At 55.0% G+C, this 57,671-nt stretch carries 41 protein-coding genes and 1 tRNA gene (2 of these 42 only partly in view); 23 read left to right on the forward strand and 19 right to left on the reverse strand.

Annotated features, from left to right (window positions below; translation table 11 throughout):
* From dapA to ABD890_RS01245, 3 genes are all read left to right on the forward strand, one after another.
* Window positions 1-237 carry the final stretch of a 4-hydroxy-tetrahydrodipicolinate synthase gene (gene dapA / locus ABD890_RS01235; protein ID WP_345084769.1) on the forward strand. The gene continues 651 nt to the left of window position 1, outside the view, so 237 of the gene's 888 nt are visible here — the last part of the coding sequence; the start codon falls outside the window, past its left edge; it ends in the stop codon at window positions 235-237.
* A 31-nt stretch (window positions 238-268) separates the two neighbouring features.
* Entirely contained in the window at window positions 269-1,369 is a 1,101-nt protein-coding gene (locus ABD890_RS01240) for a glycosyltransferase family 4 protein (protein WP_345084772.1), read from the forward strand.
* Window positions 1,370-1,509: 140 nt separating this feature from the next.
* Window positions 1,510-1,851 (forward strand): hypothetical protein, encoded by a 342-nt coding sequence (locus ABD890_RS01245; protein ID WP_345084775.1) that lies wholly within the window; start codon window positions 1,510-1,512, stop codon window positions 1,849-1,851.
* 8 nt (window positions 1,852-1,859) lie between these two features.
* Here the strand turns inward: ABD890_RS01245 and mgtE are convergent, their stop codons facing one another.
* Window positions 1,860-3,209 carry a magnesium transporter gene (gene mgtE, locus ABD890_RS01250; RefSeq protein WP_345084777.1) on the reverse strand — a complete coding sequence of 450 codons (1,350 nt, stop codon included), beginning with the start codon at window positions 3,207-3,209 and terminating at the stop codon, window positions 1,860-1,862.
* A 314-nt stretch (window positions 3,210-3,523) separates the two neighbouring features.
* Here mgtE and rnc point away from each other — a divergent pair, with 314 nt between their 5' ends.
* The gene (gene rnc, locus ABD890_RS01255; RefSeq protein ID WP_345084780.1) at window positions 3,524-4,267 is read left to right on the forward strand and encodes a ribonuclease III; all 744 of its coding nucleotides are present in this window, start codon (window positions 3,524-3,526) and stop codon (window positions 4,265-4,267) included.
* A gap of 152 nt (window positions 4,268-4,419) precedes the next feature.
* Here rnc and ABD890_RS01260 read toward each other — a convergent pair whose 3' ends face one another.
* The gene (locus ABD890_RS01260) at window positions 4,420-5,163 is read right to left on the reverse strand and encodes a hypothetical protein (protein WP_345084783.1); all 744 of its coding nucleotides are present in this window, start codon (window positions 5,161-5,163) and stop codon (window positions 4,420-4,422) included.
* 154 nt (window positions 5,164-5,317) lie between these two features.
* Between ABD890_RS01260 and ABD890_RS01265 the strand changes: the two genes are divergently transcribed.
* The 3 genes from ABD890_RS01265 (at window position 5,318) to ABD890_RS01275 (ending at window position 7,774) form a co-directional block, all read left to right on the forward strand.
* Window positions 5,318-5,884, forward strand: a complete 567-nt coding sequence (locus ABD890_RS01265; protein WP_345084786.1) for a methylated-DNA--[protein]-cysteine S-methyltransferase — start codon at window positions 5,318-5,320, stop codon at window positions 5,882-5,884.
* A gap of 179 nt (window positions 5,885-6,063) precedes the next feature.
* A tRNA-Arg gene (locus ABD890_RS01270) sits at window positions 6,064-6,137 on the forward strand.
* Between the two features lie 176 nt (window positions 6,138-6,313).
* Window positions 6,314-7,774: a high affinity choline transporter 1 gene (locus tag ABD890_RS01275; RefSeq protein ID WP_345084789.1), complete on the forward strand. Its 1,461-nt coding sequence runs from the start codon at window positions 6,314-6,316 to the stop codon at window positions 7,772-7,774.
* Here the strand turns inward: ABD890_RS01275 and ABD890_RS01280 are convergent.
* Together ABD890_RS01280 and ABD890_RS01285 are read right to left on the reverse strand one after the other, a co-directional pair.
* Entirely contained in the window at window positions 7,771-9,669 is a 1,899-nt protein-coding gene (locus ABD890_RS01280; RefSeq protein ID WP_345084791.1) for a serine/threonine protein kinase, read from the reverse strand. The genes ABD890_RS01275 and ABD890_RS01280 overlap by 4 nt on opposite strands.
* 77 nt (window positions 9,670-9,746) lie before the next feature.
* The gene (locus ABD890_RS01285; RefSeq protein WP_345084794.1) at window positions 9,747-10,646 is read right to left on the reverse strand and encodes a sigma-70 family RNA polymerase sigma factor; all 900 of its coding nucleotides are present in this window, start codon (window positions 10,644-10,646) and stop codon (window positions 9,747-9,749) included.
* A gap of 319 nt (window positions 10,647-10,965) precedes the next feature.
* Between ABD890_RS01285 and ABD890_RS01290 the strand changes: the two genes are divergently transcribed.
* From ABD890_RS01290 to ABD890_RS01335, 10 genes are all read left to right on the forward strand, one after another.
* The gene (locus tag ABD890_RS01290; protein WP_345084797.1) at window positions 10,966-11,511 is read left to right on the forward strand and encodes a hypothetical protein; all 546 of its coding nucleotides are present in this window, start codon (window positions 10,966-10,968) and stop codon (window positions 11,509-11,511) included.
* An 882-nt stretch (window positions 11,512-12,393) separates the two neighbouring features.
* Window positions 12,394-13,428 (forward strand): hypothetical protein, encoded by a 1,035-nt coding sequence (locus ABD890_RS01295; RefSeq protein ID WP_345084800.1) that lies wholly within the window; start codon window positions 12,394-12,396, stop codon window positions 13,426-13,428.
* A 36-nt stretch (window positions 13,429-13,464) separates the two neighbouring features.
* Window positions 13,465-15,741, forward strand: coding sequence for a GAP1-N2 domain-containing protein (locus tag ABD890_RS01300; protein ID WP_345084803.1), 2,277 nt, complete (start codon window positions 13,465-13,467; stop codon window positions 15,739-15,741).
* 169 nt (window positions 15,742-15,910) lie between these two features.
* Complete coding sequence (locus ABD890_RS01305; RefSeq protein ID WP_345084806.1) at window positions 15,911-18,490, forward strand: hypothetical protein; 2,580 nt, start codon at window positions 15,911-15,913, stop codon at window positions 18,488-18,490.
* A 2-nt stretch (window positions 18,491-18,492) separates the two neighbouring features.
* A complete protein-coding gene (locus ABD890_RS01310; protein ID WP_345084809.1) occupies window positions 18,493-19,926 on the forward strand; it encodes a GYF domain-containing protein in 1,434 nt (477 codons plus the stop codon).
* A 140-nt stretch (window positions 19,927-20,066) separates the two neighbouring features.
* Entirely contained in the window at window positions 20,067-22,031 is a 1,965-nt protein-coding gene (locus ABD890_RS01315) for a hypothetical protein (RefSeq protein ID WP_345084812.1), read from the forward strand.
* Between the two features lie 119 nt (window positions 22,032-22,150).
* Entirely contained in the window at window positions 22,151-22,876 is a 726-nt protein-coding gene (locus ABD890_RS01320; RefSeq protein ID WP_345084815.1) for a MotA/TolQ/ExbB proton channel family protein, read from the forward strand.
* Window positions 22,877-22,878: 2 nt separating this feature from the next.
* Complete coding sequence (locus ABD890_RS01325) at window positions 22,879-23,937, forward strand: vWA domain-containing protein (RefSeq protein ID WP_345084818.1); 1,059 nt, start codon at window positions 22,879-22,881, stop codon at window positions 23,935-23,937.
* A 35-nt stretch (window positions 23,938-23,972) separates the two neighbouring features.
* On the forward strand, window positions 23,973-25,112 hold the full coding sequence (locus tag ABD890_RS01330; RefSeq protein WP_345084821.1) for a hypothetical protein: 1,140 nt from the start codon (window positions 23,973-23,975) through the stop codon (window positions 25,110-25,112).
* A 53-nt stretch (window positions 25,113-25,165) separates the two neighbouring features.
* Complete coding sequence (locus ABD890_RS01335) at window positions 25,166-28,987, forward strand: protein kinase domain-containing protein (RefSeq protein WP_345084824.1); 3,822 nt, start codon at window positions 25,166-25,168, stop codon at window positions 28,985-28,987.
* Window positions 28,988-28,994: 7 nt separating this feature from the next.
* Here the strand turns inward: ABD890_RS01335 and ABD890_RS01340 are convergent, their stop codons facing one another.
* The 8 genes from ABD890_RS01340 to ABD890_RS01375 all read right to left on the reverse strand — a co-directional run bounded on the left by ABD890_RS01340 (window position 28,995) and on the right by ABD890_RS01375 (window position 38,815).
* Window positions 28,995-29,588 (reverse strand): RNA polymerase sigma factor, encoded by a 594-nt coding sequence (locus ABD890_RS01340; RefSeq protein ID WP_345084827.1) that lies wholly within the window; start codon window positions 29,586-29,588, stop codon window positions 28,995-28,997.
* A gap of 142 nt (window positions 29,589-29,730) precedes the next feature.
* A complete protein-coding gene (locus ABD890_RS01345) occupies window positions 29,731-30,624 on the reverse strand; it encodes a capsular polysaccharide synthesis protein (RefSeq protein WP_345084830.1) in 894 nt (297 codons plus the stop codon).
* A 17-nt stretch (window positions 30,625-30,641) separates the two neighbouring features.
* Window positions 30,642-31,607 (reverse strand): polysaccharide deacetylase family protein, encoded by a 966-nt coding sequence (locus tag ABD890_RS01350; RefSeq protein ID WP_345084834.1) that lies wholly within the window; start codon window positions 31,605-31,607, stop codon window positions 30,642-30,644.
* Complete coding sequence (locus tag ABD890_RS01355; RefSeq protein ID WP_345084838.1) at window positions 31,604-32,428, reverse strand: hypothetical protein; 825 nt, start codon at window positions 32,426-32,428, stop codon at window positions 31,604-31,606. The genes ABD890_RS01350 and ABD890_RS01355 overlap by 4 nt, the downstream gene beginning before the upstream one ends.
* 58 nt (window positions 32,429-32,486) lie before the next feature.
* Window positions 32,487-33,287: a hypothetical protein gene (locus tag ABD890_RS01360; protein WP_345084841.1), complete on the reverse strand. Its 801-nt coding sequence runs from the start codon at window positions 33,285-33,287 to the stop codon at window positions 32,487-32,489.
* An 11-nt stretch (window positions 33,288-33,298) separates the two neighbouring features.
* The gene (locus tag ABD890_RS01365) at window positions 33,299-34,288 is read right to left on the reverse strand and encodes a glycosyltransferase (RefSeq protein WP_345084844.1); all 990 of its coding nucleotides are present in this window, start codon (window positions 34,286-34,288) and stop codon (window positions 33,299-33,301) included.
* A 418-nt stretch (window positions 34,289-34,706) separates the two neighbouring features.
* Entirely contained in the window at window positions 34,707-38,429 is a 3,723-nt protein-coding gene (locus tag ABD890_RS01370) for a carboxypeptidase regulatory-like domain-containing protein (protein WP_345084847.1), read from the reverse strand.
* On the reverse strand, window positions 38,426-38,815 hold the full coding sequence (locus tag ABD890_RS01375; protein WP_345084850.1) for a BlaI/MecI/CopY family transcriptional regulator: 390 nt from the start codon (window positions 38,813-38,815) through the stop codon (window positions 38,426-38,428). Before ABD890_RS01375 ends, ABD890_RS01370 begins: the two co-directional genes overlap by 4 nt.
* 302 nt (window positions 38,816-39,117) lie before the next feature.
* On the opposite strand from ABD890_RS01375, the gene ABD890_RS01380 reads away from it, so the two are divergent.
* Genes ABD890_RS01380 through ABD890_RS01395 form a run of 4 tightly spaced genes read left to right on the forward strand, consistent with a single transcriptional unit; the run spans window position 39,118 to window position 43,279 of the window.
* Window positions 39,118-39,666 (forward strand): RNA polymerase sigma factor, encoded by a 549-nt coding sequence (locus tag ABD890_RS01380; RefSeq protein WP_345084853.1) that lies wholly within the window; start codon window positions 39,118-39,120, stop codon window positions 39,664-39,666.
* Window positions 39,621-40,202: a hypothetical protein gene (locus tag ABD890_RS01385; protein WP_345084856.1), complete on the forward strand. Its 582-nt coding sequence runs from the start codon at window positions 39,621-39,623 to the stop codon at window positions 40,200-40,202. The genes ABD890_RS01380 and ABD890_RS01385 overlap by 46 nt, the downstream gene beginning before the upstream one ends.
* Window positions 40,199-41,695: a hypothetical protein gene (locus tag ABD890_RS01390; RefSeq protein WP_345084859.1), complete on the forward strand. Its 1,497-nt coding sequence runs from the start codon at window positions 40,199-40,201 to the stop codon at window positions 41,693-41,695. Before ABD890_RS01385 ends, ABD890_RS01390 begins: the two co-directional genes overlap by 4 nt.
* Before the next feature lie 3 nt (window positions 41,696-41,698).
* Window positions 41,699-43,279, forward strand: a complete 1,581-nt coding sequence (locus ABD890_RS01395) for a DUF1559 family PulG-like putative transporter (protein WP_345084862.1) — start codon at window positions 41,699-41,701, stop codon at window positions 43,277-43,279.
* A 69-nt stretch (window positions 43,280-43,348) separates the two neighbouring features.
* Here the strand turns inward: ABD890_RS01395 and ABD890_RS01400 are convergent, their stop codons facing one another.
* The 7 genes from ABD890_RS01400 to ABD890_RS01430 form a co-directional block, all read right to left on the reverse strand.
* The gene (locus ABD890_RS01400) at window positions 43,349-48,601 is read right to left on the reverse strand and encodes a serine/threonine-protein kinase (RefSeq protein WP_345084865.1); all 5,253 of its coding nucleotides are present in this window, start codon (window positions 48,599-48,601) and stop codon (window positions 43,349-43,351) included.
* A gap of 4 nt (window positions 48,602-48,605) precedes the next feature.
* Window positions 48,606-49,214 (reverse strand): RNA polymerase sigma factor, encoded by a 609-nt coding sequence (locus ABD890_RS01405; protein ID WP_345084868.1) that lies wholly within the window; start codon window positions 49,212-49,214, stop codon window positions 48,606-48,608.
* A gap of 156 nt (window positions 49,215-49,370) precedes the next feature.
* Window positions 49,371-51,323, reverse strand: a complete 1,953-nt coding sequence (locus tag ABD890_RS01410) for a carcinine hydrolase/isopenicillin-N N-acyltransferase family protein (RefSeq protein ID WP_345085294.1) — start codon at window positions 51,321-51,323, stop codon at window positions 49,371-49,373.
* Window positions 51,324-51,367: 44 nt separating this feature from the next.
* The gene (locus ABD890_RS01415) at window positions 51,368-52,396 is read right to left on the reverse strand and encodes a dipeptide epimerase (RefSeq protein ID WP_345084871.1); all 1,029 of its coding nucleotides are present in this window, start codon (window positions 52,394-52,396) and stop codon (window positions 51,368-51,370) included.
* Complete coding sequence (locus tag ABD890_RS01420; protein ID WP_345084874.1) at window positions 52,387-53,502, reverse strand: N-acetyltransferase DgcN family protein; 1,116 nt, start codon at window positions 53,500-53,502, stop codon at window positions 52,387-52,389. Before ABD890_RS01420 ends, ABD890_RS01415 begins: the two co-directional genes overlap by 10 nt.
* Before the next feature lie 66 nt (window positions 53,503-53,568).
* A complete protein-coding gene (locus ABD890_RS01425) occupies window positions 53,569-53,883 on the reverse strand; it encodes a hypothetical protein (protein ID WP_345084877.1) in 315 nt (104 codons plus the stop codon).
* 207 nt (window positions 53,884-54,090) lie between these two features.
* Window positions 54,091-54,573: a VOC family protein gene (locus ABD890_RS01430; RefSeq protein ID WP_345084880.1), complete on the reverse strand. Its 483-nt coding sequence runs from the start codon at window positions 54,571-54,573 to the stop codon at window positions 54,091-54,093.
* Window positions 54,574-54,688: 115 nt separating this feature from the next.
* Here ABD890_RS01430 and ABD890_RS01435 point away from each other — a divergent pair, with 115 nt between their 5' ends.
* Window positions 54,689-56,059: a sigma-54-dependent transcriptional regulator gene (locus ABD890_RS01435; protein WP_345084883.1), complete on the forward strand. Its 1,371-nt coding sequence runs from the start codon at window positions 54,689-54,691 to the stop codon at window positions 56,057-56,059.
* A gap of 369 nt (window positions 56,060-56,428) precedes the next feature.
* Window positions 56,429-57,671 carry the 5' portion of a Na+/H+ antiporter NhaC family protein gene (locus tag ABD890_RS01440; RefSeq protein WP_345084886.1) on the forward strand. It continues 545 nt past the right edge of the window, so only the first 1,243 of its 1,788 coding nucleotides appear in the window; its start codon is at window positions 56,429-56,431; its stop codon lies off the right edge, out of view.

Genomic DNA, 57,671 nt, shown 5'->3' on the forward strand with positions numbered 1-57,671 from the left:
CTCAGCCTGGTGCGTGCGGCTGCCGCTGGCGACTTCGCCGAAGCCCAGAAGATGCACTTCAAGCTCTTCACGCTCTGCCGCGAACTGCTCGGTCTGTCGACCAACCCGATTCCGATCAAGATCGCCATGAAGATGCTCGGTCGCGACTCGGGCGAACTGCGCTTGCCGATGACGCCACTGTGCGAGAACGGCGAGAAGCGTCTGCGTGAAGTCCTGACCGCTTACGGTCTTCTGTAAGAAACGTTCGCATCCAGTACCTTTCGTCGCCATGCCTTTGGTCGTCTATCTCTGCGAGTACGGAACGATCTATGGCGGCGAGAACTCGATGCTGGCTGGACTGGAAGAAATAAAACGCCGCGGCTTCGATGTTGCCGTGGCGTGCCCGGGCGAAAGTCTGCTGTCGCGGCAATTGGCCCGGCAACAGGTGCGGCACGTCCCTTTTACCTGGACCGATGCCGAAGGCAAACGTCTGCCGCTGGAAGTGCTGCGCGACCAACTGAACGCGACGATCCCAGCGTGGCAAGCCGATATCGTGCATGCCAACAGTCTTTCGGTCTCGCGCATTCTAGGGCCGTGCCAGCGACCTGATGGTTGCCACTTCGTCGGCCATCTGCGGGACATCATCAAGCTGAATCGCCGCGTCGTCAAAGATATCTCGGCGCTGGACGAGATCTACTGCGTGTCGACCGCGACCCGCGAGCATCACCTGCGACAAGGGCTTCGCGAAGAGAACTCGCGCGTACTGCACAATGGAATCGACCTCCAGCAATTCTCTCCTCCTGCGTCCCGTCCTGACCAGCGGCCACTGCAGTTGGTCTACATCGGGCAGTTGGTGATGCGGAAAGGGATCGACACGCTGCTGGAAAGCGTCCGGCTGGCGGTTGAAGCGGGTGCCGACGTCGCGCTCAATCTGTATGGCGAATGTCATTCCGAAAAGGACGAGGCGCTGCAGTACGTCGCTCAGCAGCGACGTTGGGTTGAAACGGTTGGGATGATTTCGCGGATTCGGTTTCGGGGACGAACGCATCATCCGATCCAGATCTTGCAAGAAGCGAACGTGCTGGTGCACGCGGCTCGACAAGAGCCTTGGGGCCGTGTCTTGATTGAAGGGGCGGCGTGTGGAGTCCCCATCGTAGCGACCGACGTCGGAGGGACCCGCGAGATGTTCCCCAGGGAGGAGGCCATTCTGGTGCCTCCCGACGATCCCCAGGCGATGGCCGAGGCGATCGTCAAGCTATATCACTCGGCGAAACTGCGCGATTTGGTCGGAGCGAAAGCAAGGCAACGGATCGAACAATTCGGCATTTCCGGTTATGCGGATAAACTCGCTGGCCGGTACGAAAAACTCGTACGGGGCCCCGTGAAATGACTCAAGTCTATGGTTGGCTTTTTATTTTGAGCTACGTTTGTGTGACTGGAAAAGATTGAAAAGGCGGGTCTTAGCCAGTCGCTAAAACCACTTTTCACCTTAGCCTTATCGAATCGCCGTTACTCCCATGTAGGTCTGCCATGAGCATGTCTTGCCAGGAACTCGCCGGTCGCATCGAACGCATGCAGCCAAACGCTGAACCTCGCGATGTGGCGCGGCTTTGTTTGTTGTTATCGAACTCGGTCACCGACTTAAAAGATTTGGAAGATGACAAGCTGTTGACTGCCGCCTGGCAGGAGATGGGCTTGCGTCTGCAAGCGGCTACCGATCAGCACGCAGCCATGACCGACGAGCTGGACGAGCTCGCGCATTCCGATCCGCGCAAGTTCTCGCCCGACCAGATCTGGGTGCTGATCCGCGCGATCAAAGTGCAAAGCCAGATTCTGCAGATGTATGTCGGCCACCCGCTGATTGACGTTTAACGTCGCTTCTATCCAACGAGCAGCAACGCGACCTTCAGGTAGATCACAATCCCTAGAAGGTCAATCAGCCCCGCGACAAACGGGTTGCTCATCAAGGCCGGGTCGAGGCCAATCTTCTTAAACATCAGCGGCAGCATCGAACCAATCAAGGTTCCCGCGATCACCACCAGCACCAATGTCGACGGTACGACCAGCGCTGCATATGCGGACGGTGATTTAAACAGGGCCAACACGAGGCCCAATCCTGCCATGATCAATCCCAGGATCAAGCCCATCGCCAGCTCGCGACGCATGATGATCCACCAGTCCCGGACACTGGCTTCTCCCTTGTTGAGCGCCGTAATCACGAGCGTGGCCGATTGATTGCCTGAGTTCCCTCCGGTCGAAATGACAAGCGGGATAAAGATCACCAGCCACGGAATCCGAGCCAAGTCCTCTTCGAATTGTTCCAGGGCAAACGTCGTCATGAACGCCCCCACGAACAGCACTGCCAGCCAGACACCCCGTTTGCGACTGAGGGTCAGCACCGACGTACGCAGATAGGTTTCTTCCAGAGGCTCGACCGCCGCCGCGCGGTACGCGTCTTCGGCCGCTTCTTCCACCACGACGTCGAGAATATCGTCGTGCGTAATAATCCCGACCAGTCGCAACTCTTCGTCGACCACCGGAATGGCCAGAAGGTCGTAGTCGGCCATCTTCCGCAAGACTTCTTCCTGGTCATCCATCACATTGGCGTGGATGACTTCGGTCTCCATGATCTCGCTCAGACGCTTCTGCTTCTTGCTAAGTGCCGAGACAATATCGCGAGTCGATACCACCCCGTGCAGACTGCCATGCTCGTCGACGACGTACAAGTAATAGATCGTCTCGAGGTTCTCGGCCTGATTGGTCAACTCTTGCAGGGCTTCGCGGGCGGTGAGGTTCTCGCTGAGTCGGGCCATTTCGGTGGTCATGATCGCACCGGCGGTTCCTTCGGCATAATTCGAGAGCCGCAGCACGTCGCGACGGTCGTCGACCGAGAAACAGGCCAAAATTTGCTCGGCTGTCTCTTCTTCGACTTCGCCCAGAAGGTCGACCTGGTCGTCGGCGGACATCGTGGCGACCACCGGAGCGACCGATTCGGGAGGCCGAGACTCGAGCATCTCGGCTTGCCGGTGGTAGTCAAAATAGGAAAGGATTTCCCCCTGCAAGTTCAGATCGGCATGATCCAGGACGCTCCACGCTTCTTCAGGCGTCAAGCCTTCCATAAACTCGGCGGTGCGAGCGGGATGGAGAGCGGTGCAAAACTCGCGGAGGCCAGCGGCATCGTTCTCGACCAGCATCTCGCGCAGTTCGGGCAGGTAGAGCGTGTTAATCATAGGTGTCCTTGGAACAATTGACCGAAAGTGCCACGCTTTCGTCGATATCAGGTACTATCTTACTGAACTGCCCATCGGATGGGAGGGATGCCAAGTGAGGCATCTGACAGAGGTTGCCCCGTTTTGGGGTGCCATTTCCTGCCTGGTAAGGACTATAGTGGAAAGGCGATTGACTTTCCCGCCCCCTGAAAGTAGTTTCTACATATCAATACTTACAAATAGTTGGGTATTTCCTTCGTTTTGCTGGACTCTTTTCATGCGATCCCAACGAAACGAAGAAAATATCGAACGCCAGAAAATGGATCCGTTCGATCATGCTACGAGGCCAAGACTCGCCGGCTACCGGTGAAGATCAGCTCTCCGAGTGCGAACTTAAACTCGGATACACCTTTCAAAATCGAGACCTTCTGCAGTCCGCGTTGACGCATGCTTCGGGTGCGAATCATCGCCTGGGAAGCAATGAACGGCTCGAATTCCTCGGCGATGCCATTCTCGGCAAGTTCGTCTGCGAAGCGCTCTTTCTGCGGTTTCCGAATTACCTGGAAGGCGATCTGACGCGAATTAAGTCGATTGTCGTCAGTCGCAGCACGTGTGCCCGGCTCAGCAAAGCGATGGGTCTCGAACCGTTTTTAATTCTGGGCAAAGGGATGGCCTCGACCCAGTCGGTCCCCAAGTCGCTGCTGGCGGACGTCTTCGAGGCGATTATCGCCGCGATTTACCTGGATGGTGGCGACGAAAAGGTCAACCAGTTTCTGGCGGTCGCCCTGGAAGAAGAAATCGAGCAGGCCTCGGCGGGCGAAGTGGGCAGCAACTACAAGTCGATGCTGCAGCAATACGCCCAGCGCGAATTCGGTACGACGCCCAACTATGAACTGGTCGCCGAAAAGGGACCAGACCATAGCAAGTTCTTCAATGTCGCTGTGATCTTGCAGGGAACCCGCTATGCTTCGGCATGGGGTGCCAACAAGAAGGAAGCGGAGCAGCGAGCTGCGAAGAACGCGCTCCACGAAATCCAAGGGGGTGAGCCTCCCTATCCAGAGCAGTCCGATCTGGAATAGGTTCAGGCAACTTTCTGCCAATCTTAACGTGCTGCACCCGCGCGAAACGTCCAGCAACATTCATCGACGGGACGTTGCCATAATCACCGATCGGCCTGGCCGAGAAGATTCGCGAGATCTGTCCTGTCGAACCCGGACATTGGCGGGCGACGTTACCGAATGGTAATCGCCTGCTTGAGCGGCTCTAAAATGTTGCCGATCACATGCTGTTCGAGCAATCCAACCGCTTGATCGTGCAAGCGCTGAAACGCCGTGACGTAGTTCTCCCCTTCATCGAGACTGCCAAAGCGACGTACCGTCAGGTAGACGCTCAACTGCTCTTCCGGAAACTCTCCGGTCCGCACATGGTAGGCCGAGGTACGCGTTTCGATGCTTAAGCGGAACTGCGTGCGACAGTCGTCGTCTAAGGTCGACTGGATGGCTGGCTCGAATCCGATAAGACGGTTCTCGTTCCCCTGCACCAGCCGTTCAAAAGCCGGCGGCAGGCCAAGGGCCTCGGCAACCAATTGGTTGTGGTTGCCGCTGTAGGTAAAATCGAAGCCATACATCGCATTGAGCGATTCGCAGTCGAGCGGACTGATCGACAGCGTGTAGGGAACCTGGTCGAGGACAAACGAGTGCTGCTCGACCGCTTCTTCAAACGACGCTGGATTGACTTGTCCCGATAAGATTCGTTTCGGTTCGACCGAAGTCCAACGGTAGCTTCCCCCATCCTTGTCTTCTTCCAGCACGAACTCGTTTTTATCGCGCGCGTAGAAGTTACGCATTTTAGGGTAGCGTTTGCGGACCTGCTCGAAGAAATGAAGAACTGTATCTCGCCCGCTCGGTAAATCCATCTCCGTGTTGAGATTCATGTTGATGTAAAAGTCGTCGGTCAACGAGCGGATATCAACCATTCAAAGCCTCCTTGTGCTTTTTTTGGCGTGGCAGTCCATCGGCCGGCAGGAGTGGCACGGACCATCTTCAAGTATAGAATGCCCGTCACAAAAGTGTCAAAGGTGCGGTGCAAGGTGAAGGACTACGCCCATGTCGGACGAATTCAGGGGCATAATGACAGAAGACAGCGAGCTGGTCATTTCGGTTCGGCTGCAAACAAGTTTAGGACCCGCTGAGATTCAGTGGCGTGACGATCTCGTGGTTCGCTTCCTCTGGCTCCCCAAACGTACCAAGGCGAAGCAACAAGGTGCCTCTAAACGCCCCTCAGTTAAATTGACATCTGCCCAGCAGGAATTGGCTCAGGACCTAATCGACTATGCGGTTGGAACGCAGATCGACTTCTCGCAGGTTCCGGTCGATTTAAGCGCCGGGACCGACTTTCAGCGGCGGATTTGGAAAGCTTGCCAGAAAATCCCTTACGGCGAGGTTGTCACGTATGGCGAACTTGCCCGGTTGGCGGGTCGGGCCGGAGCTGCCCGAGCGGTGGGAACCGCGATGTCGAAGAACCGCATTCCGCTGATTATCCCCTGCCATCGTGTGGTGGCGGCCTGCAATCAGATCGGCGGCTTCACCAGTGCTGAGGGGGTTTCGCAAAAGAAACGTCTGCTCGACTTAGAGGCGGGAGACCGCTGCAATCTGAAGGTCCCTTCCTCCGCGTATCGGCGAAAAATGCGGAAGTAATTTCTGAGACACATGTTACGAATCCCCTGGAAATAACAGTGCCAGGCTCAAAAATTTTGCAAACATGAACCCAGGATCGCCGGGGGCGTCTTTACGACAAGCGGAGGCCTCCCTATAATCTGGGATCTCAGTTGGGAACAAAGCCCTGTTAAGGGAAATCTCCCCGCGAGAAACACGCTGTGGGCGTAGCTCAATTGGATAGAGCATCGGTCTACGAAACCGAAGGTTGCAGGTTCGATCCCTGCCGCCCACACTGAATAAAAGGCCGCCAGTTCTAATGAACTGGCGGCTTTTTTTGTGCGCGATCACAACGTGACCTGGCCACTCTGCTATCGATGAAGCGGCGTGGCCTTCGCTAAAATCGTGCGTCGACTTCGATCCATCAGAAAGTCGGTTTTCGTTTGGCATGAGGCTGAGGGCTGTCCGTAAATGCAAATCGATCCGTCGCTGCAATGGCTGCTGGCCATCACATTGGTTGTTTACCTGGTGGCGATGTATGCGATCGGTTGGTATGCCCAACGTCAGGTGCACGACGCGGAAGACTTTTTGGTCGCCGGCCGTAAGTTGCCGCTCTCGTTGGCTTGGATGACTTTGCTGGCAACCTGGTTTGGCGCCGGGACCATGCTGACGGCTGCCGACGAAGTTAGAAGCGATGGCCTGAGTGCCGCGGCGCTCGATCCCTTTGGAGCCGGATTTTGTTTGCTGATCGCCGGGCTGTTTGTGGCTGGGCCGATGTGGCGGATGAAACTTCTCACCGTGCCAGACTTCTTTCGCCGCAAGTTCGGATCGAAGGCGGAATTGTTGTCGTCGTTGATTCTCGTGCCCAGCTACTTCGGCTGGATTGCCGCGCAGTTTACGGCCTTGGCGGAAGTGCTGAATCTGTTCTTTGGGATTCCCTTTGGCTGGGGCCTGGTGATCGTGGCGATCATCGGAACGGGCTACACGCTGATGGGCGGCATGTGGTCGGTGACGCTGACCGACGCTGTCCAAATCTCGCTCGTGCTGAGCGGACTGCTGGTTTTGGGAGTTGTCGTGCTATGGGAACTGGGCAATGGGAACGCATGGGCTGGCCTGACCCGGGTTCAACAAGAGTCGGACCCAGAGATGCTCACGATCATCCCGACCGAATCGTTTGCTACTTTGATCGGCTGGATCGGAGTGTTTGCGATTGGTGCGCTCGGCAATCTGCCGGGGCAAGACTTGATGCAGCGTGTGTTCGCCGCGAAATCGGAACGCACGGCGAAATGGGCCTGCCTGATCGCCGGCGTGATGTATCTTCTGTTCGGCGCGATTCCGCTGCTGCTGGCCCTGGCCGGAAATCTTCTGTTTCCTGAAGATATGAACACCAAGATTCTGCCGGCACTCGCACATGCCTTCTTGCATCCGGTGGTTGCCGTTATTTTTCTGTTGGCACTTCTTTCGGCGATTCTCTCGACAATCGACAGCGCGATCCTTTCGCCTGCAAGTGTGCTGGCTCAGAACGTCTTTCCGCGAATTGGCAAGATCGATACGCTGACCAGCAACCGTGTTGCCGTACTGTTGGTGGCGATCTGTAGCCTCGTGCTCGCCTTCTTTGGCGAGAGTGCCTACGCGCTGCTCGAAGAGGCTTACCTGCTGACAATGGTTGGGCTGTTTGTGCCGATGATGATCGGTCTTTATTCCAAACCGGCCAGCGGCCGCGCTGCGAATATCAGCATGCTGGTGGGGACTGGCATCTGGGCGATTCATTTTGTCATGAACTGGGAGACCTTCTTACCCACAGTTGGTTGGCTCGAGACGCTGCAGCTTCCGTTGTCGCTGATGGCGACCGCATGCGCGGCGCTGGCCTACTTTTGTTTGCAGTGGCCCTGGCGAATTGAATGGACTCGCGATAGTGAACCGGAAGCTTAACGCGATTCGTCACGGGGAATCATGCGGCCGGTAACGACATGCCACTCGCCTACCTTGCCAAATTCAGAGCGGAATTCGGTGCGGTCTTCATTCAACTCAAAGAGTACGGCAGTCTCAGGTTTATAGACAGGATCCCAGAACTGAACGTGGAATGAGCGATCGTCCAGAATCCAGTAGTTCCAATTCCAGCGATCGTGGAACTTGCCGTTGGGGCGGAAGCGGGCAATGTCGCCTGGCGGATACAAGCTATCCCGGTAACGCCAATCGTGAGCTACGAGGTGCTTACGAAGATTCTCTTTCTTTTCTTCAAGCGTCAATTCCTTCGGAGGTTCAGGCTCGGAAGGCATCTGCGGGGCTTCAACGACCGGCGGTGTGTCGTCCGTCGAAAGCTGTTCCGGGACTGGTTCTGGTTTTAAGCGGATCGTGAACTGTCGCTGATTGTCGGCGCCAATATCAACCTCCTGGCTCCAGACCGAAACGCCGTCTTTCTCGATCTTCAGCTGATGCTTGCCTCTTCTGGCAGTGATCTTTAATTTCTCCAGACCATCTTCGCTGACGCCAATCTTGGTCGCTTTGACTGGGCGATCATCGATGGTGATCTTCACGAACGGCGAGTCGGTTTGCAGGATCACTTCGCCCGCCTTGGTCTGAATACTGAGGATGGCTCCGCTGGCAACGAGTAGTGCCACAATTACCATCGCCAAGGCTACGAGGGTGGAAACACGATTCCGTGGTGGAATCTGCGGCCCGGCTTTCGGCGAGGGAACGGTATGCGGAGGAGTTGGAATTTCCCGCCAATTCTTGAGAGCCTTTTGCAACTCGACTGCTGAGGCGAAACGATCTGCCGGAGACTTGGCTAATAGCCTGGCAACTAAATCACTCAAGCGAACCGGAATCTCCGGGCAGACTTCATGCAGCGGTCGCGGGATCTCCGATTGATGCGCATCCAAGACAGCATCAAAGTTCGTATGTCCGGTTTCCGCTGCGAAGGGAGGATGACCGGCGAGCAGTCGATAGAAAGTACAACCGAGACTATAAAGGTCCGAGCGGGCATCGGCCGACTTCAAGCTGAGGGCTTGTTCCGGCGCCAGATATCCTGGTGTCCCACACTTTCCCACGAAGGTTACCGTGTTCTCTCCTAACTCGTCGAGCGGTGTGAGCTTCGCCATGCCGAAATCGAGGAGACGAACGACACCGTCGTAACCCAGCATCAAATTCGCCGGTTTGATGTCGCGATGCACGACCCCTTGCTGAGCGGCATAGATCAATGCTTCGACGCCCTGGTCGATCCAATGACAGGCCACCTCAACCGAAACCTTGCCTCCCAGGCGTCGGGTAATTTGTTCGAGGTTCTCGCCCAGAATCAATTGCATCGGTAGCAAGACAAAGCTTCCGACACGCACCGGAGATTGCATTCGCACAACGTTTGGGTGCGTGGGCAATTGGGTGAGGCGTGCCTCGCGACAGACCCGGTCGATCGTGCCGACAGCGACATCCGCTGGAGCCCGGACGACCTTCACCGCTTCCAACGAACGGCTCGAAACGTTTTGACAAAGATAGACCTCGCCACTTCCTCCCCGACCAAGCTGCCCGAGCCAGTTCCAGTTGCCACACTCCAGCACACTCAAAGGCAACTCTGAGACGTCGTTTGATTGGGTGACTTCGGTTGCATCGCAATTCGTCGAAGGAGTTGTATCCTTCAAGAATTGCTCGAGGAGTCCTACTTCAGGGAGTTGATCGAAGTGGTAGTTGCAAGATGCACATTGATTGAGGTGCCCTTCAATAATTTCCAGCGTTGCTACATCGCTGATGTCATCTTGCTTATAAGCACTTAATATCGCGCGTTGCAAACAAGGTGTGATCGGAGCACTGGGTATCGTTTCAGAAATATTCATACCCGAGAGAACGTTGCCGGAATATCGGCGTGACACAAATTGGGGCAGCGATTCATGAATTGGCGGAGGAAGCGAAGTTAGAGTTCGCCCCAGTCGCGAAGCAACTGTTTGATAACTGGAGAGATACGCTTTTTGATCTGCCGAATATTGGCGGCGTTGACTTGCAGCTCGGCTTCGATTTCGGCGGTCGATCTGCCGTCGATGAGGCGATCGTAAACCTCGCTATGTTTGGGATTAAAGCCATCCCGCAGCTTTCCCCATGCTATTTGCAACACCGACATTTGGTATTCGTGGTCCCATTGCTGACTTTGAGCACTTTCGTCAATCAGCAACTCCTGAACTTCTCGGTAGGCGGCTTCGTGTCGTTCGCGACGATGGGTCGAACGAAGTGTGTCGATGATTACCCCCGCCGCAATCAAACGCATGTAACGACGGAACGAACCAAACCGCTCGCGACGGAAGTCGCCGATCGCAAGGAACAACTTGATGTTCACCTGCTGGACGAGGTCCTCGACGCCAATATCCCCTGCCCTGCCCTCAGGAAAAAGCCGCGAGATCTGACGCGTAAGTAACGGCGTGAACAGGACCGAATACTTCTCCCAGGCCGAATTGTCCTGAGCTGCCATGCCTGAAAGCATCCGCAAATCGGTCCCTTCCATCAGCAGCGAATATTCCTGCCAGATCTCCCACCAGATGCTTCGCTCGGCATCGGGCAATGCGTCTAGCATATCGATCGTAACGTCCTTCAAGGCATCGAGATCCCGGAACTCTTCGTCACTCGTTGTCGACTGTTTCAAGCGATCTTTAACCGTTCGCCAAGCCTGGCCCTCTTTGGCCGGCAATGCGGCTAGTAGATCGACCGTGAGACACGAACAGCCTTGCCTCAACAGTTTCTGAAACGAATTCCCGGTGCCGGTCTCTTCACAAGCGGAAGCAATCGGCAAGGAATCGGACAAGAGGCCAGTTCGAACATTCATCAGACAGCCCTGTTCACGGTGACTCTGCGCTCAGGATCTCGATACGTAAGCTCTGGAAATGCGAGGCTTTCGAGAACTTCTGATTCAGGCAGGCAAGTTTTTTTGAGTGGGCTTTGTCACATCCGATAGGTGACCGGCGATCTGTAATGAAACAGGAACGCACGACGACTCACAAAAACCATAAGGAGCCCCATCGATCCCAGCCGGATCGCCCGGCTGGCGAGAAACGAGCAGTTCTCTAGCAAGATAGCCGCCTTCTACCGAGCTTTCAATCAAACGGCTGTCAAAAGTTTCCTACGAATTACCAAGAGGCCAACTTATGAAGATTCCTTACCAGAAGATTACTATGCCGCTGACCTTGATGGTCATTCTTAGCGCAGCATCGTTATGCGAGGCTCAAGATGTCTTGGCGGTCGGCAAGGCCCGTCAATTCCTCGACTCCACTTCGACCGCCAAGTATGTCATGGGGATCGTGCACATGGGGGCGGAACTTCGGCAGTACGAATGTGTCGGAAGTGTTGGTGTGGTCGACTCTTCCGGCGCTAAGATCCCTGGCGAATTCGCCCTGGTATATGACTACGTCTGGATGGCCAACGGCCGCGGCGACACCCGGCTTCTGTTCCTTTGCGACCGCAACGGCAATATCGAAGATGTGCAGGTCAGAAGCTCGACCGGTGTCTTGCAGGCACCTTACCTGGTATCCAACGGAACAATCCAGGTCGTCGGCCAGGTCTTGCTCGAGGCCTTCCGAAAAGAAATGTCGCCTCAAGAGCAACGGGAAGTGGAATCGTTGGTCCGCAACGCCGACTCGGAAGGCTTGCTTGAAATGGGCCTAGGTTTCCGCCAGGCCATGGGCATCCGGTAGCCAAACAACCATCGACCAGCACGAGGGCTCAGGCCGAAGAGCACTCACTGCCCCAACCCCACGGAAGCCAGCCAAGTAGGAACGGACGCCACCACCCAAGGAAGGATGACCAACCCTACTAGCCGTGCCTGAGAAGAGGAAGGCACGGCACGGCTAGAACATCGCTGATTCTCGATAGTCGTGATATACGCAGCCTAAAAACGTGGAGGCTAACGGACAGACAGTTATTAGACATGGTAATTACATGCGTACCAGTGCAAATTAAGGGCGGTGGTAACGATGATCGGAAGGACTCCTTCTCATGCAAGTTTGACTGGCGTCCATTCCCAACTTAGTCGTGCAGAGTGGACGGGGAAAAGAAATAGTAGAGCGACCAGGGAATACGCAAATCGTGTTACAGACAGTGGTTAGCAGAAATGTAAAGATGCGCAAACATGAAGAACAGAAGAATATTGCTTTAAGATTCGGATTTTTGTCAAGTCGGCGCAAGGGAATGGATAGCGGGGCAAAATTCGGCTTATACAATCCACCACATATTAGCCAAGGCGTATGTGACTTCCGCAGTACATAACCTGAAAAGTACATGAGGGTGTAAAAGGTATGGCAGGGCTGTTTCTATCAAATCATGTGCGTCTCGGGTCTCTCCGTCAGAAGGCAATATGTCCGAATTGCTGGCACGAATTCGCTCCGGAACGTGTTCATTTCGTAGCAACTGATCCACGTATTGAACCGGATCCGTTTCTTCCGGCCTACGCCTCCGGACGGCAAGAGGCGATGCGTTTCGTTCCCGAACGATTTAATTTCGGTGGAAATGCTATTGATCCCCATGGATCAACTTGCACGAAAGTCGCTTGTCCCCAATGTCGACTCACAATTCCGCAGATGTCTCTTGAGTTGCCGACGATGGTGCTGAGTGTACTCGGGGCCAAGTCGAGCGGTAAGTCCGTGTTCCTCGCTTCGATGGTTCATACTATGCGACAACGCGCTGGCGCGTTGGGGGTTGGGTTCTTCGACGCAGACTTGGCCTTGAATGAATCATTGTTGCTGGATGAGCAGAAGTTGTTCTCCGACATGGGTGCGGAAGAGTATCGACGATTCAGCTCGGTTGTGCAGCAAACGCAGGTCGAAGATGGCGAAACCTGGCGTCAAACCAAGGTCAACGGGACGCTCCGCAGATATCTGCCTCCCTACACATTTCGTCTCGCTCCGACCGATCTGCATGTACACAAGAATGAACGGAACATGGAGTTTTTGCTTTGCTTGTATGACAACGCTGGCGAGCATTTCGACTATCGAACAAGCCAGGAAAACAAGTACATGACTGGGCATCTGGCTCGCTCGAAAGGGATCATGTTCACGTTCGACCCTACCCAAGACAGGCGTTTTCGGCGTTTGATGAAGAACGCCCCGACGGCAGCCACGGCGAGTTCCCGACAAGATACTTTCCTGTCGGAAGCTGCGAGTCGTATTCGTGAGCATTCGTCTCGTCCACTCGGTGCTCGCGATCCGATTCCACAGACTTTGGTCGTCGTGCTAACAAAGTTCGATATGTGGATGGACACAATTAAAGATCGATTGCCCAAGTCACTGTTTCAGCAAGTGACCAATGCCGCGGCGAAAGTCGATTTCGAGTGTATTCTGCAGGAACACCTAGTCCAGGTATCTGATGTCTGCAAACAGCTTCTGCGGGATTGCAAATGCAACGAAATCGTCGATACCGCCGAGGCAATTAGTCGTGACGTCGTGTTTTGTCCAGTCGCTGCGGTGGGAACTGACGTCAAGCTAAATGAAGACGGAGTTCAGGAATTCCGCGTTGGAGATGGTACGCCGGTCTGGGCTGAGGTTCCGATGGTCGTTCTCTTGAATCAAGCGCATCCCAAACTATTTCCTACCTGTTCTCGGAAAAATTCAAAATAGCCCCACCCAGCGGAGTCGTTCCCTTTGATTCATGAAATGATCTATACATCTGCGCCAGAAACCTTTGAAGCCCCAGGGCTCGGTATCGTCGCGATGACACGTGAACTACCTAAGCCACTTACATTGGCAATGCGGAAGCTCAGTCGTTTTGACTTCTTCCGCGATACCCCCAGCGATTCCGCTTTCGCCGTCTGCTCGCATATCACCGAAGAGGCAGAAGGAACAAGGTGGCACGTTCTCACGCGAACCTGCAGCGCGGGACTCGATTACACGGCCCGAAACAACTTCGTTTCGCATCACATCGCAATTCCCGACGAGATGTTTGGGGGTGAAGTCACGGTTTTCGATATTCTAAATTCGCGTGCCCTTTTCGAGACAACCTGGTCTGGGGCTCCCCGGTTTCTGGAACAACGCAAGCTGAGTTTGATCAAACGGTGTCGCCCCTTCCCGTGGCAAAAGACAACTTCTGGCCAGGCTGGCCTGCAGGCGCTAATGACATGGACGCAGCAATCAGAACGCCCCGTGTTTGTCATGGGGAGTAATCCCGACATGGTCCTTGGAGCTTTTGCTGATGCAGCTTCTCGGCTTTCCAGGGAAAAGGCTAACAGTCTCACCTTCGTTTCACCTCTTGGGGCCGATCTTCGGGGTATCACCTTCGATTGGATCGGCTTGGTAGAAGGTGTTGGGATTGCACGACAGGCCACGAATGTGCCTACGCAGCGATTGCTTGACTTGAATCGTCCGGCGCCCGCTGTCGCAGAAATCGGGTTCGTGGTGAAGAAAAATCGGGCTCCGATCAGTTTTGAACCGCCATCCGATGCGAAGAAGGCAGCGCTGGCAGAGGACGACGAAGATGACTTCTTCAAGACATTCGCTAAGCCTGCGATCAATCGACAAAGGAGTCAAAGTCGAACGGCACCATCCAATGAAGCACCGATTCCGCCACCTCCGAAAACCCCAAGCCGATCAATGGCTGGCATCGTCACTTTTTTCTGCATCGGGGTTGGGCTTTTGTTAGGGGTGATCGGCACACTTGTATGGATGAGTGATCCGGTGGCTGACGCAGTAGCATTCGAAGAGAAGCCAGCGATGATCACGCTACCGAACTCGATCCCGGATAAGTCTGTGGAACCGGCGAGGCCATCCGTCAAAGAGCCAAGGAGTGAAAAGCACCAAGAAAGCAAATTATTGCCAAAGCTCGATATCCAGCCAGATGAAACGCCGCGCGATCCTATGCCGAAAGCGGAGCTCCCTGATCTGACTCCTAAAACGGCGGAAGTTCCGGTGTCTGATCAACTGATCTGCCTGGATGCAGGCCGGATGGAGCGTTGGGGAAAGACAGATCCTGAAATTGTTTACGAATGCGCTCTGTTGCCCGGTTCGACGAAGCGTCTCCGACAGCTAGGTGTCGACGGGCAGGTCCACGAGCGGAAGTTTAATGGGAAACGACCAACTTCACAGATCTATCTCGAAGACGTTCTCGTTGCCGAAGTAGCCTTGGAGGATGATCGCCGCGTCATCGTCAAACCTGAGCCTGGCCTTGGAGAACTGGCATTGCTTCGCCTGAGCTCCGTGGACATCGTCCTCACGTCGCTTGAAGGAGAAACGTCGCAGCATATTCGGATACTGTTCAATGACCCGTTTCCTGCGATCCGTAGCTACGACAACCCCGATTCCGAGTCCCTCGGACAACGATGGAGAAGTCCGATGGCTCGCGCGATGTTCGACGACGCATTTCCGGAGCCAGCAAAGGGAGAAGCAAAGCCTGTTCCATCGAAGAAAAACCCCGGCAAAAGTAGAAAGCAAGAATCTGACTCGGAACCGGAAAAACACAACGACGTAGGGGACGAAAGCGATCAGTCTCCCGCCGAGCAAAGTGAATCGACGGATCTGAAAAGAAAGCCCAAGGCAGCCTATTCGCTCAAGATTGAAAGCTACAAAATTCCGTTCGTCGCAGGGCAACCTTTTCATGGATCGGTGCCAGATGCAATCCCCTTGTTCGGTCGCGCCAGTGAAATTCCCTTCCGTTGGGAACCTCCGTTCCAAATTAACGCCGGTGTTGTTGTCCTCCATAACCAGTCAGGAGGTGATCAACCTATGGCTGTCGCCCTGCTAAGCCATGTTACCCAGAAGCCAACTGCAGAGCAGATGGCAATGGCAACTCTACTCCGCTATTGCACCCTAGAAGGCGAGTTCCGGCGCCATGCGTCAAACACAGTGGATGTTTTTCCAATTCTGATTTTTGGCGATTCGCCAGCAAGAATATTGCAACCCGTTCCTGCCAATCCGGAGTCGAATAATGCACCAGGCTGATCACTCCCATCCCACGCGATTCTTCGAGGACTACCGAGCTGCACGGACAAGACTACACCGTTGTGCCGAGCTTCGTAAGGCAGGCTATTATGAAAACGCGGTGGCACTAGCGATGCAGTTCCCAGAACTGCTACCAGAGTGTGCTCGCCTGGTCTCATTGGCACCTAGCATGCTCGAAAAATTGACGGAAGAGACTCGTCAGCAATTCCAAGCGGAGTTGATTGAAGATGCTTACGTGGAAGCATTGCAAGACGCATTCGATGTTGCTGGACGATTGACGCCACTCAACGATCAACTTCGGCGATTGGTACTGATCCGGGCCCTTGCTCCATCCAAGTTGCAAGTAATGCGTCGTATCCTGGCAATCGAGCCATCGCATCCATTCATGGAGGCAGACATCCGTGCAACTGAACAGGCCTGGTTTCGCGAGATTCCTGAATACGTCAGCCAGTTCTCCCGAGATCGTAATGAAGCCGCCATTCGCGAGCTTGCCGATGATCTGGTGAACAGCAACTACTTGGAACCGGTACTGCCATCACTGATCGCTCTGCTTCAGAAGGCAATCAGAAATCTGCTACACAAGCAACTCCCGGTGTTGGAAGCAAAAGTTCTTCACTGCATTGATGCAAAAGACTTCCCCGGAGTTGTCGCTGCCTTCGGCGAACTGGATCAACTGCTGTTTGAGATCAGTCATCCTTCCGAGGACGTAAGTCCGCGCGTCGCCGAGGCTCGGCGATGGATGAAAGAACGCCAACGAGAGATCGACTACGAACAAGAGAAGACTGAAAGCCGAGAAAGGCTTTCCCGGATGATTCAGGATCAGAAATGTCAGCAGGCCGATCTTGAGATCGCGCATGCGAAGGCGGCGGCGATGAGGATGGTGGACGAGCACCTGGAACAGCAGTACCGGGCACGACTCATGTCGTCGAGTCGTAGTCGACAGGGAAACTATTTTGCCATCGCCGTATCGGTGCTGCTGTTGATAACGATGGTCCCCACGGTCATCTACTTCCTGGGACAACATTGGGCCCATGAAGCAGCATTAGAAGGTGCGATCGCCAAAGTGAAGAGTGGTCCCTTGGCCGAGGAAGATTACGCCGAGGCTTTGGCGGAGATCGACTCGCTGCCTGAGGAATTGCGACACACGACCGAAATGGTCGCATTTCGGGAGTCGGTAATCCAGGACCGCAATCGCCATGAAGCCTTTCAGAAATTGCTTGCAGATATCGAAGCCGCAGACAAGGCGATCTTTGCGGAATCAGACATCGACCTCCTGATTGCGGCTGCCGAAGAGAAGCGACTAATCGCCGCCGAACACCGTGACCGGGTGGATGCCGCCAAGGTCGCAAGGCTCGACCGTAATCGGATGAGCATCGACCTTGAAAAGGCGAAGCTCATCGGTTGGTCTGAAGAATTGTCCGACCGCGTCGCTCAGGTCGCCACGCAACTGCACCCAGGTGAAGACCAAATGGTGATCGAGAAACAATTCGAGGCGCTGCGGCAAGATGCCAATGTCGTGCTGTCTAAATCAGAAGATCTGAAACGGATGCTCGGTACGGAAGCAGACGAGATTCTGGAACGGGCCGAAACCGAGATTGATTTGGTTTGGTCGAAGTTCGAGGCAATTGCCAGGTACTGGAAGTTTGTGGAGTCGCTAGATGCCAGCGTATCAAGTGATGAGTTGAATCGGCTTTTGGAAGAGTATCAGCATTTTCATCCCGAGATTCAGAATCTTGATGAAAATCTAAAGCAGGTCTATCTGAGTGTTGCCATCGTCACGAATGACCTGGCCGTCAACCGGGAACCCCCTGCCGAACACGCGCAGAACTTTCAGACAATTCCGCAGTTCAGAGATGGCTACCGCTTCTGTCGCGAAGAATTGCAACATGCGGCGGCACGAACGAACTTCACCAGGCTGTTAGGCCAGTGGCAAGCGAAAGGGCAGTACATTGTCGACGTATGGATGTATCGTGACCCGGAAGGTATCGAAAATCATCACTATTTTGATGATGAGCCAGCTCCTGGAAAGGTCGGGCCAGCCCCTCTGAATGGTGCGGACGTGCCGTCCTCTCGATTTGCGATACCAAAGGGCGTGCTGACATTTAAGGCACCTCAATCGCTGTTCGCAGACGAGGCCATTCCCAAGCTAGAAGCAGTTGAACCCGCAACTTGGCATCAAACCTATGGGGAAGTCTACGAACAGCTTCGTGCCGGTGAGAGGGAGAGTAAGATCGATCCGATTTGCCGTCTGTTGATGTTGCACCAGCTTATCCAAGCAGGACGATTTGGCAGTGGCTCTCTGAACGAATTCTTCGGCGCAAGCAAGGAGGTCCAGGCATGCGAGGCGAAGGTAAATGAATGGTACAAAACCAGTATCCCTCGATGGATTTTGAATGATAGCTGGAGTGGGAACGGTCAATTTAAACAGTTCCGAAAACAAGCAAGTGAAATTGTTGCGGCCCTCCCACCCATCAACTGGCAAACCCATCAGGCAGCCGATGAAGCTCGATTTCAAGAGGTAAGTCACGTCTTCCGTATCACAGAAATCTGTACGCAGTGCAAAGGGAAGTTTGCGCCCCTTCCCTTTGAACCGGTTCAAGAGGTCGAAGGTTCGAGGCATTTTGTATTGAATCCAACCGATCCCTCCCAAGCCATTGACCTGGCCGATTCGGGAAATGCGGCTCGACACGAATTGGAATACCTACCGGTGATTACCGTGCTGCCACACCTGTCGTTGAAGGGTAATTAACGATGTACTACATCAAATTAGGCGGCAAAATATCGGGCCCCTATTCGGATCAGCAGCTCTTAACGATGCTGCAGCGGAAGGAGTTCTCACGCCTGCATCTCGTCTCGTCAGACCGAAGGACGTGGGAGTCAGCCGGACACCTCGTTTCGTTGCTCGAGGCTCGTTATCAGTCCGTCGAAAATTGTTCGTCTCGGAGTGATTTGGTTCCGGCAGTCAACGAAAAGCCTGACTGGTACTATGCCTATGCAGGAGACAAACGCGGGCCCTTCACCAAACGCGAGATGATCCAGCTGGTAAGTCAGGGGACGGTAACGCGAGACACACCGGTATTCGCTTCGCACTTGAGGTCGTGGCAGGACGCGGAGCAATGTCCCGAATTCTCAGGGAACTTTCGTTCCAAGGTACCCTTTAAGCGAATGGCGATGATCGGTGCTGTATCGGTGGGGTGTTTGATTCTGGTGGTTGTGATCGTTGCCGGGGTGTCGTCTTCCGTGGGATCGAAAGAGGTCGTTGGTCAGCAGCCAGCAGTCGATGTGAAGCCAGCATTGGCCAAGGATGTCGAAGTTCTGAAAGCCGATCTAGACAAAGATCTTCCCCCATTACCACCGGCTGCAGACGATTCAGAGCTGGCGATTGATGACGCCAGCGACGAGGAGGCCTTCTACAACGCGGTTGGCCTGGTGGTTGTCGCCCTGACCGAAGTCAGCGCCGGTGGAGAAACGATCGATCTCTTTCCACTTTCGACCGGGTCGTGTTTCGCCGTAACTTCGGATGGATACTTGCTGACAAATCGACATGTCACCGACCACGAAGCGATGATGCGCGAGCTTGGTGCAGATACTGCAAAGTCGATCAACACGCTGCGGCAGAAGGTAAAGGCGAGAGGTTCCGAACTCAGGTTTTCGAAATATGTATTTTTTCGCGATCGGATGTACGACATGAAAGTGCTTTTCATGAGCAACCGGTTTGACCTGGCGATTGGGAAGATCGAACGCACCACGCCCTCTAGATACTTCCGTCTCTGCCGTGCTCCCGGGGTAAAGCGAAGCGATCATGTTCACTCCCTTGGGTTTCCAGGTCAGGCATCCAGGGCACATGACTCCGCTGAGGCAGCGTATAAGGCAGAGCTAATTCGCACAAAGCACTCTGTCGCCGAAATGCTTTTGCCTCGTGAAAAGGAATTCAGCTATTACAGTGGTCAAGTCAGTCGGATCTCAACTGACATACAGCAGCTTTCCAGTATCGAACACAGCGCTCGTATTTCACACGGAAACTCGGGCGGGCCGTTGATTCGAGACGATGGGGCAGTATGCGGAATCAACACGTTTATGGCAGTGGATGAGGTAACGCCTCCTGTGCTGTTTTCTCCTGAAATCTCGCAGATGCGTGGCGAGATTGAAGAACACATTCCTGGTGGAATCTTATGGTTTCCCTAATTTTGCAACGATGAGGTTTTGAGATGAATCTGTATGTACGTTGGGGCATGTTTTGCTGGGCGATGTTGTGGGCAAGTACCACAATTGCCGCGGAGCGTTTTGGTGGAATCGAAATTGGGGCAAAGGGGATCAAGACCACCGTGGTCGAGGTGAACGAAGATGGATCCCTTTCCATATTGCAGCTGAGTAAGGACATCACGAATACCTCGCTCAGTCGGCTGGATGGAGTCAACTTTAAAGAAGCCAAGATTCAGGATGTCGCTCACGTCGTGACTCAGTTTAAAGAGGCATTGATGAACGAGATGGAGGTGCCCGCGACCAACATCTCGTGCGTGGCGAGTTCTGGTGTTCCGACTTTTGCGAGTAACTACCAGGATCTGGCTCGCAGCATTCAGGAAACTGCAGGCCTCACATTAACCCGGATCGATGCTCGAGAAGAAGCTGCTCTGACAAACCTGGCCTTGATTCCGGCCGCACAACGAACGACTGCGATGGTCGTTGACGTTGGCTCTGGCAATACCAAAGGGGGCACGTTTGCCACCGGAACCGGAACAACGCAGGACTTTGTCGGGTTGGACGCGCCCTTTGGCACGGCGACGTTTGCCCAAGAAGTTGAAGGTGCCGTCAATCAGTCAGGGGGCGACGCGGTCTCAATCTCCAAGAGCCTGGCACAGGAAGTCGTCGGCGCTGCATTGCAAGCTCAGATAAAGGCCAAGCCGGTTCTCGGGGAGCGAAAGATCGTCTTATTCTCTGGAGGATCGGTTTGGGCCATGATGACCATGTTGAAACCAGAGACGGCACTCGATCCTTTTGCGGTCGTCACTAAAGAGGACATCGACAACTACCGGCAACTGATGGAGTCGAGCTATCCGAACTATCCGCCGGCGCGTTACCTAGACGTGAAGGACGAAGAAACGCGTAACGCAGCCAAAGGGGATTACGATCGTATCACCGGCGGAATTCCTGATAAGGCTCCGATTTTCTCGGAACTAGAACTGCTTGCTGGCTCAGCGATTCTGGCAGAAATTGCCGATGCGATGGAGTACAAGAACCGAGCGGTCTTCTTTGATCGAAAGGCACTTACCGCGTGGATCACCTCGAAGGTGACACCTGAAAATCTTCGCCATAACATTCCGGTAGCACTTGGCCGCTCCCTTCCAAATGAGGCCGACGCATTGGTGGCGCTCGCTGCTCCGGCGGTCACTCCAACTCGCCAAGTTCCGCCTGCAGCTGCGAAGACAGTGTCACCTGTTGTGCCGACGCGAGACTCGAAAACAGAGGCTCCGAATGCCGTTGCCCCCAGGTCGTCTGTTTCTGCCAACGAACCAAGAGTATCGATGCTCGAGCAGCGACAACAGACCGCCTCAAGTGTCCTTTCGCAACCCTCCGCCGTCACACCTGGGCTTAGTGGCATTGCTCCCCCGGAGGCGTGTTGCGGCCAATACATTGATGTGTGTACGCCGGTATCGTGCTGGGAGCCGTCCCTCGTTTCCCGGTGTTGTCGGCGCGGGCTGTTTGCGTGGCGAAGAAGCTGCTCTAGCTCGAGTGTGTCCTGGGTTCGAACACGTGTCTGGATCCCTACCTGCTCGACGGCAATATCAGCGACCGGGTCAAATGTGAATGCAGCTGAGCACCTAGCGACCGATGTTCCGCGAGTCTCTGTTCTCGAAACCGAAACGATTACAGAAACGGTCCCTGTAATGGCACCAATGGATCTCTCGAAATTCCACGTATGGCACAACCAGGAGGGAATTCCTTCGAACGAACCGATGAAAGTGTTGTCGGTCGTCAACGGACACTGCATCTTTGAAAAGCCGACGGGTCAATGGATCAGCTATCCATTGGCAAAGCTCAGCCAGGCGGATCAATGGCAACTTAAGGCGATGCCTGGCCAGCAGCGTGAATGTGAATTTGTCTATGACGTATACGGCCATCGGTCTTATTGTGCCGCTTTCATCATGGCTGGCGAAGGCGAGGCTATCTATCTGAGCGACAAAGGCCAGCTCCTGCATCTTCAAATGGACGAGTTGACGGCATCAAGCCAGGTACGCGTCGCGAAGCATTCGGAAGAAGCTGAGATGCCGTTGATTGCAGCTACCCGATAGTCGAGATTTACTTTCGCAAAAAGAGTATGACCGCAATGTATGAAACCGGAAAGCCGCGGAAGTCGAAGACACTGGAACGTCACCCACTGCGGGAATGGCTGCTATTGGCAGGGTTCTCGTTGCTGCTGATCGCTGTGATCATCGGTCCCCGGCTTTGGGATGCGATTCGGACTGATAAGTCGGGCCTGTGCATTGTTGTACTCGTCTTGTTTGTTGTAGGTATGTTCAAGAGTGCGTGGGATATTCGTTTTATTCACCAACAATTCAAACTATCGAATTTACAGCTTACAGCGTTGGAGACTGCCCCTGGGATTCAGGCATTTCTCAACTCTTCTATCAGCAGCGTGTTTCGGGACCATGTCTCGAATCTCTATGAAATCTATCGCCGCGACAACACCATCAATCAAGACAATCTGGTGTCGTTGCTCCAAAATAAGATGCAGTCACGTACGCGTTTCACGGAACAAACATCGACCGTAATCATCACGCTCGGTCTCGTGGGCACGATCATCGGTTTGATCTTCGCTGTTGAACCACTCAGTGCGGCATTCGATCCCGAGAATATGGGAAAGACGGAAGTACTGTATGGTCGCATGAAGCTTGTCATGGACAATATGAAAACAGCGTTTTACACCACGTTGTTCGGCGCGATCCTGGGAGGAATTGCCTTACGCATTTTGTCGATCCTCGTCGACTCTAACAGCGACAATCTCGTTGGACACGTCGCCGAACTATGTGAGGTTCATCTTTTGCCGGCCATGCGTCATGCGGCGCAGGACCGGGAAATCGTGCCGAAAGATGAAACTCCCCGTGATATCGACCTCCGGAAATATGGATTGAACTAGCTATGGGCATAGCACTCAAGAGCCGCAAGGAGTCGTTTGATTTTTATGAGTCGTTCAGTGACCTCCTATTCAACACATTGGTTCTGTTCCTGGTGCTGATCGTGGGCTTGATTCTCTTGGTGAACTCGGAGATTACTCGCGTTCAAAAGAAGGACGAGGATGTCGAGAAGAGACTTGCCGATGCGAAGAAGATCACGGAAAAGCTGAGGCTGGAAGAAGCCGCGCTAAATGTCCGGAAGGAGAGATTACAGACTCAAAATGATCAATTGACCCAACAGCAACAGAATATTCAGCAAGAGATCAAACGACAGACGGAGCAGTTTCAGCGCGATGCCGTCGAGGCCCAAGCCCAAGCAGAACAAGCCAGACGCCAGGCAGAGAGACAAGTCGAGCAGTCCAAGAAGCAAGCCGAACAAACAGTCAAATCTGCGGAACAGCGAGTAGAAAAAGCACGCGAGGCGTTGGCTTCTTTCGTGGGTATGAAGGGGAAACTAAAGAACATCGTTGTTCTTCTCGATCTTTCCGGAAGCATGACCATGAGCGAAGGTGCCGATGCCCGTTTTGAAAGAGTCAAAGAGGAGATCTCAGGCCTCATCGAGCATCTCGAACCCGAGACTTTCAACGTGATTGGTTTCGGTGGCCAGGGAACCAGCGGGGGTGATCCACGTTTCGAGAAGGTCTCATCGGGGCTGGTGCGCTGGACACCCAATGCTTGTAGTGAGGCGCAGGCCAGGATCTCGGCATGGGAGGTAGGGGGAGGGACTCCAACGCTAAGGGCGTTAGGAGGAGCATTCGATTGTTCTGGAGTCGACACGATCTTGCTGTACACGGATGGCAGCCCGACCATTCCCAATTGTTCACAGCAGGCGGTGCTTGATTATGTTGCGACGCGGAATAGATCTGGCGACGTTGTAATCAACTGTGTTGGTATTGGTGCCTACGACAATTCCGGTGTCGGCATTCAGGTTGACGAGCCATGCAAGTCGCAGATCACCATGACGTTTGTCGAGTTCTTGCGAAAAATGGCTGTTGACAACGGTGGAAGTTTTTCAGCTCGATAGGTTGAATATCAGATTTCCTCAGAAAGGGGGCCGCGATGTCTCGTTATGAAAATTGGGAAGTCGACGTTTGTTGGCTGTTGCTCTTGGCTGCAATGGGCATTGGGTCAGCATTTCCGAGCGAAGCAGTCGCACAGGGCCAGTTACAGAATCGGGACAAGGTCAAAGCAGAGTTCTTAGAGCTTGCTCCGTACGTGTCGATGGATGGGGAAATCTGGCTTGAAATGCTCGATACGGAAAAGGTTGTTGGCAAGGTTAGTCGTATCGGGCAATATGCCAATCGCTCATTCGACTCGCACCCAACTCTAGCGACCATTGGAAAAAAGCATATGGAATTCTTGATTCAACAAGAATCGCAAGTGATTCCGACGCTTAGGGCCAAAGATTTGAGCTTTGAAGGCATCGTTCTTGAACTGATGTCTCGTCATCTCGAGAATCAGGTGGTCTTGCGTTGGCAGTTTGAAGCAGATCAAACTCATCGGAGCCACTACAGTCAATTGATGCCAATTGTTCAAGAGCTATCGGCAGAACCAGAGGCGAATAATAAAGACTTCGCAGTGCGAATTGGCTCGCAACAGGCGATTGCTGAAAACAACTCTACCGGAAGCCTAAAGAATGCGACGGTGGTTGCGACCTTTCAGGACTGGGCCGGTAACGAAATCAAGGGATATTATTTCGTTCCAGAGTGGAATGCCAACTCGGAGTACAAACTGCGGACGCCCATTGAAACAAGTATGGCAGGCACTCGTTCAATCGTCGGAGTCCGGCTGGAGGTTTACTCGGAAAGCAAGTCGCTAAACGGAATCAGTGCCTATTCAGCACAGAATCTTCAGGCTGCGATTGACGAAGCAGTCCAGAAGGCCAACCAACTGATTCGTCATGATCCTGTGGCGGTTCTTGAGATGTTTAAGAATGGTCCAGTAACACCTCTCGGAGGAACTCCTGATCCAAGGATCCGAGAATTGCAGGGAGACGCCAGATCCGCGGTACGCAAGCAGTACATTGATCTCCGGCAGCAACTCCAGAGCCTGCGCAAGCAAGTGCGGATCCAAGAGGCACAACAAAAGCGAATGCGAGGCCAACAAGGAAACATGTTCGCGGAAATGCAGTTGAAGAATAATCAGACGCGCCTTGCACAACTCGAAGCACAGGTCGATAGACTGGCCGCATATAAATAGTCGCCCCACGAACTGTTATTCGTATTTCCTCCCATACTTTCATGTGAGTAGCGATGATTGCACTTTCTCGTGAGACTCGCACGTTGGTACAGGCATTCGAAGAGGCCTGGTTTGGAGAGGAGCAGCCTGATATTCAGGCTTTCTATCTCTCGTGGCGAGATTCAGTGCCAGCAACCGAGTCGGACTCGTTCCTACATTGGTTGGTCCGTGTCGATATGGAGTTCAGGATCCGACGACGTGGGCAAGCCGATTGTCCAACGGTTATTTTTTTGGATCACTATGCAGGCAAATATCCCGATGCCTTCCGAGCCGAACAAGTTCCAGACGATTTGTTGGTCTGCGAGTATTTAGCCAGGTTGCAGAGTGGTTCCGTTCCAGATTTGGAAGAACTTCTCGAGAAATTTTCCGCTTCGAGGCGTCTGCCTTCCATAGCGCGAAGACTGGCAGAGGAACTAGAGGATGATGTTGCTAATTCTCTACCGGTGATTCCGGGCTATGTGATTCTGTCGGAGATCGGTCGCGGCGGTATGGGAGTCGTTTATTCCGCGCTGGAACTACGACTCAATCGCAAGGTTGCGGTCAAGTTAATTCTGCCTGATCGTGGATTTGGCGGTGTGGTGAATGACCGCTTTCTGCGTGAAGCACAGACTCTAGCGGGCCTTGATTCAGAAAAATTCGTCCCGATCTATGATTGTGGCGAAGCAACGTCTCCTGCCAATGCTCGCTACTTCACCATGCGACTGATCTTGGGGACGGGCAACGAGCGACCAGAGACACTTATGAAGGCACTATTTCGTCGCCGCTCGCTCGAAGACGGCCTTGAGATCTGGATTCGTAAGTTTATCGAGATATGCGACGCAGTAGCGATTGCTCATCATTATCCCGGTTCCCCCATTCTTCATCGCGACTTGAAACCATCCAACATTGTTCTCGATCTAAACGGATCTCCGTGGGTTATCGATTGGGGGCTGGCCAAACCTTGTAGAGCCATGGAAGAAGTTGTTGCCTCGTCGCTAAAAGAAAACTCAGACGCGATGAAGGACGGCGATCGGTGTGGGGAACTTACAGTTGATGGTGAGATAATCGGTACGCCTAGCTATATGCCCCCCGAACAAGCCAACGCAGTTCACGAAAAAGTGGATACAACGTCCGATGTATTCAGTCTGGGCGCGATCTTATGCGTGATCCTCACCGGTAAACCACCCTACGTGGCGCAAACACCAGTGCAATTGGTCGCGGCGGCGCAAAAGGCAGATCTGAGTGCTTGTCGTGAACGTCTTCGGGATGTGCGTGAAAACTACCTCGTAGATGTCGCAATGACGGCATTGAATCCGAATCAAAATGCACGCTATCGGACGGCAGCGGAACTGCGTGATGCACTAGAGTATTGGTTTACAAACAGAGCAAACCGACAGAGGCAGGAAGAACTATTCGACGCGAAAAGACCTCTGCAGAAATCGCTTCGAGCTGCGATTGTTGTCGCTGCGGTTTTACTGCTATTAGGCTCACTGGGGTTTGCCTGGCGGTTTTACGATAGCCATCGCAGCGAGGTTACGCGACGTACCGAAATCAATAACGCCAGTCAAAGCATCGAGGAGCGTTTAGCCAGTGTCGAGGCGGACGTCGCTGACGGGAGACTGGCAGCTGCCGCACAAACACTCCGGGATATTGACTCGCTCAAGCGACAAGATTTGAACGAGATAACAACCGCGAAGATACTTGCCGCTCGGCAGCTTGTTGAATTTGCTGTCGCCGCTGATGAGCTGATGGAGGAACGACTTCTTTCTAAGCTGGATCACAACCTATCTAAAAAACAAATGGTTGCCAAAGCCGAAAGGCTTTTAGAGCAGGCCGGGTTTTCTAAATCCACGATTGCTCCTCGTCTGCGCGATGCGTCCCCCGTGCTGCAATCCAAGGTGATCCTGGTTGCCAATGAACTGATCGAGATGATCCCAGTGGAGGGGCATGCTGATTTACTGAAAGGGATGCGGAGCCTGAATCCAGAATCGATTGCCGTTCAGCTTCGGCTGTCCGATAGCCCACTATCGACGATCGAGTTAACGGAAATCATGAAGACTCTTTCTGCTTCTGATTTTACTCCGGGCAATCTAGAAGTGTTGTTGCGGAGGAACGTAGAAGCAAATAGTGATCCTGTTCGAGTGTTACGTTTGATGGAGTTTCAGCATCGCAATAATTTCTGGTTAAGTCTCTATCTCGCGATTCTCTTTGCGGCAAAAGAAAATGCCGGGGATCTTTCTAAGGCGGCAAATCATAAGAACGAAGCGGTTATCTGGGCTAATGCTGCTTTAGAGCGGCGTCCTAAGAGTGCAGTGGCAATGCTTGTAACGGCCCTCATTCTGGATGCCAACGACCAGGATAAGTTAGAGCGACTATCGGTCCAAATTCAAGAGAATCATCCTGGTAGTTGGATGCGATATTATGTCGAGGCATTGGCAAAACTGTCGATTGGTGATGCCAGGGCGGCGGTGGCGTTATTCGAGGAAGCAAATCGGGTGAAAGGAGGTGATACCTATCTGGTGCTGCGCAGGGTCGAATTGCTAATGGCATTGGGGCAGCTTGACGAGGTTGTCAGGATCTTGGAAAACGAGTTAGCCTCTGAATCAGATAGACTGGAAGTAAGATGTGCCAGTGCGATCTGTTACCTTCGGTTAGAGCAATTCGCGGAGGCAAGAGAAGCTTGCGAACGCCTGGCGAAAGACTTTCCATCTTCGAGCCGTTCAAAAATCGTTCAGGCGATTGTACTGGCAGGGCTTGGTCGAGTGATTGAGGCCAACGCCATCTACGCGGGGGTCGATTCAAGCGAAGTTCACGATGACGAATATTATATTGGTGGCATGGTCTCTGACTTGGCACAAGGAAATCTGGATTCACTTTACGATCGAGCTTTGTATCTGTCTCGATACGGAAAGAACTTCGATTTCTGGTTCGTCCGCGCAATTCTGGATGGTAGCCTGGGGAGATTTGAAGACGCACAATCTGACTACCAACGAGCCTTGGCCTGGCTACAGCGGCAGGATGGGCGGTCATTTACGGTTATGGGCTTACAGGTAAGTGACGAGATCCCAATTCGAATGCAGGTAGTTCAGTGGTACTCCGAGCTGGATAAACAAACGAGTGACAAATCCCGCGACGAAATTGAGGCAATGTTCCGGGCACAACTGCGGGAGCCACTCTGGGGCCGTATCAAGGTCTATTCAGCGGAATATTTAGCGATTCGCGGCGACTACGATATCTCCGCCAACCTATTTGAGCAGGTCCTTCCGCCCAAAATCCGCTCGAATATTGACGTCAACAACGTCGATCAGATTATGGCCAGAATCAGTGAAATCCTTGAAGTCCATCGTCCAGACTTACAGGGTGAAGAATTTGATCTATCTGTTTGGCAGCAGGATATTCAACGGCACTGGGCAAATCGACCACCTGAGGAGCAGGCTGCCGTGTTTCAGCGACTGCTGCAGTTTCTTATGGAAATAGACCTTGGTATGTTTCCGAGTACCGCGGGAATGTGCAATCTTCGATTAGCTGCAGCCCGTTCTGCGTGTCTGGCATCGCTAGGCAAGAGTCCTGGCCTAATTGGCAGCGATCAGCAGAGACTACATTGGCGAGAACTGGCCATTGCCTATTTGACCACTGAATTTGATAGTTGCCAGAATATTGATATCTCAGAAGGAGCACCATTCGCGATGCAGAACCGGATGTCCATATCACGGAGGCTTGGACAAATGCTGGCGCACCGGGACTTTAAGTCCCTGCGTGAAGTTAACACGTATGCCACGAACCCGGCTGAACGGGCTCAGCTGGAACAATTCTGGAAGGATGTCCGATCGTTCTACGATCAAATCGCAAGAATTTAGGCAGCCGCTATTTTAGCGAAGATTTGATTCGATCGAGTAGCTCGCGAATTGTGGCAGTGCTTGAATGATGGTGGTTCGCCAACTCGACGATCGAACGTTCGTCGAATGGATCGAGAAGGCTGTGAATGATTTCAAGTTCCTTAAGCGTCATGGTCGACAGCAATGGCTTGAGCACTACCTGCAGATCAGCAAAGGCATCGTCCTCAGTGTATTGCTGTCGAAGGTTAGCCGAAACAACCTCTGCAACGGCATCGACCGAATCATGCGGAAGTGCTGTTGGATACTTTCTTCGCAGCGCTACCAATGCCTTGCGGCTGACGATTACGGACAGCAAGCCACCAATCTTGCCACCTCGGGAGTCGAAATTCGGCTTGAGCATGGCACTAAAGAAGCTACGAAATCCTGAATTGACAATCCCCTCGACGTCAACAGCTGAGGGTGTCAGAAAGCCGGCCACATGGCGACGGGCGAGGTTCAGCATCTCGCCAGCGAAAATCGTGTGTAATTCTGCTGCGGCGAGTTCATCGCCATTCCGAAAACGCTCCACCAATAGCAGCAGTGCCCTTTGGCGATCTTCATCTGTGTCCGATTCCGACGGCATGCAAAAAAGTCCTTAGGTCATCCCACTAAACTCAATGATAGAAAGCACTGGGGATCTTCTATTGGGTAAATACAGAATACCGTGCAGAGATGGGGAAATGCAAAGGGATGCCGAGTGAAATCATTGTTGCGAATGAAAAGGCTTAGGCAGCGCGGCTGACGCTTGATACTTCTCGAGCGGCATCGTTAAGTTGATGCTCCTCCTGACGATAGATCCGCAGTGACGGCCGGGCGGTTTCTTTTGCGGAAACGTACTTCTGTTCGTAGTAAGCTGCCAGCGAGCCCTCTTGGTAGGGGGCGTTTTTGTCGAAGCCGTTGGAGCGGAGCATTTCATTCCAAAGGTGGACGCCGCGGGTTTTCTGGAAGAGGTGGTAATCCCCTTCGTAAGTCGCGTCGAAAGGGCTTCGCCAGAGTGTGCCATGGATCGGATAGAAGACGGTGTTATCCAACATATACGGCTGAAGATTGTGTTGCTCGATTGCGTAAGCAAAGCCTTTGGGGCCCCCTGCTCCGCCCCACGTCACTGGTGTGATGTTGCGGGTGAAGTTACGCCGATACCATTTCTTCCAACGCTGCACTGCGCGGTCGAAGCGATCGGCTCGATGCGGATTCAGGCAGCGCTCGACCATCGTTCGACAGGCTGGATGCCCGGCGGGAAACTTCAAGACCCCGACCGCGGCACTCCAAAACGTTTTGCCGTAACTCTCGGTCTCTTTGCCGAACACAATCGACTGCTCGAAGTCGAACGGTCGAATGCAAAGCATGTCGGTGTCGATCCAGTAGCCACCTTGTTTCAGCAAGAGTTCCCAGCGAAACAGATCGGCGAATCCGGCATACGATCCTTTGAAGTAAGAGAATACCGAACTCGCAGGCACAATGTCGTTCGCATCGCAAATACGAACTCCGCCTGGCACGTTGCCGACCTCGTCGTAACAGTATAGATCGACCTGACCAGGATGGTGATAAACGAACGAACTGAGGCAAAGATGTTCCAGCCGCGAGAGCTCGCCACCGATCCACAAGGTTTGAATTCGCATGGGAAGCGTTCTCCGGCTTAGTTCTGTAGTTGTGGCCACGTGACCGTGATTCGGAACTGTCGCATCGGTCCATAGATCGGCCAACGCTGTAAATTTAAGCGGTTCCAGCGCGAGCCTCGCGAGGCATGATTCACGCCTCCATAGCAACTGAACGCGACTTGATATTGACGGGCCGTCTGCTCCATCAATTGGACGCTCAAGCAATCAGGATTGCCGACCGGATAGCTGAATGCCTCAACTGCGGTTCCGGTCTCGGCTTCGAGGCGGCGCTTCCCTGCGGACAGTTCGTGGTCCAAGCGTGACTCATCGATGCGAGTTAGAATTGGGTGGGTGACAGTATGCCCGCCGAAACGCATGCCATTAGCAGCCATCTCGCGAAGCATGTCCCAGTTCATCCACAGCGGCGACTTCCCCTTAAATCTCCCGCATCCCAGGTCGCGGCCGAGCTGTTCCAGGTAGTCATCAGCTTGCGAACCGATCATGCCGTAATAGCGTTCGACGACTTCGCAGATTTTGTCGTCGCGTTCGTCCGCAGTTTCATCCGTAGGTATCTGCCGCATCATCCAGGCAATCTCATCCCACCAGGCGATTGTCTGGTGGTCGATGAAATCGGTGGCGACAAAAAACAACGCCGGAATGCCAAGCTGCTTCAGAATCGGAAATGCGATTTCGTAGTTGTCGACGTATCCATCGTCGAAGGTGATCAGGACGGCCTGGCGGTGCTGCCAATAGTGGGCCGGTTTCTCGATGACGTCGACGATGGTCACGACTTCAAAGTGATCGCGGACGAACTCCATCTGTTGCCGGAAGAGTTGTTCGTCGGCACTGAACACCCCGCGGTCGAACGAGCAGGCATCCGCGTTGCCGACGCGATGATAGGTAAGCACCAACAAGCCGCGCCACGATCCAATCATGCGGACCAGGCGATTGATTCCCAGTCGTTCCGCTTGTTTGGCCAGTTTGCGATACGAGAGCCATTTCATGCCGCCATCCTTTGAACTTGCGGCATGTAAAGCTTCTCGTAGTAATCCATCAGCGAGCCCGGCTGATAAGGCGCGTCTTTATCGAAATCGCTTCGGCGTAAGATCTCGTTCCACAAGTGCACGCCACGGGTCGCTTGAAATAGCTGATAGCTTTCAGCATACGTCTGATCGAACGGGCTTTCCCAATGGGCACCAGATACCGGATAAAAGACCGTCGTGGGAACTTCGTACTGATGCAGATTGAACTTGTGCATCGCATGGCAGAAACCAATCGGACCTCCGGCACTTCCCCAGCCAACGGGCACGATATTGCCAGAAACGTACCGGCGATACAACTTCTGTCCGATCTGCTTCGGCCCATCGAACCGGTCGATGCGGTGCGGGTGTCGGCAACGATCCGCCATATAGGCACACGCTTCGTGCCCCTTCGGAAACATCAACACGCCGACGGCTGCCGTCCAAGGAATGTTCTTTGCTAGATCGATCTCGCGCCCGAAAACGATGGGGGCGTCGAAGTCGAATTCACGGATGCACAACATGTCGGCATCGATCCAGCAGCTACCCCGATCGTAAAGCATCTGCCAGCGAAACAGATCGGCGAAGCCTGCGTACGATCCGTTGAAGTAGGTAAAGATCTGGTCGTGCGGAATGATCTCGTTCGCGTTACGGAGCGTTACGCCGTCAGGGACGCCTTGAATATCATCGTATACGTAAAGATCGACCGGATGTCCATGATAAGCGAACGAAGCCAGGCAGACTTGTTCCAGCCGCGAAAGGCGGTCACCAATCCATAGCGTTTGAATTCGTAATGGTGTTCGCATGGTACGTCCATGTGGTGCGAGGGATAGTCGTTCAGAAACGAGTGGCCGCTGAGACGGCTCAAGCCGCGATCAATAGTGGCTCTCCGAGATACTTCTGCTCGTAGTAGTCCATCAACGAGCCAGGCTCGAATGGAGCTTCCAAATCAAACTTGTTTCGTTGCACCTCGAACGAGTTCAAATAGACGGCCCGCGTCGAAGGAAGCATGCCCCAGTCGTTGCGGAAGGTTTCGTCGTAAGGGCTTCGCCAACGGGCTTCATGAATCGGAAAGAAGACCGGGATCGGCTGGGCAAGGTGATCGAGTTGCATCTGATCGACCGCAACCTGGAAGCCCCCTTCGTCCCCGACAATCCAGGATCGGATCGGTCGCAAGTCGCCAGTAACGCGGCGACGGAATGCCTTCTTCAACCGATGCCGCAGCTTCTCGCCTGGCACGGGAAAATGGGGATTCAAACAGCGATTGAGCATAAATTGACAGGCCGGATGATGCGCCGGGAAGATCAACGCCTGATGCCCCCAGCGGTAACTGTCGACGTCCGACTTGCGACCAAACACAATCGGTTCGTCAAAGTCGAACGGACGGATGCAAAGCATATCGGTGGAAACGTAGCAGCCGCCGCGTTCCAGGAGTGTCTTCCAGCGAACGATCGCTTCGATTCCCTTTCGCGAGTTCTTACGAAAGAGGCTGCTCGACTCCGGCAAGATCTCGTTGGCGTCCACCGGGGTCACACCTTCGGGAAGGTTTTCGATCGGAGCGTAGCTGAGCAGTTCGACGTCGTCGTGATGGGCTGCGAACGAGGCGAGGCAGATCCGTTCGATGCGGGTAAGTGGGCCACTATGCTTAAAGCTGCGAATCTTCATGCTGGGTGTCCTTACAGCGAATGAACCAGGATCGGCACCGGGGAGTATGCCTGGTCGGTTGGAAGCGTGGGGAGGAGCAGATCAACGAGTGACCGCGCCGACGTCTGCTGCTGAAGCTGAGCGGTGTCAGCGATGACTTGCCAATCGCGACGAGTTGGAAAGGTTATGCGGTCGATCTCTTCGCGCTGATACTGATCGAGCCCATTAACACAGTAGGCTGGCGTTTCGGCGCGATGATAATATTCGCGGTTCGCGGTGCCGACCCCGTTGCGGGCAAAGGTAGAATCGGTGGGGTGCCACTGGTGCACCGCTTTCACGCGATGCAGCACCGTTCGGGCTCGGACAGCTTTCATCGCCAACCGCCGCTGAAGATCGCGATCTTCAAAGCCCCAGCCGATGTAATTCTCGTCGAAACCGTTGATCTTCAGCAGGTCTTCACGGTGGCAAGCGAACGCACAGCCGGTCAGCCGAGGACGCATGGGGATGGTTAACAGGCTGTAGATCCGGGCGCGAAAGGTTTTCCGCGTAAGTCTTCTACGTTCCGTTACTTCGATCTTCGAATCGATTTCCCAATGATCAATCACCCGGTTGTCGATATCCGCGGTTGCTGCTTTCGAAAGCCGGTAGCAGTCGCTGGCCAACACCACGCCCTGCTTCAAGCCACCAGTCATCGCCTGCAGAAAGTGAGGCGGAACGATGCAGTCGGCGTCGAGGAACACAAGCTGCTGACCGGTTGAAACGACGACGGCGCGATTGCGACATTTCGCAAGTCGAAAGCCCTCTTTGGGCTGCGTTAAAAAGATGATGCGGCCTGGCCACTGCTGGGCAAAGGTGGCAACGCAGGCTTCGGTTTCAGGACCTTGCGATCCGTCGTCGGTCACAATCACTTCGCACGAGCACGTATCGATTGCCTGATTTAGGATCGATCGGAGGCAATTCGCCAAATGGCCGGGGCGCTCGTACGTGGATACGACAATGCTGATGCTGGCCGGATCATTCATTGCAGATTCACTTAAGCTGGAACGTCAAATGAAGCCAATTTCAATCGTTCTTTTTGCCCCTAAGAATTGAAAGCAGATTCGAACCAATGGTGGGGTATGCCACTACTATCGGAGGAGATGAGTCATGCGCTATATGTGAATTAGATAAACGTCGATGTTTGTGTCGATATTTCTTGGGGATGACCGCAACCCGGGAAACCTGGGTAAAGCAGTCCTCTCAGGGGTGTTCAAAATGGACATGTTGTGTCCATTTCGACGAATAGCACCACGGGTGTCTGCTAGCTGAGGAGTTCCGCTGAGGCATTACTCGAACGACGAGTTGGAAGTCGAATTGGAGCCTCGAAGTGAGATGTTGTCAGGCTAACTACGCAGCATCTTTGGTATATCTTCCATTACGATAGCGGTATTACTTGGGGTACTAGCGACTCTTGCCGGTTGCCGGAACGAGTACGCTTCCTCCGAAACGCCGCCCCTTGCGAAAACCGACCGGGTTCAGTTCGTTGTCGCCGTGATAGACGCCACCGGTGGTCTGCGTGTCATCGTGCACCGGCACCCCGACGTTCAAGATGAGTCGTGTTCCGTGGGACGTTTCCAGCATGAACGGGGCATGGGCTTTCGGTTCGATGACTTCTTTCTCTTGATCGAAGTGCAACAGCAAGTCATCGACCGGATGGGACTGTTGGGCTAGACCTTCCCAGTTGACTTTGGCGGGGATTCTATTCCAATAACCGCGGCTCAATTCCCAAGCCTTCCCACCAAGCAACTTGATGGCGAAAACTCCTTCGGCATCGGCTGGCGGTTGATAGACGGTGCCCATCAAGTCGTAACCTTCCTCCGTTGCCCAGGCCACGATTTCCTCTTCGTGCGCAGCGGGATCCTCGAGCTTCTTCCACTTCTCGGGCAAAGGAGATCGACGACCGGTATCGAGGTCCTCGAAGACGAAGGTCAAATTATTGGTCGGTTCCTGATAGGCCGCCAGCATGTGGTTACTAAAGCTGCCGAGCTGCCGATCGACCGCGTAAAACGACGATGCTTGAGGTTCCGGTTCCAGTTCTGGAAGTGCCAAGAACTCGATCTGCAAGGTCGACGGATCAGCGATGAACTCCTTCGCGTGAGCTTTCCACCAGGCCGCCCAGCGGTTCCCGCTCTTCTGATACAGATCTCGTTTCAACTGTCGCTGCCGACTGGTTCCCCCATCGAAGACCCCGTACAACGTCTCTTCGTCAAACTTCTGACCGGTAAGCTTCTGTAACGCACCGAAGACTTCGCGAACAGGACGACCCATTCCGTATTGATTGTCTTCATTCTTTTCGTCCAGATCATGTTGTTGCATGAACTTCGTCAGCGTGGGGTCGGTCGCTCGCAGACCCATGTCGGAACTGGGGCCGCGTAGCGTCCGAGGAATGTTTTGGATGAGTACCGGAATGGCCCGAGGATCGCCGATGGCTCGCAACGCGAAGGCACAACAGCTTTGCATCAACCCACTTTCGGAGGTCGAAAGTTCGTTGCTCAGTTCCGGGATCGCGTCGGGGCCGAGCTCGACGATCTGCTGGATGATCTTTGCCCAGCGATCCGTATAAAGATCAGGCCCCTGGCTCACTTCTTCCAACTGATCCAGCAGCTTGCCTGTGGGCGTTTCTGGTCGTAGACGGCTTGGCAAGAAGGTCTGATCCGATTTGGTCTCATCGAGCGATTCGCCAGCATCTTCCCGTTGGGCACGGTGGCGAAGATACCGTGCCAAACGATCGTCGTCATCTTCCGGCATGAAGGGTGGTGTTTCATCGAGGTGGATGTCCTGCGTCACCTCGGCACCCGGCGGCACATGAACGTAAGCTCGCGTTCCGCTATTCGTCATCGAATAAACGTAGTTGCCGCCAGGGGCGACTCGCAAACGATAGGTTCCATCTTCATTGACACGGACCGACGTCACCGCAGCGCCGGTCTTGGGCCGAGCGGGTCCGTAGTGGGCGATAAAAATCGGACGGCCACTCTCCGCGTCGGTTCCGTCCGAAAGCTGTTCGCCAGACTGATAGACCTTGCCGATGATAAACCCGCCCGTCACCAGGTGAATATCAGCGTTTTTAATTGTTTGCCCAGGAACGGCTGCTTGATTCTTAACCGCGATGGGAACGTGTTCGTCCATGGAAGACCAGATGTTGTAATGATCCTTCGTCATTCGCAACTGATAACGGCCATCGGCATCGGTCGTGGTTTCAAACGTGCGGTCGCGAGCGATTCCCTGGGCCATGATCGGAGCCCCGGCCACTGGTTTGCCGGTCACATCGTCGATGACCGTACCTTCCACAATTGCCGCCTTGGTTAGCGTGACGTTGACTTCGTTGGGGATGCGATTTGCGAGTGCGGTTGTCAACGGATAGTCCGGGTGAGAAACGTAAAAATTCATTCCGGTCGTCATCATGCCGACGCCAGTCTTCTTGTCGAATGTAGCCGTATCTTCCGGATTCCAACGACGAAGATCCGATATCTCGTAACGACCATTGGCATCGGTCACGGCGGTCCAGATTCCCGGAATCGGCTCGAGGCCGCAACTGGTCACATAAACGGTCGCACCAGGGATCACGGTCCCTTTATCGTTGCTGACAAATCCGGTCAACTTGACTGGATGCTTGGCCAGAACAAGGTCCCGTTCTTCCGACTTCCCATTCGTTGTCCCAACACGTTTACCTGCCGAGGCATGTTCCGCCAAAGCGGCGACGAGCATCAAATCTCCCTGAGGCGTCGCGGCTGTCTCGATATCAGCAAACTCGAACCGCCCTTCTTCGTCGCTGATCGTTTGAGCGAGGGGCGTCGTTGTGCGGAAGTCAGACGCAATCCGCAGCACTTGAATGGTCACCCCTGGCAGTGGATCGCCACGATCGTCAAGGCATTTGCCATGAAGCCGTATTGATTGCAGCTGCGGCGAGACGGCTTGAGGCAAAGTGGCAGGAATGGGCGTTGTTGGCTGCGGCTTCGCTGTTGCGGGTTGTTCTTCGGCCCGAACGCCTCCGATCAGATAGAGGCTTCCGCCCAATAGAGCCAGCATCACCAGGCAAAAGCGAACGCTGAACTGGGTTACCTTGTTGCGACGGGGATGGATCATACCGCGAATCCTTTGCGTCATTGTCCAACGGAAGCCAATCATGTTGAGCACCGGTGCTGGCGTGCTCCAGGGCGTGGCGGTCGATGCGAGATGGAAGAGAGTCTCGGCATACTGAATTGGTTCGGCCTGATTCAGCACGTAGTTATCACAGATCTCTTCCCGCGACCGCGAGATTTGTAGACCAAGCAGCTGGACCAGCGGATGCCACCACCAGACCAGCGTTGCCACGCGCTGCAGGAAACTACCGAGTCCATCACGTCGAACCACGTGAGCGAACTCGTGAATGAGCACCTCGCGTAGGGCTTCCGTTTGATCGGCTTGAAGCAGATTCGCTGGAACGTAAACGGTCGCGCGGAACATACCGACAACAAATGGCATCGTTAGTTGGCTGACCACTAGCGATGGCGGTTGAGTCAGGCCGACGGCATTTGCGGCTCGATGGGTGACTGATTCGAGTCGGGATCGCTCTTCATCGGTCAACTGGTGCAGACCAGCACGCTGGATCAATCTGCGAATCTTTAAGCTTCGCAGGAACCAGACCATGGCAGAGAGCGTCGCACCCAACAGCCAAATCGCCGACAGCATGCCCGCTACATTCCATTCCGATGACGATGTAACCGCAGTTCTGCTTGTTGGTGGCGTGTTGAGCGGCTCTGGCATCGTCGACGGAGAGGACGCGGCGACCGGAGGTTCTGATTCGATTACATGCTCGGGCAACGGTAGATCGAGGGGGGCCTGTCGATCGATGGTGATCTCTTGAAACGATTCCGCTACTGGCGTTGGTTCTGCGGTCCTTGGAATCTGAACGACAACTTTCGCTGGCGGCGCTGGTGCTTTCGTTTCCGCCCGCCAACTGGAGACCGGTAAAAAGAACGTGAACAGCGGAGCAGCGAGAAGTAGCAACAAGCCGGTCATGCCCATGCTATAGCGACGGGCCGGATGGTGCGGCTGAAAGGCAATTAAGAGTGACGTTACCAGGCAGATGAGACTGACCTGGGCGATCGACAGGAGAGCGAACTCGTACCAGTTGGATGGAATCATTTCTTCTTCCTCTGCGAGTCGAGTAACGAACGAATCTGCGCGGCCTCCGATTTGGAAAGCTGGCCTCCGTTGAGCAGCGTTAGAAGTAATCCTTCTGTTGAGCCATCAAAGACCATCTTCACGAAACGCCGGACGCTGCTTTCCTGAGTCTCTTCACGACCGACGGTTGGCAGATAGCGGAAGCCACCTTCCTCTTCCTGATGAGTCAGCCAACCTTTTTCTTCCAGGCGAACCATCTGGGTTTGCACCGTATTGCGCGAAACGCCCCGACGCTCTTTCAGAACGTGCCACGCCTCGCTGACCGTGCTCGACTCGCGATCCCAGATCAGGTTCATAATCTCCCACTGCGTTTCCGACAGCGTCGGAAGCTTGTTCGCACCATTCATCGCATAAGATCCATCGATCAGTAATGTGAGCACTGCCGAGCCAGAGTGAGTCTGCCTACAGCTGTAGGTTAAGGTTGCCTACAGATGTAGTCAATGGAAATGTTGGCAAATTTAGGGACGTCTGCGGGAAAGATTCCCAGAATGATTGCAGCCTGACGAACTCGCCATTTTCGGCGATTCCTATTCCTTAACAGGTTTTTTCAAAGCTTCTCACGCGGAATCCGAACAACTTTTTGTTTACCAATCTGGGACAAGCCTGGTTGGGTGGCGTCTTAAAGGTAAAAAGCTCGGAGTGCTCGAACTTGTCACCGCCACAGCCATCCAATCCCCAGGACGGAACCGACGTCGCTCGATTGAGCCGACTGTTGGACAGCCATGCCGGGGCACTGATGCTGTATGCCCGGCAACTTTGTGGTGATCCGGAAGATGTCGTGCAGCTGGCATTCATCAAGCTCGCTTCGTTAGAAGTCTGGCCCGATGATTCGCGAGCGTGGCTCTACCGGGTCGTCCGTAACGAAGCAGTCAGCCAGCGGCGAAGCGAGCAGAGGCGTCGCGAACGCGAACAGGCAATCGCCCAGCATCGCAAGTCATGGTTCGTCTCGGAACCTGGGACACAAATCGATGCGGGGCGCGCGGTCGAATCGCTGACCCAGCTAGAACAACAGCAGCGCGAGATCGTCGTCGCGCGGATTTGGGGCGGTTTGTCGTTTCGCGAGATTGGCGAACTGATCGGTGTTTCGCAAAGCACCGCGCATCGCGAATATCAAAATGCAATCTTCCTTCTTCAAAGCGAGTTGAATGAGCCATGTCCTCCTCCTTCCCAGAGCCTGAACTCCCACCGGAATCGATGACCCCCTTCGAGGCCGAGCTAAAATCGATGGCGCCGTCGCTGGGACACTTTCAACGTGACGAGGTTCTGTTTGCCAGCGGCGAGCAGGCTGCAAAGCGTCGCCAACGTCGGACCTTGCGCGTTTGGCAAGGTCTTTGCTGCGGACTACTGGTTGGATTGATCGTGCAAAGCGTCAACCCCCGCTCGGAAGAGCCAGATGCGGTCGGCCCCACGATGATCGCGGCACCAACGGACGTTACCCCATTGGCTCCGGGGCCGTTGGAACCACCTCGCCCGATCGAGCCGTTGCTCGACGAAAAGAACCGTCACGTGGCAATCGACGAAATGGCGAAGCCCACCGGCGAGTTGGCGATGGGGGATGTGATCACGAATTTGTTTGAGTCGATGCACAATTCCAACGAGTTATCGGCACAGCCTGGGTTGCGCTCGGGGTCGTCGCTTCGCGACGTTGAAGTCGAACCGCAGTTCATTCCGCGGGCAGGCCAACCAAACAGCTTGCCCGTGTTTCCGATGCTTGAATCGAGGAGGATTCGATGATGCGACGTTGGTGCCTGGCAGGTTCGCTACTCAGTTTGCTGTTACTGTCCTCGGCTGGTGCTGAGATTGTCGAGACAGAAATTCAGGTAGATGGTACCCGAGGTGAACGTTACGACATTGAACTTCATGCCGTGGCACCGAAGCCGCCAGTCCTTGAAGTGTCGCTTCTGCCTCCTCTGTCCGAAAAACAGCCTGGGAACGCGGCCCCACTGTACTATCGCGCCATCTTGTCGGCTAGTCAGAAATTCCAGCAGATGAAGGACCCTCAAGACTTCTGGGCGGATTGGGAGTCCTGGATGAAGATGCCGCTGGATGAGATCCCCGTCGCCAAGTTGGAAGAGCGGCTCGAACCATTCCAGGAAGCACTTCGCGAAACCGCGATGGCTGCGCGGCGTTCGACCTGTGAGTGGGACTTTCCACTGCGGGAATCGAAGACCGAGATCATGCAGATTTACCTGAACGAAGTTCAAGAATGCCGTAGCCTGGCGCGGCTGTTGATGCTTCGGATTCGTGGAAATATGGCGGCTGGCAAACGGGCCGAAGCGATCGCGGATCTGCAAACCGGCTATGCCCTCGCACAAAACGTGGGTGGTCGTGGTTTCTTTGTGAATCACCTGGTCGGCTTGGCCATCGCGCAGCAGATGCACCGGGCAACCCTCGAACTGATTGCACTTGAAGATAGCCCGAATATCTATTGGTCGCTGACCATGCTCCCCACCCCGTTGATCGACTCGAAGCACGCGCTCGATACGGAGATGAACCTGCTGCGAAGCATGTTCCCTGAGATTTATCATGCCCGTGACTCGAAAGAAAACTTCAGCCGGAGCTATTGGGACGAGCAACTACGAAGCCTGGTCAATCGGTGGATCGAACAGCAACCTAAGTCGGACGGAAAGCCTTCCGGTGGAAATAACTTGCTACAAAGCCTCGCGTATCAAGGGATGGCTTTGAGCCAGGCCCCACGCATCAAAAAGGAACTGGTGAGCGAGATGGGCTATACGCAGAAGGTGGTCGATGCGATGCCCGACAGCCGCGCTGTGCTGCTACATGCGGCCATCAAATGCGATCAGATTCGGGACGAAGTGTTCGCCCCGTTTGGTTTGCCTTATTACCAGGCGGCGAAGTTTTACGAGCAGTCCAAGCAGCATCAGCGAACGGACGGCTTCTTTGCTCCAGAGTCACTTGTTACTTCCTGGATTGGAAGCAGCAAGTACGTGCATATCGCCATCGCGCGGAACGACCAGTGGATTGAAGCCCTGCGGTTCATTGAGTCGTTACGAGACTATGCCGCCGCCGAAGGAGTGTTTCCTGCAAGACTCGACGAACTGAGCGGGTTGCCCGCGCCGAATTCATCCTACACGGGTAAGCCATTCGAATATGAACGGGATAAAAAAGATCCGACCATCGCGAGGTTCTCGATGGGGGAAGCCGGATACTTCTACGAATTCGTGCTAAAGCTGGCACCTCCCAATCCACAGGCGTCCAAGGAGTAGACGATGATTCGATACAGTTTAGGCGGGACAATGTTGGGATGGTTGCTGCTGGTATCAGCAGCCTCGGCCCAGCAAGACCTTGTGAAGAAGTATGTGCCAGAAGACGCAGGCCTGGTGATGGTCTTCCGACCTTCGTCCATGATCGACAGCGAAGCGTTGGCGAAGGTGCCTTGGGATCGACTCGATACGACTATTGAGTCGGGACTGGGCGAGAAACTAAGCAATGTCGCCTCGATGGTAATGTACGCAGGTCCGGTCGAAGCGGACGGATTTCCACGTTTTGGCGGTGTGATTCAACTCAAGCGGGCGGTACCAATTGCCAAGATGTTTCCGCGGCTACAGGAGATCCAGACGCTAGAGCTATTGGGAACCAAGAATCAGCAGTATCTGTCAGGCAAACTGCCCGGAGGATCGCGGTGGGAGGTGCATTTGCTGGACGAGACGACGCTGGTACTTGGAACCTCGAAGGTCGTTGCCGAAATGCTCGACGATAAGCCAAATGTTGCGAACCCGAGGATTGTGGAACTGATCTCGGACGACCCCAAGCTGGCGATGCAATCGCTTCTGTGGATGCCTAGCCTCCGCCGCGTATTGGTACCGCTGGCAGAAGATCCACGCATGACGAGAGTAATTCCCGGCATCGCCGATTTCCCCGAGAGCTTGGAGTGGGCACGTTTTCAGTTGGTAGCGGCGCCACGGCCTTCGCTCAACTTAACGCTTCAAGCTGTCGACGCGAATGGCGCCACGGAGTTGATGGAGCTTGTTGACCATTTCACTGCCGCCGCAAAACTGAGTCTGGCCATGAATGGTGGAACGCTGCCAGAGAAGTACTTGGAATCGATCCAACATATCAATCCAAAACAAGACGGGTTGCAGATCGTGCTGGCGACCTCTCCCGAGGACAAAGTGACTGGTGAAATGTTGGCTCAGGGAATAAGCCAATTTGCCGCCCAGGCAGCGGAGAAGGCTTCGTTTGAAACCCGGCGAGCCGCGGCGACGAAGAACCTGAAGAAGATGATGCTGGCGTTTCATACGCTTGCCGCGGGCGAAGAGCAAAAGTTCCCGCCTCAGGCAACGCGCGATGCTGATGGCAAGCCGCTTTTGTCATGGCGTGTGCATGTGTTGCCATACGTCGGCCAGCAGCAGCTGTACGATCAGTTTCATCTGGACGAACCGTGGAATAGCCCCCACAACGTCAAGCTCGTCGAGAAGATGCCAGACCTGTACACAATCCCTGGCGATGAAGACCTTGCGGCCGACGGCAAGACACGTTTCCAGGTTCCCTTGGGGAAAGGCATGCCAGGCGAGAACCTGGGAAAGCTTGGCTTTATCGATCTGACCGATGGGACATCGAACACGATTGCAATCGTCGAAGCACCTCGCTCGAAGGCAGTTGTCTGGACCAGCCCGGAGGATCTACCGGTCAAGTTGGACGATCCAATGCAGTCGCTGATCGATCCCGAAGAGCCTTGCTTCTGCTACAGTCGCTTCGATGGAAGTGCTGGCTTCTTTCCTGTCGAAGGGAATGTCGTCAAGGTTCAGACCATGCTGACCCACCAAGGAGGCGAAGTCGTTCCGCAGTAGCTGGCGAATAGGCAGAAACACCTCGAGAACATTTTTGGGGCGTTCTCGAGGTGATCGTTGCTCGTCAACTTATTTGCCGCTGGCTGGCGGACGAGCAAGAACCCACGTTGCGGGGATTTCTCCCAAGAACTCCGGGGCGTTCGGTCCTTCGGTGATTTGCAAGTTCAGCTTGTCACCTTCAAGCTGATACGTGCCTGAGAACGCTCGCTCCGCCTCCCATTGTAAGTTGGGATTGCCTGGATCGAGCCAGGTACCTCGCTTGGGCGACTGCGATGGGGTAACACGAATGTTGGTGGCGAAGTGCAACGTGTTGGGTTCGCCGTCAATTCCCTCTCCCGCCTCGACGGTTCCGTTCAATTGATGCCGGGTACCATTGTCCCGATTATCGCGAATCAGTTGGAAGCGATCCCCGTCCAGCTTCAAGCGAACGCCGCCCATGCCAAGCTGCCCAAACGCTTCTGGCTGGATCCATTCCCCCCGGAGCTTCTCAAGCGATGGTGAGATGGCATTCAGGGAATTGGCCGCTGTCGGTTGGACGTATGACGCTCCTTGAGCGGCAAAACCGTCCCACACATCATTCGGAACTTGCTGCTGACTCAACGAAGGAGCAGGATCTAGCAACGAGTCTGTCTGAGGGGCTGTTGAAGTTGCCGCGGCCCGTTCTAGATGCAATGTTGGAGGAAGCTCCATGCAGAAGGAATCGTCGACGAAGACTTTTTCAATGGCAATGGTGAAGCGGTCTCCATCGGGCTGAACCTTGGCGGTAAACAGCTTCTCTTCGGTCCCGATGATGCCAGGGACGTTCGTGGGGATATGCCCTGGCGCCACGGTGGCCTGGGCATCTGGTTTAAAGCGCTGGAACGTCAATTGTGGCTGGCTGTTGTTCACTGGCTGGGCGACTTCAAGGGTGCCGGACAGCCGGGTCGTTTTGCCGGTGCTTTCATCAAGGCGGATCCAAGTGTATCGATCTCGGGCGAGTTCGAACGTGTACTTGGTGTCGTTCTTCTTACCATCGTTAGGGACGCTCGCATCCCAATGGCCTTGCAGCGACAACACTTCTGCCAAGGGATGCAGCGGCAGATCGGTGTCGGCGGAATTCTCGTTGAGGCGGTCGAACGTGTAGCGAACGTTGCCCCACAGGCCGACGAAATCGGGAGCTACAGTATAATGTGGCACCAGGTGCAGTTGCCCAGCGGCCAACTCGATCGAGCCACTCATAAGTGCCGTGATGCGGTTCGAGTTCTCGATCGGCTGTAGAAACGTGATCGTGTGAAAACGATTGTCCCCAAAGTTAAGTACCGGTTCTTTCAAGACGCGAAGGGTTCCGGTGACCTGCTTTTCAGCGGAAATCCCCTCGTCACCGCTTAGTACAAACTGATTACCATTAATTTCGAGCTGCATCCCTTGAAGGGCCCAATTGCCTTGAAGGTGACGTTCCACAGGCGTCAACTCTAGCTGCGTAACGACGCCGTTGGTCCGAAGTTTCGTCGAGGGCTGAGGACCCTTGGACGAAACATTCTTTTTCGGTGTCGAACGATCGTATAGTTGGACGGTCAGCGTATGCCCGTCGATCGTCACGCTAATCTGGGAATGGTATGTTTCCTTCGGCTTTACGTCCGAAAGGTTGACGCCGACTCTGATCTTCTGGTTAGGCTTGATGAGATCGAAGTTTTGGATCAACACATTCTTCAAGGGGACGTCGGCGGGAACCGAATGATCGAGGATGTTGAGTTTAGGGTCGATCTCGAATTGAACCTTTACATCCCGCAACGGTTGATCGCTGACGTTGGTGATCATCGCGCAGTGAAAGTTGGAAAGTCGCGGATCATAGGCTGCGTCGAATAGCTCGAACTTGATATGCTCCTCCAACCATTTTCGATCTTCGGGCGAAGCATCGTATGCCTGATTGCCGGTAGCATCCTCCTTTCGCGATTCCAGCAACAGTCCTGGCAGTTCGATCTTCGATACCGGTCCACTTCGCTGGAACTCGAAGGTGGCTGGTAGCTCATCAGGAACAAACGCGACCGAAGGCTCGCTCGGCTTTTCAAACGCCTTAGTCAGCGTCAAGGATAGATGTCCCCCATCCAGCCGGTACGTCCCGGAGACACGGTGTGCCGGGTTGAGAGTTTCAACGCTTCTGTCGAAGTCGAGCGTCGCGGCGTGAAACTCAATGACATCTTCACCTCGCGACAGGGTAAGAATCCCTGAGGCAATTTGCGGCTGCGGATTGTCCTCGGACTTTGGGGTCCACTCGATCAGATAGCGGCGATTGAAAATCAGCAATCGGTTGATCGTTCCCGAGGGCGTTTCGTGATTGGGATCTGTTTCCGGAACCCAGGTTCCCGAAAGTTCCGCGTAGGGATCAGTCGTCGGTGGAGTTGGCATAACACTGGCCACGGCCTGCTGCCCTGTCATGGCTCCGAAGGGACTTGCCCCGGGCGTGTACTGCGTGAAGTTCCAGGTAATTGGGTAGGTGTTATTCGCGATGCCTGGCAAGTTCTTCACGTCGGAAATCTGAAGTAGCAAGAGCGAACTGCCGAACGAATACGTTCCCGAGAACGAGCCATCGGTGATCGGCTCCCATTCCTGTTCTCCATCGAGCTTGGGGAAACGATTGGAAGGAGTGAAGGCAATCGTCGAGGCATTCGTATCGATCTCGTACTTGCCCAGCAGACGCAACCTTCGTCGATCGGTTTGATTGGGGCCAGCGATGATGCGAAGCTCGAAGTGTCCTCCGTTCATCATCAGGATGAGAATATCACCACGTCGATTCCCAGAAGCGATTTCGCCGTACCATTGGCCTGCGGCAAGGCTGCTCGGAAGATTCACCACCGGCAAAGGCCATTGCGGGGGTGTCATCCCGTAAACCGCGTTGGCAGGCACCTGGGCAATGGGAGGTTGCATTAAGATGTCGGAGTAAACATCAAGTTGCCATCCGACTGGTTGCGAGCCTTTCGAGATCTCTGGCAGCTTTTGAACGTTGTGGAACTTGATCTTTAGGCTGTTGTTCTCTTGCTGGTAAGTTCCTTCGAGGCGTGCTCCTGCGACGCTCGTCCACTTCGGGGAGCCGTTCGCTCCTGGGAAACGTTTTATCGATTTGAAGGAAATGGTCGCACTCGGCTCGTCGATCTCGTAGTCGCCCATCAGGTTGGCGCTCGGAGCGCCAGGAACCCGTCTGGGATCCATCATCACCAGTATGAAGGTGCCATCTTTCAACGTCAGCGACACCACACGCTCAGGCTGCTCGCCAGAATCGGAGTGTCCTTGCCAGTTGCCATACAGCGGAAAGGCGGCTCGCAAAGGGTTCACGGGTGGGTAGAACGCAGGTGCGGGCCCCATAGAGTTGGACGGCCACTGAAAGTTGGTGTTGGGGGCGGATTGGGTTGGTGCGGGAGTCGCCTGCTGGTAAACGCCAGTGGCCGGAGCCCAGTGGTTGCCGGTTGCTGGCAACCGGGTCGCAGGCCCCACAAGACCAGGAGGCTGAACGTAATAAGGAGAAGGTGTGGCAGGCGAGGTCGCTTGAGCAGGCTGGAAGCCGCCGACAGCCGCACCCATCCTCTGCGCTGGTGCCGTTGCGTTAGGGACACTGAATCGTGCACTGGCCGTAGCTTGAGGTGCCCGAGCTGTTGTTCCAGATGCCTGGGGCGACGTCGAGCCATATCCATCCTGGACCGGGAATCGTGCCGTCCCATATCCATGATTGGACGGAGGTATCGGCACGCTGAATCGGGCGTTGGGGGCAACCTGGGCTGGCTGAGGTTGTACGTTCGGTGCCCCGAACTGTGCTGAATCGCGAGCGATTCCTATATTGGGAAACTGATTTCGGTTTTCATCCGTGACTCGGACTCCTTCCACTTTCTCGACGATGCGGACGATCTTCTCGTCGCCGCGAGTCAACGTGACCTCGCCATCTTCGAGCGTGAACCCGTCCACCTTGCCTTCAATTTCGAGCTCGTACTTGCCGGCGGCCAGGCGAACGTTGTTTTCTCCTTTGGTCACCGTCAGGCGGCGGTAGGTTTCGTCCCCCTTTTTGATTCGCACGGCAACATCTTCAGCGAAGCTCTCGATGGTGAGCGTTCCCTTGCCGGTCTCGAGCGTGATTAAGATTCCGGCCAGCATCAGGGCGAACGCGCCGAATCCGGCGGCAACCCAACGTGTGATGCGTGAGTTTCCATTGCCGAAGTTGGTGGGCTTCGGTTCGGCGGGGCGTGGTACACGGGTCGGATCTTGCAGATGGGCCAGCCATTGTCCGAGAAGCGATTCGACTTCTAGCGCCGTGCCATAACGCTCTTCTGGATCGCGCGAAAGCAGCTTGCGAACGATTTGATCCAGCCAGTCCGGAATGTCAGGATTGTGTTCAGTCAGCGGCCGGGGCGAAGCGGTGGTGATGCGTGTCAGGACACCCATCGTGGTGTCGGCGCGGAAGGGAGAATGCCCGGTGCACATGAAGTAGAGCACGCTACCGAGGCTGAAAAGATCGCTTCGCCCGTCGAGGCTTTCACCGCGTGCTTGCTCGGGTGACATGTACTGCGGCGTACCGACCAGCGTGCCACTTTGCGTCATACTGGCATCGTCGGCGGCGCGAGCGAGGCCGAAGTCGGTGATCACAACGCGTTCGACCCCGTGGTTCAGCAGGATGTTGGCTGGCTTTACGTCGCGATGGATCAGCCCCTGAGCATGGGCCGCTGCCAGACCGGAAGCGACTTGCTTGCCGATCCGAAGGACTTCGCGAACTTCCAGTGGGCCATTCTTACGGACGCGACTTTCGAGCGAACGCCCCTCCAGTACCGGCATTACCAGGTAAGGCAATCCGTTCTCTTCGTCCACCGTTTGAATTGGCACGACATGTTCGTGAACGACCGCCGCGGCCGACTTGGCCTCGCGAGAGAATCGTTTCCGAGCCGCCGCGCTGGCGGCAAGTTCGGGCGAGAGGACTTTGATCGCAGAGTGCCGATCGAGTGACGGATCGTAGCCCCGCATGACGATGCCAGTTCCGCCGCGTCCCAGGACTTCCAGAATTTCGTACCGGCCGAATCGCCCCAGGGAATCGGGATGATCGCTCGGCGTCAGGAAGCCGACCCAGATGTTCGAGGAAGATTGCGGCTTCTCCATCGCTCGGGTCGGATCGCTGCCGGCGTCGGCTTGCAGATAACCACGGACCTCGTCCAGCGGCATCCCGGCATCGGCGACAACTTCCAGTTGCGACTGGCACGTCGGGCAATGCTCTACATGTTGGGTAACCTTGTGCTGCTCTTCCGGAGCAAGCCGATCTTGAAGCAATCGTTCAAAGACGGCGTCGTCGTAATGAGACCGGGCAACCATGGGACTATCCTTTAGGCGAGATCGATGTGTCGTCCATTTGTTGGGCATAATGTTTCAGCTTGGCCAGGACTCGACACCGAGCGACCCGCACACTGCCAGGCGGCTTCCCTAAGGCAGCAGCGACCTGATCGATCGATTCTCCTTCGACACCCGTTCGCCAGAATGCCTGCCAGTTCTCTTCGGAGAAGTGAGACCGCGCTTGTTGCGCGGCCCAGGCAAACAGTTCGCGGCGATATTCCAGATCGAACTGGGTGGCAGCTTCGCTCTCTTCGGCTGCATGCTCGTGAAGCATTTGCAGCAAACGCGTGTCGCCGCTCCCCCGTGGTTCCTTCTGGCGGGTCAGAAAATTGATCATCAGATTGCGGGCGATTCGGAAGAGCCAACCCCGAAAGGTTCCGGTTTCGGCATCGGGGTCAAAGCGATGGATCGCTGTTTGAACCGTCGTAAAGACATCCTGCGTCAGGTCTTGCGCATCGGCGTGCTGCAAGCCCTTGCGGCGGGCGAGTCGGTAGACAAGCGGTTCATAGATCGTTACAAACTCTTGCCATGCCGTATGTTGCGACACGTCTTGAATCTGAACGAGCAGCGATCTTCGCGTTTCCGGTCCTTGCACAAGCTTCCTCCTGCCCGTGTACACACACGACGCCCACGATTGTTACGTCGGCGGAGGAAATTTTAACGAGATTTTCCGGTTGTCGCCTCTAAGAGAAGTTTGCGGGCGACAAAACTTGCTATCAAACCGGACGATTGAGCGCTGCCGGTGGCCTGCCTACGGACGAGTGACCAACGGATTTTGCGTGGTGAAATAGATCCGTCCCAGGTCGAAGTATTCGCCAGGGTCGGCGAAGCTCCCTGCCGTCTGCAGATGGATGGCATTGCCGTTTCGATGCCGCCGCAATCGACCGGCCGAGCCGACCGGCACGAAGTCCCCCGATTCCCCGTCGCGAAGGAAGACGTGGTACTCGCCACCAAATTTCCCTTCGTCTGGGTTGCCCTCAATCTTGTCGATCTGCAGAACCAGTGTCATAGGGCCAGGGTGGTTGCTGGGAAGCTCGATCCCTTCGATCGCCGTGCTTCCATTGCCGAATGCCTTTCCGCTAAGACGAACGCGATCGGCTGAGGTTCGTTCCAGTTCCACACCAGCAGTGTGCAAAGCGTTCTCAGGCTGAGAGCTCAGTCCGAAACGGAAACGCTCGTTGCTTTCCGGACCGGTCAGATTCCAGCCGGCAATTTCCGCCACCAACCAGCCGCGTGGGGTGAACTCGGGTTGGCTGGCACTCGAGCGGATACGAACCGGGGGCGAAAGCGGAGCATACCGCGTCGCCGCTCTGGAGTCGTTCCGGCCGATTCGCATGGAGCCGTTGTGCGTGCGGCAGTCGGTCAAGCCGCCACTCCATTTCAGCGCGGCGACGACATCGGTGGTCGATCCTAAACGCGTTCCAATCTTTTCACCAAAGGGAAAGTCGATCAGAATCTGCCCCGTCGATTTCTCGTTTGCCAAACTGGCTGGCGGTGGGAAGTCGCTTGCGAGCCGGGTAACGGTCGCCAGCGCCAATTCGGTTGCCTGGTCGTGCTGTTGACGAAGATCGCGAGAGGTAGGTGGAGAATCACGCCAAGTCTTGGTGAGAGCATCGATGCGTGCGATCGATTTCTGTTCAACTTGCTTCAGGGCGGAAGTGACCTGATCCAGGTTGTTCGCTTGCAGTTCGGTTCCGCTGGAATCGTAAAACGCCTGACGAAGATTCATCGCGGCCAGGCAGAGGGAACTCTTCCCTGGGCCATTGCCAGCTGTCGCAACGCCTTCCTGGGCAGCCCAGCAAGGAATCGCGATCGAGAACATCGGTTCGCCCAGGATCGCCCACATGGTGACCAGCCGAGGATCTTCGCCTGGGGCGACCCCTTGAAAGACCGCCGCGGCGACGGTGCTATTGCGATTCAAGGTCGAGCCGGTGATCCATTGGCGATCTTTCGGGTCGGCATCGGAATCGACTTCGTTGAACGCGCTGGCATGGCAACCTTCGACATCCCGGCAAACCTGTTGCAGGAGGAACGCCATATCAAGCGTCCCAGCCTGGTGGGCACTCAGGCAAAGCTCGTGGGCTCGTCGATAACGTTTGCCGGAATACATATCTTCAATCGGCTGAGGGGCGTCATCGGGCAGTCGTTGTCGAGCGGTCTCGCTGAAGTTCGACCGCACGATGAAACCCTGCGGCGCGACGGCGGAATCGTTGGCGTCGAAGGCCTGATAACTGGTCGGGCCGACCTCAAACAGCATCGCTCCCCCATGAGCATCGATGACGCCGAAGTTCCCACGCGTCATGCGGCCGGTCGCATTCGTCCGGTCGAGCAGGGCTTGAAAGTCGGCGACCGTTTCGCAGCTTTCCAGGGCGAGCGTGATCAGGTCGCCGTTGGTCAGACCATTGGCTGCTTTGCCTTCCAGATCGCGGCTGGTCGAGTTCTCGATGCAGAAGCCAACCGTGTTGCTGCCCATTCGCATCCGACGGGTTGCCTCGGCGTTGGCGATTCCGACGAACGGATACTGGCCGCGGTCGGAATAGACTATCTCGTTTTGCGGCTGCCAGAAGTCGCGATTCTTCCACAACAGAGGCCGTCCGTCCGGCGTCGCCTTGCCAGAGACAATCACGGTCGTGCATGCCTCGGCCGAAACTGCGAAGGCACCAGCCATCAATAACAAGCCAATAAACCAGCGAACAACGATCACAGGCAAGACCAAATCTAGGAGGGATCTTCAGGAAGGAAAACGTTTCAGGCCAAGGTCGAGTCGAGGGTCACACCACAGCCAAAATCTTGCGGCGGATGGATGGTTCCGAGCTCGACTTTCACCCCATTGGCAGGCTGGCGAGCCAACAGCACGGCGCCATCCAGATCGACAAAGTCCAACAGCGGGCCAAGCTGCGCCGCCGCACTGATGGCGACTTCCGATTCGATCATGCAACCGGTCATCGTCAGCAAACCACGCGACTTAGCTTCGGCCAACATCCGGAAGGCAGGCGTCAGCCCGCCACACTTACATAACTTGATATTAACCCCATGAAACAATCCGTCACACTGGCGGACGTCATCTTCTTTCTGACAGCTTTCGTCCGCCACGATCGGGAGGGCACTTTCCTCGAAAACTTCCCGTTTGGCGGCAATCGGGGCATCCGCTGGGAGGGGCTGTTCGATGAACTCGACCCCCAGTTTGGCCAGTTCGACCGAGTTGCGGATCGTTTCCTCGACCGTCCATGCACAGTTCGCGTCGACCCGCAGGATCGCGTCGCTGTTCTGCCGAAGGGCCTGCATGATCTCCAAATCGTTGGGCGTTCCGAGCTTGACCTTGATGATCGGCCAGCCGGCATAGCCTTCCAGTTCGCGGACCATCGCTTCAATCGAGGCAATCGAAACGGTCACGCTCGACGAAGGGACGTTCGTCCACGAAAGCCCCTGACGGGCAAAAACCGTTGTTTGTTGCAACTTGCCGTACAGATCATGGGCGGCCTGATCGAGAGCGGACAGGGCAAAGTAATCGTGCGCCAATCGACGCTGAGCCCAAGACCAAAGGGCTTCTGGCGTGGTGAACTCGTAACCGGCAAGGTCGTCAGCGATGCTTTCCAGCGAACTGCTGATCGATTCGGCAGTGTGCCCGTAGTAGCTGCTGCGCGGAGCCTCGCCAAGACCCGATTCACCGTCGTGGTGAAGTTCGACGATCACAGTCTCTTGAGTCGACATCGATCCACGCGAGATCGTGAAGACGTTCCGTAGCGGCATTTCAAAGCGATGCAGTTCTAGTCGCATGTCCCCACCTTCTTTCCCAACGCCAGCACCGCGTCAGCGAGAATGCCGGGACCATCGCGATAAACATCGCACATGGGCAATCCCAGTTCGGCAGCGACCTTCTGCTTCTCGACTTCGGCCTCCTCAGCGGAGATCCGGCGACCATTCATCGAAACGCCAATCACTTCGGCGGGAAAACGCGAAGACGCCAGCGCTTCGTACAATGTCTTCAGTTCTGAAAGCGACTTCAGCGGCACATGATCGAGCCCCTTGGTATTGGTCCGGGTCGCTTCGTAACACAAGATCAATCCATGTGGGGCACAGCCATGCAGTAGCCCCAGAGTGACCGCCGAGTAAGCCGGATGGACGATGCTCCCCTGCCCTTCGACCAGCAGAATGTCGTGGTCTTGATGAGCTTGAACGAGGCGTTCGATCGAGCCGTTCACGAAGTCCGAGACGACTGAGTCGATCGGAATTCCCTGCCCGGCGATCATAATGCCTGTCTGCCCGGTCGCCAGGAATTCGGCGTCGTGTTGGCGTTTGACCAGCTCTCGCTGGACTTCCAGCGCCGTGAACATCTTGCCGACCGAGCAGTCGTGACCGACTGTATGAATACGCAGACATCCCTCGCGAAACGTTGCGTGCTTGGCCGTTTCTCGAAGATCGTTTCGGCGAACGTCGATCAGGCGAGCCCCGGATTCTTCGGCGATCGAGCGGAGCTGTGGATCTTCGATCAAGTGATCGTGCAAACCGGAAACGACATCGATTCCATGCTGAACGGCATCGTGAATGGCCGCCTTCATCTGCGGCGGCAAGCGACCTCCAGCGGGTGAAATGCCAATGAACAAGGCGTCGGGAGCTTCAACGTCGCTAAGCGAAGCGACCACTGGCGTTTCGCCACCATGTCCTAAGGCCTGCTGAGTTGTCTGGCCAGCGGTTTCGGAGTCGAGGATCGCAATCACATCCGATCCGCGGAAGCGAAGCAATCCGATCGCCGTCTTGGCCGAGAATGGCGTGGTATGACCTTCAGTAAGAACGACGATTCGGCGATAGTCTGCAAGCGTTACCTCGGTGCGACGTGCGGCAACAGTGGTCGAGGAACACGAGATGTCGTTGGTGGTGCTCATAATCTTCGAGCGTAATCCTGAAACAGAAGGAAAGATGCGTTAGGGATGATTGGGTGTGGCTGTTGATTACTCACCTTCCGGCATGTCTCGAGGACCATCGGGGCCAGGCATGCGGAAATGAAACTGATGCGATCCGCCGGCCGTGACCTGAGCGATCTGGCCGGTGTCGCCATAAACACAAAGTTCGCCTGAGCGGCTCCGGATGTTTCCATCGATGCCGCCATTGCTGTCGGTTACAATCACGCGATAACGCCCGGGCGGAAGGGCCTCGCCTGATTCGGTCGCGAGTTGAAAGGCTCCATCGGTCTGAATCTGGCCGGTGGCGGTCGGATGCGACTCGTTCGACGAATCAGGCTCGAATCGGACGGTTCCCTCTTTCAAAGGCGCCTTCCCACAATAGATGACTCCTTGAACGAGTTGACTCTCGCTCGATGCCTGGCCATCGCTCCCGCAGCCGGTCAAGGCCAACGTGCAAGTGGCAACTAAACCGAAGAGCGTCCGAAGCCTATAACCCTGAATTATCTGCACTGCGTTCATACCCCCTTAAGAACGAAACAAATCAGCAAACCTGGCAAGATTTGCTGCCGGCTATTTTGCAAACAATGAACCCAAGTTGTTGAAGCCTTTGATCTCGATGGCGTTGCCCGACGGATCGAAGAAGAACATGGTTCCCTGTTCGCCAGGTTCGCCTGCGAAGCGAATGTATGGTGCGATCTCGAACTTGATGTCCTTCCCTTTGAGCGTTTCGGCCAGTTCGGTCCATCGCTCCATCGTCAGCACCACACCGAAGTGCGGGACAGGGACGCCATGTCCGTCGACTTCGTTGTAGTGAATGCCATGCCCCGACATCTTTTCGTTCAAGTGAACCACAAACTGATGACCGAAGAAGTTGAAGTCGACCCAGGTAGCAGCACTGCGACCTTCCGGGCAACCGAGAAGTTCGCCGTAGAAGGCTCGAGCCGCTGCAATGTCATGGACCGGCACGGCCAGGTGAAACGGTGGCAGTGGTGAACCTTCCAAGGAGGATTGGCCTGCGGCGGAGGGGTTTGGGTCGCTGGTGGAAATTGTCATGGTTTTACTCCCGGGTGTTGACGTCGATGGTCTTGGCAACCGATGCTGAGCCCGTTATGCAAGAAGCGTACCGGACGACAAAAGTTCACCCGGTCTCTTGGGAACAGAAGCGAACATGGCCAAAACCTCTCGGCAGAAAATTTTGTTTATCGACGACATCCCTGCGCTATGCGAAGAGATGGTCGATACCCTGCGTGGCGAGCACCTGGACGCGGAATCGAACCTGAGCCCGCTCGATGCGATTCCCAAAGTCGTGCAAGGGGATTACGACCTGGTGATCACTGGGTTGGTGATCGCCGAGCTGGGAGGCTTCGATATCATTCGTCGCATCCGGGGTGCTGGCTGCCGGGTTCCCATTATCATGGTCACCGGATTCGGTACCGAGCAATCGGCCATCGAGGCAGCCCGGCTTGGCGTCGCAGATTACCTGACCAAACCGATCGAACGAAAAGAGCTTGTTGCGCGGGTCCGGCGGGTCCTTGTCGAGCATGCCCCAGCCGTCCCGGAACGACCGAAGTCGTTGGCACGCATGATCTCCGGCGATGCGAAGATGAACGCCATCTTCGAGAAAGTGAAGACCATCGCTCCAACGGAAAGCCGCGTGCTGATCCTGGGTGAGACAGGCTGCGGCAAGCAGCTATTAGCGCATGCGATCCATCAGCAATCGAAGCGTTCGAAAGAACCCTACGTCGAAGTCAACTGCGCGGCGATTCCTGCGAACCTGCTGGAAAGCGAACTGTTTGGCCACGAAGAAGGCGCATTCACCGGGGCCTCGAAACGGCGCGTCGGTCGCTTTGAAACGGCGGGTAAGGGAACGATATTTCTCGACGAAATCGGCGAACTGAGCTTTGATTTGCAGTCGAAGCTGCTGCACGTTCTCGATAGCGGCAAGTTCACGCGGGTCGGAGGAAACAACGACCTGAAAAGTCACGCGCGGCTCGTATCGGCGACCAATCGTGACCTCTCGAAAGAAGTCGCCCAGGGGCGTTTTCGAGCAGACTTATACTATCGGTTGAACGTGATTTCGATCGAGCTTCCTCCGCTGCGGGAACGCCCGGGCGACATCGGGATACTTGCCCAGCACTTCATGAATCAGTTTGTTACGGATGGTCGTCAGCCACCGACGTTTACGACCTCGGCGGTCGACATGATGAAGGTCTATCCTTGGCCTGGGAACGTCCGTGAACTGCAGAACTTTGCGGAACAACTGGCGGTACTGCACCAGGGCCCGCGGATCGAAGTCACTGATTTGCCTTCGCGCATTGTGCAACATGCGCTGGGTGTTCCTCATGCTTCGCCTACCGAATCGGCGGAACGGATTCCGTTTCGTAAGGCGAAAGATCAGTTCGAAAAAGAGTACCTGTTGAAGGTCATTCAAGACGCCAATGGCAATCTGGCCGAAGGTGCCCGGCTGGCAGATATGGACCGAGGGCAGTTCTATCGCCTGGCCAAGCGGCACGGTCTTACGACGAATTCCGATCTCTAAATCGGCGTCGAAAATCTGCGGAATCTTTCTTCCGCCTCGTCGCCTGATGCCCAATTCGAAAGCAGGTGTTGACCAAAAAACAACAACGATGGTCAACACGTTGACGATTCGTCATCAGGCAGAAAGCTCGAACTATATGCGTATTTTGCGGTGGCATACGCGCATTGAACATTTCCCAAAATGAATTCCCCCGCAAACTGCTGGTCCGTTGGTTTTATCGTGATTCGGACGCCGAAATTTCATCTCAACCAGCGTTGTTCGGCATCTAGGTTGCTTTCCAGAGAAGGAACTCAAAGTCCTTCGAGTCCAGCAGTGCGAGGCGGCACCGGTTGGACTCACGAACCCTTCCTTTACTGAGAAGCTATCGTTTTGCATTCGCCTGCGGAAACCACAACCGGGCCCAACGACCAGCAGCTTGCCGACGTGATGTCGCCAGGCGGAACCGGACCAACGAGTCTCCGTTCCCGGATGCTGCTGGTCGCGATGGTGTTGGGAGTCTTGCTCGTTTCCGCAATCGTTGGGTTGAGCGTCTCTCCGCAGTGGACCATTCAAGAGGTCGTGCTCGACCCGGCTGCCGTTGACGATCCGTCGATGGCGAAGTCATTAGGTAAGTCGGGCCTGACCGAAGCCGATCTGCAGCAGCACGAAGCAGACGGAACCGCGCCCATCCAAACGAGCGTGCTGATTGCCGAGACAAGCGATTCCGGCAAGAAGCGGTTTTGGCAGCGAACTGCGACGGCTCATTATGGAATGTGGTCGTTGTTTCCGGCGATCGTGGCAATCTCGGCGTGCTGGATCTTTCGCGAACCTTTGACGGCGCTCTTGTTAGGGGCGATCAGTGGGGCCTTCATCCTGGGGCAGTTTGATTTCACCGACCAGGTTCTTTTGCCTTCGATGGCGACGACCAAGGCGGCCGGTATTTTAGTCCTTTACCTGTGGATGCTGGGCGGACTGCTAGGTATTTGGGCCCGAACCGGAACAGCGCTCGCATTCGCCGAATGGATATCGAAGACGTTTGTCCGTGGCCCCAAGAGCGCGAAACTGGTGGCCTGGTGTCTGGGGATTCTATTCTTTCAAGGCGGGACGATCAGTACAGTATTGGTTGGGACGGCTGTCCGACCGATCGCCGATCAGAAGCGAGTCAGTCATGAAGAGTTGTCCTACATCGTTGACTCGACCGCATCGCCGATTGCGGTGCTTGTCGCGTTTAATGCCTGGCCCGGCTATATCCAAACGTTGATCTTTGTTCCTGGGATTGCTTACCTCGCCAGTGAACAGGATCGGCTGCGATTCTTCTTCTCGGCGTTGCCGTTGAGCTTCTACGCGATCTTTGCTGTCTTGGGGACGTTTCTGTTGTCGCTGGATGTGGCCCCGTTGTTGGGGAAGCGATTCCGGGAAGCAATCCGGCGTGCCCGAGCCACCGGTGCCCTGGATCGACACGATAGCCAACCCCTTTCGTTTTCGAGCCCGGCCGGCCAGCAAAAGGCCCCGCATTACGTTCCGCATCCGATCGATTTTTGCATTCCTATCCTGTTGTTGACCGGAATCGCCGTAGGAAGCTATTTCCTTACCTCGGTTCCCCAAGTGCGCTGGGGATTCGCTGCCGCATTGG

Origin of the sequence: Bremerella cremea, assembly GCF_039541315.1 — a bacterium.
Lineage (GTDB): Bacteria > Planctomycetota > Planctomycetia > Pirellulales > Pirellulaceae > Bremerella > Bremerella cremea.

Excerpts from the sequence above, each read along its gene's own strand:
- rnc (WP_345084780.1), top strand. The coding sequence starts at position 3,524 with ATGCTACGAGGCCAAGACTCGCCGGCTACCGGTGAAGATCAGCTCTCC.
- ABD890_RS01275 (WP_345084789.1), top strand. The coding sequence starts at position 6,314 with ATGCAAATCGATCCGTCGCTGCAATGGCTGCTGGCCATCACATTGGTT.
- ABD890_RS01240 (WP_345084772.1), top strand. The coding sequence starts at position 269 with ATGCCTTTGGTCGTCTATCTCTGCGAGTACGGAACGATCTATGGCGGC.
- ABD890_RS01355 (WP_345084838.1), bottom strand. The coding sequence starts at position 32,428 with ATGCGAACACCATTACGAATTCAAACGCTATGGATTGGTGACCGCCTT.
- ABD890_RS01420 (WP_345084874.1), bottom strand. The coding sequence starts at position 53,502 with ATGAGCACCACCAACGACATCTCGTGTTCCTCGACCACTGTTGCCGCA.
- ABD890_RS01415 (WP_345084871.1), bottom strand. The coding sequence starts at position 52,396 with ATGCGACTAGAACTGCATCGCTTTGAAATGCCGCTACGGAACGTCTTC.
- ABD890_RS01350 (WP_345084834.1), bottom strand. The coding sequence starts at position 31,607 with ATGAAATGGCTCTCGTATCGCAAACTGGCCAAACAAGCGGAACGACTG.
- ABD890_RS01245 (WP_345084775.1), top strand. The coding sequence starts at position 1,510 with ATGAGCATGTCTTGCCAGGAACTCGCCGGTCGCATCGAACGCATGCAG.
- ABD890_RS01265 (WP_345084786.1), top strand. The coding sequence starts at position 5,318 with ATGACAGAAGACAGCGAGCTGGTCATTTCGGTTCGGCTGCAAACAAGT.
- ABD890_RS01370 (WP_345084847.1), bottom strand. The coding sequence starts at position 38,429 with ATGATTCCATCCAACTGGTACGAGTTCGCTCTCCTGTCGATCGCCCAG.
- ABD890_RS01375 (WP_345084850.1), bottom strand. The coding sequence starts at position 38,815 with ATGAATGGTGCGAACAAGCTTCCGACGCTGTCGGAAACGCAGTGGGAG.
- ABD890_RS01290 (WP_345084797.1), top strand. The coding sequence starts at position 10,966 with ATGAAGATTCCTTACCAGAAGATTACTATGCCGCTGACCTTGATGGTC.
- ABD890_RS01395 (WP_345084862.1), top strand. The coding sequence starts at position 41,699 with ATGATTCGATACAGTTTAGGCGGGACAATGTTGGGATGGTTGCTGCTG.
- ABD890_RS01300 (WP_345084803.1), top strand. The coding sequence starts at position 13,465 with ATGATCTATACATCTGCGCCAGAAACCTTTGAAGCCCCAGGGCTCGGT.
- ABD890_RS01385 (WP_345084856.1), top strand. The coding sequence starts at position 39,621 with ATGTCCTCCTCCTTCCCAGAGCCTGAACTCCCACCGGAATCGATGACC.
- mgtE (WP_345084777.1), bottom strand. The coding sequence starts at position 3,209 with ATGATTAACACGCTCTACCTGCCCGAACTGCGCGAGATGCTGGTCGAG.
- ABD890_RS01400 (WP_345084865.1), bottom strand. The coding sequence starts at position 48,601 with ATGGTTGCCCGGTCTCATTACGACGACGCCGTCTTTGAACGATTGCTT.
- ABD890_RS01295 (WP_345084800.1), top strand. The coding sequence starts at position 12,394 with ATGTCTCTTGAGTTGCCGACGATGGTGCTGAGTGTACTCGGGGCCAAG.
- ABD890_RS01335 (WP_345084824.1), top strand. The coding sequence starts at position 25,166 with ATGATTGCACTTTCTCGTGAGACTCGCACGTTGGTACAGGCATTCGAA.
- ABD890_RS01280 (WP_345084791.1), bottom strand. The coding sequence starts at position 9,669 with ATGAATATTTCTGAAACGATACCCAGTGCTCCGATCACACCTTGTTTG.
- ABD890_RS01260 (WP_345084783.1), bottom strand. The coding sequence starts at position 5,163 with ATGGTTGATATCCGCTCGTTGACCGACGACTTTTACATCAACATGAAT.
- ABD890_RS01360 (WP_345084841.1), bottom strand. The coding sequence starts at position 33,287 with ATGAAGATTCGCAGCTTTAAGCATAGTGGCCCACTTACCCGCATCGAA.
- ABD890_RS01365 (WP_345084844.1), bottom strand. The coding sequence starts at position 34,288 with ATGAATGATCCGGCCAGCATCAGCATTGTCGTATCCACGTACGAGCGC.
- ABD890_RS01285 (WP_345084794.1), bottom strand. The coding sequence starts at position 10,646 with ATGAATGTTCGAACTGGCCTCTTGTCCGATTCCTTGCCGATTGCTTCC.
- ABD890_RS01310 (WP_345084809.1), top strand. The coding sequence starts at position 18,493 with ATGTACTACATCAAATTAGGCGGCAAAATATCGGGCCCCTATTCGGAT.
- ABD890_RS01325 (WP_345084818.1), top strand. The coding sequence starts at position 22,879 with ATGGGCATAGCACTCAAGAGCCGCAAGGAGTCGTTTGATTTTTATGAG.
- ABD890_RS01345 (WP_345084830.1), bottom strand. The coding sequence starts at position 30,624 with ATGCGAATTCAAACCTTGTGGATCGGTGGCGAGCTCTCGCGGCTGGAA.
- ABD890_RS01330 (WP_345084821.1), top strand. The coding sequence starts at position 23,973 with ATGTCTCGTTATGAAAATTGGGAAGTCGACGTTTGTTGGCTGTTGCTC.
- ABD890_RS01430 (WP_345084880.1), bottom strand. The coding sequence starts at position 54,573 with ATGACAATTTCCACCAGCGACCCAAACCCCTCCGCCGCAGGCCAATCC.
- ABD890_RS01305 (WP_345084806.1), top strand. The coding sequence starts at position 15,911 with ATGCTCGAAAAATTGACGGAAGAGACTCGTCAGCAATTCCAAGCGGAG.
- ABD890_RS01340 (WP_345084827.1), bottom strand. The coding sequence starts at position 29,588 with ATGCCGTCGGAATCGGACACAGATGAAGATCGCCAAAGGGCACTGCTG.
- ABD890_RS01435 (WP_345084883.1), top strand. The coding sequence starts at position 54,689 with ATGGCCAAAACCTCTCGGCAGAAAATTTTGTTTATCGACGACATCCCT.
- ABD890_RS01390 (WP_345084859.1), top strand. The coding sequence starts at position 40,199 with ATGATGCGACGTTGGTGCCTGGCAGGTTCGCTACTCAGTTTGCTGTTA.